This window comes from Streptomyces sp. NPDC050564, from assembly GCF_044457265.1.
Lineage (GTDB): Bacteria > Actinomycetota > Actinomycetes > Streptomycetales > Streptomycetaceae > Streptomyces.
On record NZ_JBITGS010000046.1, the window covers coordinates 1 to 57,671 of the forward strand.

General features: G+C 68.5%; 45 protein-coding genes and 3 pseudogenes (1 of these 48 running past the window's edge). 26 read left to right on the forward strand and 22 right to left on the reverse strand.

What is annotated here, in order from left to right:
• Positions 1 to 299: 299 nt before the first annotated feature.
• Positions 300 to 437: pseudogene (locus tag ACIBK0_RS44130) on the reverse strand (transposase); the annotation flags it as partial.
• An 18-nt stretch (positions 438 to 455) separates the two neighbouring features.
• Between ACIBK0_RS44130 and ACIBK0_RS44135 the strand changes: the two are divergent.
• Positions 456 to 1,685 carry an RNA-guided endonuclease InsQ/TnpB family protein gene (locus ACIBK0_RS44135; protein WP_399093600.1) on the forward strand — a complete coding sequence of 410 codons (1,230 nt, stop codon included), beginning with the start codon at positions 456 to 458 and terminating at the stop codon, positions 1,683 to 1,685.
• Between the two features lie 57 nt (positions 1,686 to 1,742).
• Here the strand turns inward: ACIBK0_RS44135 and ACIBK0_RS44140 are convergent, their stop codons facing one another.
• From ACIBK0_RS44140 to ACIBK0_RS44165, 6 genes and pseudogenes are all read right to left on the reverse strand, one after another.
• Positions 1,743 to 2,699, reverse strand: a complete 957-nt coding sequence (locus ACIBK0_RS44140; RefSeq protein WP_399093603.1) for a GlxA family transcriptional regulator — start codon at positions 2,697 to 2,699, stop codon at positions 1,743 to 1,745.
• Between the two features lie 290 nt (positions 2,700 to 2,989).
• A pseudogene (locus ACIBK0_RS44145) lies at positions 2,990 to 3,893 on the reverse strand (aldo/keto reductase); the annotation flags it as partial.
• Between the two features lie 101 nt (positions 3,894 to 3,994).
• The gene (locus ACIBK0_RS44150) at positions 3,995 to 5,683 is read right to left on the reverse strand and encodes a phosphoenolpyruvate--protein phosphotransferase (RefSeq protein WP_399093606.1); all 1,689 of its coding nucleotides are present in this window, start codon (positions 5,681 to 5,683) and stop codon (positions 3,995 to 3,997) included.
• On the reverse strand, positions 5,680 to 6,318 hold the full coding sequence (gene dhaL, locus ACIBK0_RS44155; protein WP_399093609.1) for a dihydroxyacetone kinase subunit DhaL: 639 nt from the start codon (positions 6,316 to 6,318) through the stop codon (positions 5,680 to 5,682). Before dhaL ends, ACIBK0_RS44150 begins: the two co-directional genes overlap by 4 nt.
• Before the next feature lie 141 nt (positions 6,319 to 6,459).
• On the reverse strand, positions 6,460 to 7,458 hold the full coding sequence (gene dhaK, locus ACIBK0_RS44160) for a dihydroxyacetone kinase subunit DhaK (RefSeq protein WP_399093612.1): 999 nt from the start codon (positions 7,456 to 7,458) through the stop codon (positions 6,460 to 6,462).
• Entirely contained in the window at positions 7,455 to 8,231 is a 777-nt protein-coding gene (locus tag ACIBK0_RS44165) for an MIP/aquaporin family protein (protein WP_399093615.1), read from the reverse strand. Before ACIBK0_RS44165 ends, dhaK begins: the two co-directional genes overlap by 4 nt.
• Positions 8,232 to 8,871: 640 nt before the next feature.
• Between ACIBK0_RS44165 and dhaM the strand changes: the two genes are divergently transcribed.
• A complete protein-coding gene (gene dhaM / locus ACIBK0_RS44170; RefSeq protein ID WP_399093618.1) occupies positions 8,872 to 9,264 on the forward strand; it encodes a dihydroxyacetone kinase phosphoryl donor subunit DhaM in 393 nt (130 codons plus the stop codon).
• Between the two features lie 376 nt (positions 9,265 to 9,640).
• Here dhaM and ACIBK0_RS44175 read toward each other — a convergent pair whose 3' ends face one another.
• Both ACIBK0_RS44175 and ACIBK0_RS44180 read right to left on the reverse strand, forming a co-directional pair.
• Complete coding sequence (locus tag ACIBK0_RS44175) at positions 9,641 to 10,426, reverse strand: RNA polymerase sigma factor (protein WP_399093621.1); 786 nt, start codon at positions 10,424 to 10,426, stop codon at positions 9,641 to 9,643.
• Between the two features lie 427 nt (positions 10,427 to 10,853).
• A complete protein-coding gene (locus ACIBK0_RS44180) occupies positions 10,854 to 12,455 on the reverse strand; it encodes an MFS transporter (RefSeq protein ID WP_399093761.1) in 1,602 nt (533 codons plus the stop codon).
• Positions 12,456 to 12,514: 59 nt separating this feature from the next.
• On the opposite strand from ACIBK0_RS44180, the gene ACIBK0_RS44185 reads away from it, so the two are divergent.
• From ACIBK0_RS44185 to ACIBK0_RS44195, 3 genes are all read left to right on the forward strand, one after another.
• A complete protein-coding gene (locus tag ACIBK0_RS44185; RefSeq protein WP_399093624.1) occupies positions 12,515 to 13,417 on the forward strand; it encodes a LysR family transcriptional regulator in 903 nt (300 codons plus the stop codon).
• Between the two features lie 275 nt (positions 13,418 to 13,692).
• Positions 13,693 to 14,589, forward strand: a complete 897-nt coding sequence (locus tag ACIBK0_RS44190; RefSeq protein ID WP_399093627.1) for an alpha/beta fold hydrolase — start codon at positions 13,693 to 13,695, stop codon at positions 14,587 to 14,589.
• A 316-nt stretch (positions 14,590 to 14,905) separates the two neighbouring features.
• On the forward strand, positions 14,906 to 15,670 hold the full coding sequence (locus tag ACIBK0_RS44195) for a transposase family protein (protein WP_399093630.1): 765 nt from the start codon (positions 14,906 to 14,908) through the stop codon (positions 15,668 to 15,670).
• A gap of 209 nt (positions 15,671 to 15,879) precedes the next feature.
• Here the strand turns inward: ACIBK0_RS44195 and ACIBK0_RS44200 are convergent, their stop codons facing one another.
• The 4 genes from ACIBK0_RS44200 to ACIBK0_RS44215 are packed head-to-tail and all read right to left on the reverse strand — an operon-like array spanning position 15,880 to position 20,067.
• A complete protein-coding gene (locus ACIBK0_RS44200; RefSeq protein ID WP_399093633.1) occupies positions 15,880 to 18,345 on the reverse strand; it encodes a tyrosine-type recombinase/integrase in 2,466 nt (821 codons plus the stop codon).
• Complete coding sequence (locus tag ACIBK0_RS44205) at positions 18,342 to 19,634, reverse strand: tyrosine-type recombinase/integrase (protein ID WP_399093636.1); 1,293 nt, start codon at positions 19,632 to 19,634, stop codon at positions 18,342 to 18,344. The genes ACIBK0_RS44200 and ACIBK0_RS44205 overlap by 4 nt, the downstream gene beginning before the upstream one ends.
• A 40-nt stretch (positions 19,635 to 19,674) precedes the next feature.
• Entirely contained in the window at positions 19,675 to 19,896 is a 222-nt protein-coding gene (locus ACIBK0_RS44210; protein ID WP_399093638.1) for a hypothetical protein, read from the reverse strand.
• 30 nt (positions 19,897 to 19,926) lie between these two features.
• A complete protein-coding gene (locus tag ACIBK0_RS44215; RefSeq protein WP_399093641.1) occupies positions 19,927 to 20,067 on the reverse strand; it encodes a hypothetical protein in 141 nt (46 codons plus the stop codon).
• A gap of 375 nt (positions 20,068 to 20,442) precedes the next feature.
• Here ACIBK0_RS44215 and ACIBK0_RS44220 point away from each other — a divergent pair, with 375 nt between their 5' ends.
• A complete protein-coding gene (locus tag ACIBK0_RS44220; protein ID WP_399093644.1) occupies positions 20,443 to 20,913 on the forward strand; it encodes a hypothetical protein in 471 nt (156 codons plus the stop codon).
• A gap of 210 nt (positions 20,914 to 21,123) precedes the next feature.
• Positions 21,124 to 21,597 (forward strand): hypothetical protein, encoded by a 474-nt coding sequence (locus tag ACIBK0_RS44225; RefSeq protein ID WP_399093647.1) that lies wholly within the window; start codon positions 21,124 to 21,126, stop codon positions 21,595 to 21,597.
• Between the two features lie 117 nt (positions 21,598 to 21,714).
• On the opposite strand, the pseudogene ACIBK0_RS44230 reads toward ACIBK0_RS44225, so the two are convergent.
• Positions 21,715 to 22,382: pseudogene (locus ACIBK0_RS44230) on the reverse strand (transposase); the annotation flags it as partial.
• A 237-nt stretch (positions 22,383 to 22,619) separates the two neighbouring features.
• Between ACIBK0_RS44230 and ACIBK0_RS44235 the strand changes: the two are divergent.
• The gene (locus ACIBK0_RS44235; protein WP_399093650.1) at positions 22,620 to 22,820 is read left to right on the forward strand and encodes a type II toxin-antitoxin system VapB family antitoxin; all 201 of its coding nucleotides are present in this window, start codon (positions 22,620 to 22,622) and stop codon (positions 22,818 to 22,820) included.
• 252 nt (positions 22,821 to 23,072) lie between these two features.
• Here the strand turns inward: ACIBK0_RS44235 and ACIBK0_RS44240 are convergent, their stop codons facing one another.
• A complete protein-coding gene (locus ACIBK0_RS44240) occupies positions 23,073 to 24,485 on the reverse strand; it encodes an FAD-binding oxidoreductase (RefSeq protein WP_399093653.1) in 1,413 nt (470 codons plus the stop codon).
• Positions 24,486 to 24,553: 68 nt separating this feature from the next.
• On the reverse strand, positions 24,554 to 27,778 hold the full coding sequence (locus tag ACIBK0_RS44245; RefSeq protein ID WP_399093656.1) for a BTAD domain-containing putative transcriptional regulator: 3,225 nt from the start codon (positions 27,776 to 27,778) through the stop codon (positions 24,554 to 24,556).
• Between the two features lie 287 nt (positions 27,779 to 28,065).
• On the opposite strand from ACIBK0_RS44245, the gene ACIBK0_RS44250 reads away from it, so the two are divergent.
• The 8 genes from ACIBK0_RS44250 to ACIBK0_RS44285 all read left to right on the forward strand — a co-directional run bounded on the left by ACIBK0_RS44250 (position 28,066) and on the right by ACIBK0_RS44285 (position 38,012).
• Positions 28,066 to 28,914, forward strand: a complete 849-nt coding sequence (locus tag ACIBK0_RS44250) for a hypothetical protein (RefSeq protein ID WP_399093659.1) — start codon at positions 28,066 to 28,068, stop codon at positions 28,912 to 28,914.
• Between the two features lie 577 nt (positions 28,915 to 29,491).
• Entirely contained in the window at positions 29,492 to 30,808 is a 1,317-nt protein-coding gene (locus tag ACIBK0_RS44255; protein ID WP_399093662.1) for an ABC transporter substrate-binding protein, read from the forward strand.
• 7 nt (positions 30,809 to 30,815) lie between these two features.
• Positions 30,816 to 31,883, forward strand: a complete 1,068-nt coding sequence (locus tag ACIBK0_RS44260) for a carbohydrate ABC transporter permease (protein ID WP_399093665.1) — start codon at positions 30,816 to 30,818, stop codon at positions 31,881 to 31,883.
• A 71-nt stretch (positions 31,884 to 31,954) separates the two neighbouring features.
• Positions 31,955 to 32,713: a carbohydrate ABC transporter permease gene (locus ACIBK0_RS44265; RefSeq protein ID WP_399093668.1), complete on the forward strand. Its 759-nt coding sequence runs from the start codon at positions 31,955 to 31,957 to the stop codon at positions 32,711 to 32,713.
• Complete coding sequence (locus ACIBK0_RS44270; protein ID WP_399093671.1) at positions 32,710 to 33,528, forward strand: carbon-nitrogen hydrolase family protein; 819 nt, start codon at positions 32,710 to 32,712, stop codon at positions 33,526 to 33,528. Before ACIBK0_RS44265 ends, ACIBK0_RS44270 begins: the two co-directional genes overlap by 4 nt.
• A complete protein-coding gene (locus tag ACIBK0_RS44275) occupies positions 33,525 to 35,405 on the forward strand; it encodes a glycoside hydrolase family 125 protein (protein ID WP_399093674.1) in 1,881 nt (626 codons plus the stop codon). Before ACIBK0_RS44270 ends, ACIBK0_RS44275 begins: the two co-directional genes overlap by 4 nt.
• A gap of 25 nt (positions 35,406 to 35,430) precedes the next feature.
• Positions 35,431 to 36,864, forward strand: coding sequence for an extracellular solute-binding protein (locus ACIBK0_RS44280; protein ID WP_399093677.1), 1,434 nt, complete (start codon positions 35,431 to 35,433; stop codon positions 36,862 to 36,864).
• Between the two features lie 434 nt (positions 36,865 to 37,298).
• Positions 37,299 to 38,012 (forward strand): class I SAM-dependent methyltransferase, encoded by a 714-nt coding sequence (locus ACIBK0_RS44285; RefSeq protein ID WP_399093680.1) that lies wholly within the window; start codon positions 37,299 to 37,301, stop codon positions 38,010 to 38,012.
• Positions 38,013 to 38,212: 200 nt separating this feature from the next.
• On the opposite strand, the gene ACIBK0_RS44290 is transcribed toward ACIBK0_RS44285, so the two are convergent.
• On the reverse strand, positions 38,213 to 39,328 hold the full coding sequence (locus tag ACIBK0_RS44290; RefSeq protein WP_399093683.1) for an agmatinase family protein: 1,116 nt from the start codon (positions 39,326 to 39,328) through the stop codon (positions 38,213 to 38,215).
• A gap of 454 nt (positions 39,329 to 39,782) precedes the next feature.
• On the opposite strand from ACIBK0_RS44290, the gene ACIBK0_RS44295 reads away from it, so the two are divergent.
• The 4 genes from ACIBK0_RS44295 (at position 39,783) to ACIBK0_RS44310 (ending at position 44,358) form a co-directional block, all read left to right on the forward strand.
• Positions 39,783 to 41,159, forward strand: a complete 1,377-nt coding sequence (locus ACIBK0_RS44295; RefSeq protein WP_399093686.1) for an IS1380 family transposase — start codon at positions 39,783 to 39,785, stop codon at positions 41,157 to 41,159.
• Between the two features lie 296 nt (positions 41,160 to 41,455).
• A complete protein-coding gene (locus ACIBK0_RS44300) occupies positions 41,456 to 42,163 on the forward strand; it encodes a hypothetical protein (protein ID WP_399093689.1) in 708 nt (235 codons plus the stop codon).
• A gap of 405 nt (positions 42,164 to 42,568) precedes the next feature.
• Positions 42,569 to 43,072: a hypothetical protein gene (locus ACIBK0_RS44305; protein WP_399093691.1), complete on the forward strand. Its 504-nt coding sequence runs from the start codon at positions 42,569 to 42,571 to the stop codon at positions 43,070 to 43,072.
• 350 nt (positions 43,073 to 43,422) lie between these two features.
• Complete coding sequence (locus ACIBK0_RS44310; RefSeq protein WP_399093694.1) at positions 43,423 to 44,358, forward strand: Ig-like domain-containing protein; 936 nt, start codon at positions 43,423 to 43,425, stop codon at positions 44,356 to 44,358.
• A gap of 58 nt (positions 44,359 to 44,416) precedes the next feature.
• Here the strand turns inward: ACIBK0_RS44310 and ACIBK0_RS44315 are convergent, their stop codons facing one another.
• Positions 44,417 to 44,875: a hypothetical protein gene (locus ACIBK0_RS44315; protein ID WP_399093697.1), complete on the reverse strand. Its 459-nt coding sequence runs from the start codon at positions 44,873 to 44,875 to the stop codon at positions 44,417 to 44,419.
• Positions 44,876 to 45,622: 747 nt separating this feature from the next.
• Between ACIBK0_RS44315 and ACIBK0_RS44320 the strand changes: the two genes are divergently transcribed.
• Positions 45,623 to 46,852 (forward strand): RNA-guided endonuclease InsQ/TnpB family protein, encoded by a 1,230-nt coding sequence (locus tag ACIBK0_RS44320; RefSeq protein ID WP_399093700.1) that lies wholly within the window; start codon positions 45,623 to 45,625, stop codon positions 46,850 to 46,852.
• A 390-nt stretch (positions 46,853 to 47,242) separates the two neighbouring features.
• Here ACIBK0_RS44320 and ACIBK0_RS44325 read toward each other — a convergent pair whose 3' ends face one another.
• Positions 47,243 to 48,010, reverse strand: coding sequence for an RNA polymerase subunit sigma-24 (locus tag ACIBK0_RS44325; RefSeq protein WP_399093764.1), 768 nt, complete (start codon positions 48,008 to 48,010; stop codon positions 47,243 to 47,245).
• A 311-nt stretch (positions 48,011 to 48,321) separates the two neighbouring features.
• Between ACIBK0_RS44325 and ACIBK0_RS44330 the strand changes: the two genes are divergently transcribed.
• Both ACIBK0_RS44330 and ACIBK0_RS44335 read left to right on the forward strand, forming a co-directional pair.
• Positions 48,322 to 48,705, forward strand: coding sequence for an ATP-binding protein (locus ACIBK0_RS44330; RefSeq protein WP_399093703.1), 384 nt, complete (start codon positions 48,322 to 48,324; stop codon positions 48,703 to 48,705).
• Positions 48,702 to 49,160, forward strand: coding sequence for a Fur family transcriptional regulator (locus tag ACIBK0_RS44335; protein ID WP_399093706.1), 459 nt, complete (start codon positions 48,702 to 48,704; stop codon positions 49,158 to 49,160). Before ACIBK0_RS44330 ends, ACIBK0_RS44335 begins: the two co-directional genes overlap by 4 nt.
• A 372-nt stretch (positions 49,161 to 49,532) precedes the next feature.
• Here ACIBK0_RS44335 and ACIBK0_RS44340 read toward each other — a convergent pair whose 3' ends face one another.
• Positions 49,533 to 52,025, reverse strand: coding sequence for a SpoIIE family protein phosphatase (locus ACIBK0_RS44340; protein WP_399093709.1), 2,493 nt, complete (start codon positions 52,023 to 52,025; stop codon positions 49,533 to 49,535).
• Between the two features lie 407 nt (positions 52,026 to 52,432).
• Between ACIBK0_RS44340 and ACIBK0_RS44345 the strand changes: the two genes are divergently transcribed.
• From ACIBK0_RS44345 to ACIBK0_RS44355, 3 genes are all read left to right on the forward strand, one after another.
• The gene (locus ACIBK0_RS44345; protein ID WP_399093712.1) at positions 52,433 to 53,176 is read left to right on the forward strand and encodes a beta-phosphoglucomutase family hydrolase; all 744 of its coding nucleotides are present in this window, start codon (positions 52,433 to 52,435) and stop codon (positions 53,174 to 53,176) included.
• A complete protein-coding gene (locus ACIBK0_RS44350; protein ID WP_399093715.1) occupies positions 53,173 to 55,569 on the forward strand; it encodes a glycoside hydrolase family 65 protein in 2,397 nt (798 codons plus the stop codon). The genes ACIBK0_RS44345 and ACIBK0_RS44350 overlap by 4 nt, the downstream gene beginning before the upstream one ends.
• A gap of 227 nt (positions 55,570 to 55,796) precedes the next feature.
• Positions 55,797 to 56,213: a hypothetical protein gene (locus ACIBK0_RS44355; protein ID WP_399093718.1), complete on the forward strand. Its 417-nt coding sequence runs from the start codon at positions 55,797 to 55,799 to the stop codon at positions 56,211 to 56,213.
• A gap of 84 nt (positions 56,214 to 56,297) precedes the next feature.
• Here ACIBK0_RS44355 and ACIBK0_RS44360 read toward each other — a convergent pair whose 3' ends face one another.
• Entirely contained in the window at positions 56,298 to 57,410 is a 1,113-nt protein-coding gene (locus ACIBK0_RS44360; RefSeq protein ID WP_399093721.1) for an FAD-dependent oxidoreductase, read from the reverse strand.
• On the reverse strand, positions 57,407 to 57,671 hold the end of the coding sequence (locus tag ACIBK0_RS44365; RefSeq protein WP_399093724.1) for a hypothetical protein. Its footprint extends 308 nt past the window's final position; 265 of the gene's 573 nt are visible here — the last part of the coding sequence; the start codon falls outside the window, past its right edge; it ends in the stop codon at positions 57,407 to 57,409. The genes ACIBK0_RS44360 and ACIBK0_RS44365 overlap by 4 nt, the downstream gene beginning before the upstream one ends.

Here is a 57,671-nt window from a genome sequence, read left to right on the forward strand (position 1 = left end):
CTGCCCACAACCCGGCTCGGCCACGTCTTCGCCGCCACCGCGATCAACCTCATCCGCATCGACCGATGGCTGACCGGCACTCCCCTCGGTGGCACCCGAACCTCCCGCCTCGAAGCTCTCATGCTCGCGGCCTGACCACCCGAATCACGCCTTCCTCAGCAGAGTCCTTCAGGCCGGTGGTGAAGCGAATCTCGCGATAGCGACGCGGGGTGTCGTGGTGACGTGCCTGCGGAAGCAGGCCGGTGAGGGGGTGCGGAGCGATGGAGCATTCAACCCGGCGGAGCCGGGCAGTGCTTGGTTCAGGCCGGGCGGTTCTGCTGCTCGATGTACTGTCTGACGATGCTCAAGGGTGTGCCGCCGACGGTGCCGGCGAAGTAGGAGCCGGACCAGAGCTTGTTGGCGCGCCAGTAGTGCCGCACCAGGTCGGGAAACTCCTGCTATGTAGGATGCCGGTCATGCAGCTTCGGTACGCCTTCAGGGTGTATCCGGAGCCCGGTCAACGCAGGGCGCTGGCACGGGCGTTCGGGTGCGCGAGGGTCGTGTTCAACGACGCGGTGCGCGCCCGGGAGGACGCCCGCGCGGCGAAGCTGCCCTACCCCAAGGCCGCAGGCCTGTCTCAGCAGTTGATCACCCGCGCCAAGAACACGGCGGAACGCTCCTGGCTGGCCGAGGTCTCCTCGGTCGTCCTGCAGCAGGCCCTGCGGGACGCGGAGAGTGCGTACAAGAACTTCTTCGCCTCTCTGAAGGGGGAGCGCAAGGGCCTGAAGGTGGGTGCGCCGCGCTTGAAGTCCCGCAAAGATGCCCGGCAGGCCATCCGGTTCACCGCGAACGCCCGCTGGAAGATCACCAGTGGTGGGCGGCTGTCGCTGCCGAAGATCGGCGAGGTGCGGGTGAAGTGGTCCCGGGTCCTGCCGGTCACGCCGTCCAGCGTCACGGTGATCCTGGACTCGGCGGGAAGGTACTTCGCCTCCTTCGTCATCGACACCGACGCCGAGAGTGACCGAGCCCGGTGGGAGGAGCCGGACCCCGACAGCGCGGTCGGCATCGACCTGGGACTCACCCACTTCGCGGTCCTCTCCGACGGCACGAAGATTGATTCCCCGCGGTTTTTGCGCCGCGCGGAGAAGAAGCTGAAGAAGGCGCAGCGGGAACTGTCCCGCAAACAGAGGGGATCGAAGAACCGGGCCAAGGCCCGCCTGAAGGTCGCCCGCGCCCACGCTCAAGTTGCGGATGCGCGCAAGGAGTTCCACCACCAGCTCTCCACCCAGTTGATCCGCGAGAACCAAGCGATCGCGGTGGAGGACCTGGCGGTATCGGGACTCGCGCGCACCCGGCTGGCCAAGAGTGTGCACGACGCGGGCTGGTCACAGTTCGTGGACATGCTTCAGTACAAGACGAAGCGGTACGGGCGGACCTTCGTGAAGATCGGCCGGTTCGAGCCCACCAGCCAGGTGTGCTCCACCTGCGGCCACCGAGACGGGCCCAAACCCCTGGAGGTACGGGAGTGGACCTGTCCCGCCTGCCGCACGGTCCATGACCGCGACCACAACGCCGCACAGAACGTGAAAACGGCCGCCGGACTGGCGGCATCGGCCTGCGGAGCGCCGGTAAGACCAGAACCCGTTCTGGCACAGCGTAAAGAAACAGGAAGCCACGGAATCCCCGCCGAAAACCGTGCCGCGTAGCGGCACAGCAACCGGTAGGAACGGCCAGAATCCTCAGGCTTCAGCCCGAGGAGCATGTCAATCGCCCTGGGTGAAGGTGCGCCGGTACTCGCTCGGTGTGGTGCCGAGGATGCGCTGGAAGTGCAGGCGCAGGTTCGCGCCGGTGCCGAGCCCGACGTCGGCGGCGATCTGTTCGATGCTGCGCTGCGAACGCTCCAGTAGTTCGCGTGCCAGGTCGATGCGGGCGCGCATCACCCACTGCATCGGCGTGTAGCCGGTCTCCTCGACGAAGCGCCGGGAGAAGGTGCGCGGCGAGACCCCGGCCTGGCGCGCCAGTATGTCGAGGGTGAGGGGCTCGTCGAGCCGGTGCAGCGCCCACTCGCGGGTGGCGCCGAAGCGCTCGCCGAGCGGCTCGGGGACGCTGCGCGGTACGTACTGGGCCTGGCCGCCGCTGCGGTAGGGAGCAGCGACCAGGCGGCGGGCCGCGTGGTTGGACGCGGCCACTCCGAGGTCGCCGCGCAGGATGTGCAGGCACAGGTCGATGCCGGAGGCGGCGCCGGCCGAGGTGAGCACGCTGCCCTCGTCGACGAACAGGACATTCTCGTCGACCTGGACGAGCGGGTGCTTCGCCGTGAGTGCTCGCGTGTAGTGCCAGTGCGTCGTGGCGCGCCTGCCGTCGAGCAGGCCCGTGGCGGCGAGCGCGAAGGCGCCCGTGGAGATGGCGGCGAGCCGTGCGCCGCGCGCGTGGGCGGCGATCAGTGCGTCGACGACGGGCTGCGGCGGGTCTTCGCGGTCCGGGTGCCGGTAGCCGGGGACGAAGACGATGTCGGCCCACGCAAGCGCGTCGAGGCCGTGGGCGACGGAGTACGACAGGCCGTCGCCTCCGGTCACGAGACCGGGTGTCGCCCCGCACACCCGCACCTCGTACGGCATGCTCGCGCGGGTCGTGAACACCTGCGCGGGAATTCCGACATCGAGGGGCTTCGCACCCTCGAGCACCAGGACGGCGACGCGATGCAGGCGGGAAGCTGACATGGGAAGGAGGTTACGTGGGGCGTGACGTCGATATGCCCACGGTGTGGACCGGGCAGACGATGCCGGCCGGGCTGTCCTCCCCGTTGCAGTCCACCGCCCGTCCCGCCCTTCGCCCGGCAGGCCGGGCAGGAGGACCGGCGCCGTCACCTGCTCCCGCTGATCACCTGGCTGATGCCTGCAGAACGACAGGCGATCGCCGCCGCTTTTCCCGCCCTGTCCCGCCTCGTGGAACGTGGGCCCGAGCTTAGAAATCCCGGCAAGAGCCCAAATGGGTAGCAGCCCCAGATTGGCTCGGTCAGCTCGGCCGGCCGGTTGAGTTGGCAGAGATCGAGGTGTAGGTCTGCCGCCGTGGGATTGCCGGTGAGTTGCTCGAATGCGGCGGCTCCTGAGAGCACCACGTCCGCCAGGGCTGCGCGAGGACTGCCCCGAGTGCCACGGCATCGCGGGAGACGTGTGCCTCCCGCGATGTCACGCGCAGCGCGGCCGCGGCCGGCCCCCTGGCAGGCGATCGGTCAGGAGACCGTTGGCCAAGGCCTCCTTGACGATGACTGTGCACCCAGCAGTGTGCGCTTCTGCGAGGGCTTGCCCCGCCGACCGTTCCCACAGTTTGTAGGTGGCCTGGACACTGGCGAACAGCGGTCTTTTGGTCACCGTGATCGTCAGCGCGGCGCGGATGACGTCAGCCAGGTCCGGGGCCGCTGGTCGACAGGCCGATGGTCACGCCCTCGGCGGCGAGTGCTGCCGGCCGTTGGTGCAGGGCGGTGTCGGTCAGCGACGGGCTGTCCGGGGTGACCGAGTGGATCTGGTAGAGGCCGAGACGGTTGCCGAGCAGCGCGCGTGTCTCGGCGAGTTGGAGGTGCAGGTGTATTTGCTGCTCATCACCACATCGTGAGCGTGGGGACGCGAACGCATCCAGGCTGCGAGGAACTTTTCGGCCAAGCCGTAGGAGCGGGCGGTGTCGATGTAGCGCACGCCCCGGTCGTAGGCGTTCAGCAGTTGGTGGGGGCGAGCCCGCAGTGCGCCGGCCGAGCGGGCCGCGGGCAGATCGGTGTCCCGGCCCAGATTGCGGCAGCCGGGGCGCCCGACGGCGGTTAGTCCCGGGCCCAAGCGCGCGAGGGGCACGGCTGCGAGGCATTCAAGGCACCCACAGGTGTTGTTCGCCCCGGTTCGTTCCTCGCGGCTGACGGATCGCATAGCCCTTGGGGAAAGGGGGGGCCTCGGCTCGCTGTCGGGGTGTCCGGTGCGAACAGGGGTCTGAGCCGGGGCGGAGCGCTGGGCCGCCGATGCGGCAGGCGTCACGGCAGCGACGGCATGCAGGACTGCTGCACGAGATCCCAGACTTCTTCGGGACTCTCGCGGGTGAGGGCGACGGCAGCCAGGGAAGCGCAGGTGTCGAGGCTGAGGCGGCGGATGCGGGCGCGGACTTCGTCGAGCGCGGCGGGGGCGACGGACAGGATGTCGCAGCCGAGGCCGATGAGCAGGGGGGTGACGAGGGGGTGTGCGGCGGCGTCACCGCAGACGGAGACGCGGCGGTGGTGGCGGTGTGCGGCGGTGACGACCTGGGCGATGGCCTGCAGGACGGCGGGGTGTGCGGCCATGGCCGGGCCGGCGGCGGGGTCGCGTCGGTCGATGCGCAGGATCTGGCTGGTGAGGTCGTTGCTGCCGATGGAGATGAAGGCCGCTTCGCGGGCGAGTTCATCAGCTGCGGCGACGGCTTCGGTTAGTTCGACCATGATGCCCAGCGGGGGTGCGCTGACGCCGAGTTCGGCGGCTGCGGCATCGAGAAGGGCGCGGCAGGCGCGCAGTTCATCGACGCTCGCGACCATGGGGATCATGACGCGCAGGTCGGTGTCGGCTCCGGCGCTGAGCAGACTGCGGAACTGGTCGGCGAAGGCGTCGGGTTGAGCGAGCATCAGAGGCAGGCCGCGGCCGAGCCGCTCGCCCTCACGGCCTTGGGCGAGGAACGGCGGCAGTTTGTCGTCGGCGAAGTCCAGGGTCCGGGCGGTGACGGTCTGTCCTGTGAGCGTGCGCAGGACGGGGACGAGGGCGGCCGCATGCTGATTGCGGGTGGGCCAGGCGGCGTGGTTGAGGAAGGGCAGCTCGGTGCGGAGCAGGCCGACCCCGTCGGCGCCGGCGGTCAGGACTGCCCGGGCCTCGGCCGGCGTGGCCACGTTGGCCCGCAGAACGACGTCGTGCTCGTCCAGTGTCCGTGCCGGCAGGTGACGCTCTTCCGCGAGCGCGAGCCTGCGGATCCGGGCAGCGTCTATGGCATCAAGAGCGGTAGCGCGTTCGTTGTCGTCGGGATGGACGACTGCGGTGGCCCGGTCGGTGTCGAGGAGGATTTCCTGCGCGTCGGGCAACTCGAGCAACTGCGGGTCGACAGCGAGCAGGAGAGGGATGCCCTGGGAGCGGGCGACGATCGCAGCGTGGGAGTTCGGGCCGCCGGTGACGGAGATCGCGCCGGTCACTGTCTGACCGGGTTCCAGCAGATCCGCGGCACCGATCTCGTGGGCAACCAGAACGAGCGGCTGGTCGGGTGCCGAGCCGGAGTCGCCGTACAGGTAGGCCAGGACACGGCGGCCGACCTGGCGGACGTCGGCCGCGCGGTCGGCGAGGGTCGGGTCATCCAGGGCGGCGATGGTTCCGGCGTAGGCGTCGATGGCCTGCCTCACGGCGACGGCTACGGGCCGGCCTTCACTTGCTCGCTTGACGGCCTGGTCGCGTAGATCCGGATCCTGTGCGATGTAGCAGTTGACTTCCATGATGTCGGCCTGTTCGTCCTTGCCCTGTTCGCGCAGAGAGGTGGACAGGTCGAGCAGGCGGGCGGCGACGGCGTCGAAGGCGTCGGTGATCTGCTGGGCGGGGTGGCCGCTGGTGCGCTGGGGCAGCGAGCTGCGGTTGGTGGGGCGGTCGGTGCGGCGGAGGAAGCCCAGGGCAATACCGGCTGCGGCTGTGTGCCCTTCGTAGGTGCGGCGGTTGGTCATCGGGTTGCCGCCGTCTCGGCGAGGGCGCGGAAGATCAGGGCGGTGGAGGCGGCACCGGGGTCCTGGTGGCCGATGCTGCGGGCGCCGAGGTAGGAGGCGCGGCCCTTGCGGGCCTGCATCGGGGTGGTGGCGCGCATGCCGTCCTCGGCGGCGTCCGCGGCGGCGAGGGCGGCCGCGGCGAGGTCGGCTCCGGCGTCGGCCCGCTGCTGGAAGGCGGCCAGCGCGGGTGCGTAGGCGTCGATCATGGTCTTGTCGCCCGGTGCGGCCGCTCCGAGCTTTTCGATGCTTTCCAGGCCGGCCGCGAGTGCGGCGGTGAATTCCTGGGTCGTGGCTGTGGGGGTATCCAGCATCCTGCCGATGGCGCGGAAGACACTCCCGTACAGCGGGCCGGAGGCTCCGCCGACGCTGGAGATGAGGGTGGTGCCCACCTTCACCAGCACGGCCCCGACGGGGTCCGGCTCCATGCCGACCAGGGCTGCGGCGGCGGAGAAGCCGCGGTGCATGTTGACGCCGTGGTCGGCGTCGCCGATGGCCGAGTCGAGCTGGGTGAGGTGGTCCTTGTGCTGGTCCACGGTGGCGGCGATGGCCTGCACCCACGCGCGGGCGAGGTCGATGTCCACGGAGTCTCCGTTCATGGCTTGCGTAGCAGGTTCACGAGGGGATGAGCCGGGGGCAGGGGGGCCGGATCCGGAGGAGGGCGGTCCGGGGAGAGCCGACTGCGGGGAGGCTCTGGCCCGGTCCTCGCGTATCGGGGTGTGACCCGCCCCCGGCTCGGTTCAGGCGCCCCAGCGCAGGGCGGGGGTGTTCACGGGCGCGTCCCACAGCGTCAGCATGTCGGCATCGGCCTTGCACACCGTGATGGAGACGCCCGCCATGTCCAGGCTTGTCACATAGTTGCCCACGAGGTTGCGGGCGATGACCACACCCTTGGCAGCGAGAGCGGCGGCCACCTCGTTGAAGACCACGTACAACTCGATGAGCGGTGTGCCGCCCAGGCCGTTGACCATGACGATGGTTTCGTCCCCGGCGGCCAGTGGCTGGTCTTCGAGGATCGCGTCCAGGGCCGTGGCCACGATCTCCTTGGCGGTGCGGAGCTTCTCCCTGCGGCGGCCGGGCTCGCCGTGGATGCCGACGCCGACCTCTATCTCATCCTCGGGCAGGTCGAAGCCGGGCTTGCCGGAGGCGGGGGTGGTGCAGGCGGTCAGTGCCACGGCGAAGGACCGTGAGGAGGCGTTGACCCGCTTGCCCATCTCGGCGACGGCGGAAAGGTCGGCGCCCTGCTCGGCGAGGGCCCCGGCGATCTTCTCGACGAAGACGGTGGCCCCGGTGCCCCGGCGGCCGGCGGTGTAGGTGGAGTCCTGGACGGCGACGTCATCGTCGACCAGGACGGTCTCCACGGTGATGCCTTCCTCGGCTGCGAGTTCGGCGCCCATCTGGAAGTTGAGGACGTCACCGGTGTAGTTCTTCACGATGAACACCACGCCCGCGCCGCCGTCGACGGCCTGGGCTGCGGTGAGCATCTGGCCGGGGACGGGGGAGGTGAACACCTCTCCGGGGCAGGCCGCGTCCAGCATGCCCAGGCCCACGAAACCGCCGTGCAGGGGCTCGTGCCCGGAACCACCACCGGACAGGAGGGCCACCTTGCCCGCTCGGGTGCCGCCCGCGCGGGTGATCACCTTGTTGTCCGTGTCGACCTTCAGCCCGGGGTGGGCGGCGGCGATACCGGCCAGGGCGTCGCCGAGGACCGCCTCGGGAGCGTTGATGAGCTTCTTCACGACAGGGCTCCTTCGGCCGTGGCGGGCTGGGCCGCCTGGCTCGCGGCGGGGGTTGAGGCGGCTGCATTGCGGTGGGCGTTGAGGGCGACGTAGAGAAGGCCGGCGGCGACCGCGCCGATGACCTCGGCGGTCAGGTAGATCGGCAGCTGGTCCCAGTGGACCGTGCCCCCGAACAGCTCGCCGGTGATCATGGGGCCGAGTGTCCTGGCGGGGTTGATGGACGCCGCGGTGGTCGGCGCCACCGGGATGATGATCGCGAAGACGCTGAGGCCGATGGCCAGGCCAGCGAATCCGCCGGCCGCGCGCCGGTCGATGGCGCCGAACACGACGAACGCGAGGATGAACGTGCCGACCGCTTCGGCGAAAAAGGCCTGCCCGGCGCCGACTCCGGTGCCGTAGGCGGCGATGCCGAGGCCGACGTCGACCGCCTTCTTCCCCAGTACCCCGACGATCGCCAGAGCGCCCAGCACTGCTCCGGCCACCTGGGCCGCGATGTAGCCGGGGACGTCCCGCCAGGGCATCTTCTTCGTGGCGGCCAGGGCGAGGGTGATGGCCGGGTTGATCTGACAGCCGGAGATATGGCCGATCGCGTAGACCATCGCGATGACCGCGGTGGCGAACGCCAGCGAGATCATTCCCAGTTGCGCCATGGTGAACGGGGCATCGCCGCCGACGATGAGCGTCGCGGGGACCGAACCGACGCCGATGAACACCAGCACTGCGGTGCCCAGCGTCTCGGCGAGAAGCTTCTGTGAGTAGGTGTTCTCTTCCATAGTTGGGCGCCCGTGCCACATTGCATGGGCGCCTCACCTCCTCCGCATGAGCGGGCTGTGAAGGGAGGAGGCCGCCAGGTGGTCAGGGTTGGGCAACCTGGCGGCCGGCTCAGGGGAAACCGGAAGGCCATAGGCATCCGGGCAAACGGTTCACCATTGATGAACGGTGTTCCGAGAAATTAAGTCCGCGTTTCGCGCCTGTCAAGAGGTTCGGCGACCACCCCGAGCAGCAGACCGCGGAAACGCCCCCGAAGACGCGCCGAGGGTCGAGGTGGACGAGTGTGGCGACGGTCGCCGCCCGGGCGCGGATGAAGCCGAGCCGGCGGATCAGGTGCTTGCGACGCGGGCAGCGGCCTGGAAGCTCCCAGATTGCGGGACAGGGGTGCGGGCGGGCGGGGGGTCTCCCGCACGGCCGCTGCGAGCTCCTGACGTCCCGGTTCGGCCAGCAGGCGCTCAGCGGGGCCGACAAGTTTGATGGCGCCCATCACCTCACCGGAGCGGTCGAAGGCAAGAGAGGCCCCCCGCTTCCCCGATGGCAGACTCCTGTTCCTTGACCGCGCAGGCTGTCCTGAGGGCTTCCTAAAATTCCCCACTGGTTCCGTATTGATGAACAACGTTCCGAGATTTAACGTAGCTGTTCATGAACGCACCTGTTGGCATCGTACTTGTGTCCCACAGCGCCGAGCTTGCTTCAGGCCTTCGCCTGCTGGTGGAGCAGATCGGCTCGGAGGACGTCCCCCTCGCCACCGCCGGAGGAACCGACGACGGCCGGATCGGCACCAGCTACAACCTCGTCCTCAAGGCGATCAAGGACGCTGACCGTGGGAGCGGCGTCATCGTCCTTCCCGACCTCGGCAGCTCCGTCCTGACCGCCCGCACCGTCCTGGAAGACCACCCCCGCCCGGACGTCACCCTCGTCGACGCGCCCTTTGTCGAAGGAGCGGTCGCAGCCGTCGTCACCGCCGCATCCGGTGCCGACCTCAAGACCGTCGCCGACGCCGCCAAAGAGGCCCGCAATGTCCTCAAGCTCTGACTCCACCACCATGACCACGGCCGGCCACGGAACCGCCGTCGCACTTGCCTCACGTGCCTTCTCCGAACCAACTCGATCTCGACTTGTCCTGGGGAGAACGCCGTCGCGCGGGGAACTGCGGAGGGAGCCATCTGAGAGACGTGGCGGCGGGTGTTTGAAGAGTTCTTCAGGGGCCCCAGTTATCTAGGGATGTCGCCCGTTCGTGCAGGTCAGACTCATTTGGGGCCCGGAGGGATATGAGTCAAGTGCCGGTAACGGTTCGACTGAACCGTTACCCGCACTTCCCTTCGCAACGGCCGGTCCCACAGCCAGCGATCGAGCGGCCGACGCACATCCGACTACGGTGCGCGCCGACCACCCGGTCGCCGGAAAGAGTTCAGAGCTGACGCAACCATGGAGGGCATTCGCGCTGCTCATCTGCCCGGTGAAGGGCCAACCACCCGCCCGGGGGAATAATCGTGTCGGCTTCCGCGACGGTCCATGTCGGCCCAAGCCTGGCTTCTTCCGACTCCAGCTCTGCCTCCAGCTCCAGCCTCAGGGCTATGAGCTGAACCCGGAGTTCTCCCTGGCTGTCGTATCCCGCGAGGTCTACTGCTCGGTACCACGCACGCAGCGGATGCTCGCGCAGCCGGCCGCGCAGTCGCAGCATCTCACTCATATGAAGCATGCCCTCGCTTCTCACCGTACTGAGCGCTTGCGCAACTGCCCTTGCGATCGTGCCTGGGTGTCGCCGCACAATCTGCGCCAGCTCGCTCTGGGTGTAACCGTACATTTTGGTCCATGCGACCGCGATGCGCTGTTGCTCCGGCAGTCGGCGCAGCGCGTTCCATACCAACATCCGTTCGGCGACCAGGCAGGCGAAGTCCTCCCCGTTCTTGGTGGCCATTTCGACTTCCCCCAGGTGCTCAACTTCCAGCGCCCGAACCTGGTGCAGTCGCTTCGCCTGGTGGACGACCTCGCGGCGCAGAGTCGTGTAGACGTACGCGCGTGGCTGGTACAACTCCTCCCGAGCACACAGCGCCCTCTCGAACGCCGCATGCACTATGTCCTCCGAGCCCAACATGGACTCAGGGATGTCCCGGCTACGCAGCAGACGGGTCGCCACCGCAGTCATCTCATCCCGATAGGCGCCGTAGACAGCTTCTAGCACTGTTGCGTTCACATGTTGACTCGTTCGAGTCTCAGCCACGGTGTTGCCCCCGCTTCCCCCGAGATTCGCTGCACGTGGCTGCCCGGGCTTCACCCTTGGCGCGGATGATCTCGGACTTTCCACGAGCCCGGTTACGGAAGGCCGCACTTTCCAACAGAGATCGGATTCCGGGTGCGAGCACGACGGCGACGAACAGTGCAATAGCGACGAACTCCACTGCGCAACCTCCTTCAGGATGCGGCTCCTTGACGCCCCGGGCCGGGGGCTCAGCCGTACACCACTGAAGAGGGTGAAGACGCCGGCATTCTTGACTCCCTCCACAAGATTCTTTCCATGGGTGGCTATGGCAGCGCGGCGAGCGCCTCGGCCGCGTGTGGAGCGACGAGGAACTGAGCCTTTTCCATCATCGGCCTGAGCTGGTCAGATGCAGGGCGTCCTGTCACCTCTCGTCGAGCTGCGCCGCGGTCCGCGCATTGGGCGTTCCGTCAGGGCCGGGCTGCCGGTACTGGGGTTCGACCCGGCGGGGTGTCGAGCCGAGCTGGTGCGCGACGATGATCGCGGCAAGGACTGCGAGCCCGGTTCCGATGAGGAACGACAGGCGGTAGCCGTCCACCAGGGAGCCGCCGTGGCCGTCGGTGGCCGCGGCGGCGGCGGTGGCGAGGATCGCCAGCCCGACCGCAGCGCCGGTCTGCTGGCTCGTGGTGAACAGCGCGCCGGCCAGTCCCTGGTCGCCGGCCCGGACCCCGCTGGTGATCGCGATCGACGCGGTCGGCAGTGCGAGCCCGACCCCGGCCGCGGTCAGTACCAGGCCGGGCAGCACCGCCGCCGGATAGCTGGCCCCGGCGGTGATCTGCGTGAGCCACAGCTGCCCAGCGCCTATGCAGGCCAGCCCAGCCAGGAGTACGGCCTTGATGCTGAACCGGGCCAGCAGCCGGCGGGTACCGAAGGTGGAGACAAGCACCACGGTCACGGTCGACGGGGCCAGCGCCAGGCCGGTCGCCACCGGGCTGAACCCCAGCACCTTCTGCATGTACAGCGACGCGAAGTACACGTAGCCGGCCAGGATCGCGCCGATCAGCAGCATCGCCGCGATCGCGGCACGCCGGACCGGCTCCGCCAGGATCGACAGAGGCAGCATCGGAGCCGTCGACCGCTTTTCGGCGAACACGAAGCCCGTGGTCAGCAGTACCGCCAGGGCGAGAGCGACGATGGTGTCGGGCGCGGTGAAGCCGTGCTGCTGCCCGGTGCTGAGGCCGAAGATCAGCGCCGCGATGCCGGTGGTCACCAGCAGTGCCCCGCGCACGTCGAGGCTGCCGCCGCCGGACCGCGTCCCGGCCGGCAGCCGGGGGACAAGCGCGAGCAGGATGGCGATGACCGGCGGGTTGATCAGGAAAACCGCCCGCCAGCCGAAGTACTGGGTGAGCAGCCCGCCGGCCACGATCCCGGCGGTCGCGCCCGCCGCGGTGGTGGCCTGCCAGATCGCCAGGGCCCGGTTGCGCGTCGCCCCTTCTGCGTTGGTCGTCGTCAGCAGCGACAGCGCGGCCGGGGAGGCCATCGCCCCGGCCGCGCCCTGCACGATCCGGGCGGCGATCAGCATGATCGGCCACTGCGCAAGCCCGCAGGCCAGCGACGCGATCCCGAACAGGGCCAGGCCCAGGGCCAGGACCTGCCGTCGGCCGAGCAGGTCCGCCAGGCGGCCGCCCGCCAGCAGCAGCGACCCGAAGGACAGAGCGTAACCGGTGACGATCCACTGCAACTGCGCCGCGGGCATGCCCAGCTCCCTTTGAATCGACGGCAGCGCCACGTTCACGATGCTGAAGTCCAGTTGCAGCACGAACTGGGCGGCGCAGATCAGTGCGACGACAAACGCGGCCCGCTGCGATCCGCCTCCGGCGGGCTGAGGCGCGGCGTGCTTCGCCGAGCGGTCCGGCATGGTGAATCCCCTGTCCTTGATGGTGCTCCTTACTGGTTCGTCGGGGTCAACCACGAACGTCGGAAGGTCGATGGCGATCCGGCGGCAGCGTGCGGAGATAGGCTGCATCTGTCCCACAGATGGAACTGTCCGGATGCACTGCAACGCAGTCCTGGAGGCGGCGGCCGATGGAACTCCGACAGCTACGGCACTTTCTGGCGCTGGTCGATGAGCGCAGCGTCACCCGCGCCGCAAAGCGGGAGCTCATCGTGCAGTCGGGCCTGTCGAACTCGCTCCAGGCCCTCGAACGCGAACTCGGCACGCCCCTCTATGTCCGCGGAACCAGGCCCGTCCGGCTCACGGCGGCCGGCGAAGCCCTGGTCGGCCCGGCACGCCGGACCGTGATCAGCGCCGCGCAGGCGGAAGAGGCCGTGCACCACACCCGTGACGTGCTCATCGGCACCCTGCGTCTGGGCGTCGGGCTCTCCGCCCAGCATCTGGTGCCGTTCGCCTCCTACCTCGGCGAGTTCACCCGCGATCACCCCGGTATCGACCTGCGCCTCCAGTACGGGCCCGCGCTGACGATGATCTCGATGGTCGGGACCGGAGAGCTGGACTGTGTGATCGGACCCGCGGTCGACCGGGTCCCCGGCATCCGGATGACCGGCCTCGCGCGGGAGCCCCTGCGCCTCGTCTGCCGTGCCGATCACCGCCTGGCGGAGCGGTCCGACGTCACCATCGCGGAACTGGCCGACGAGCGGTTCGTCGAGGTGCCCCCGCGATGGACGGCCCGCCTGCTCAGTGACGCCGCGTTCGCCACGGAGGGGATCCAGCGCCGGATCGCCTGTGAGGTCGGCGACTGGGAACTGTTCCTCGAACTGGTCGGCGCGGGCGTCGGCATCGGCTTCGCTCCGACCGGCCTGCAGTACCCGGTGCTGACCGCCCCGGACAGCGTCCTGCGGTTCGTGGAGGTCGAGGGCGTGCGTCTGGAGCGGCACATCCACCTGATGCTGCCCCCGGCGGGCGAGACCAGCCCGGCAGCGGCGCGGTTCGCCGATCAACTGCTGCGCGTCCGCTCGGCGGGCGGCTGACCCGCCGCCCGTCGGCGACCGCGGCCCTGCCGACCCCGGAGCGGCGCGGCTGCGCAGGCGCCCGCGCTGCCACCATCTGATCGTCAGATGGACTCCATCTGAGGCAAGCGCGACGCACACGACATCAGCGGCGATGGAGGCGCGGTTGTAAGGGGGTGAAGCTTGACGCCGACCGCGGACACCGGCTGGACGGCGGCGAAGAAACGCCGCTCCGGACGATCCGCCACACGGTCTGCGCCTGCACAGCCCATGAGAAGAAGAAGGAGGTCACTGAGGTGAACCTCACTGACCACGCCGGAGTCCGGCTCACACACGGCAAGCCCAAGGTCAACGGTGTGGAGATCCACTACGCGATCGGCGGCACCGGCGAGCCGGTGTTCCTGGTGCACGGCGTGCCGAAGACCATGGCCTACTGGCGTCACGTTGTACCGCTGCTGACCCCGCACTACACCGTCATCGTGCTCGACAACCGGGGTGCCGGCGGCTCCCAGCGCCCCCTGCGCGGCTACGACACCTCCACGATGGCCGCCGACGTCGCCGCACTCGCCACCCACCTCGGCTTCGACCGGTTCCGCGTCGCCGGCGAAGACTGGGGCGCGGCCATCGCCTATGCCGTCGCCGCCTTCCACCGGCCCCGGGTGCGGCAACTGGTCTTCCAGGAAACGCTCCTGCCGGGACTTCCGGTCGGCCCGGGAATGCCGGGCGGCGGCCCCGACCCCTCGCTCGCCCCCGACGACGGCCGCACCGGCTGGCACTTCAGCTTTTTCAGCCTGCCGCACATCCCCGAACTGCTGCTAGCAGGACGGGAACGGCCCTTCTGGACGTACTACGCCCGCCGACAGATGTGGGACCCCAGCGCGCTGGCCGAGGAAGACGTCAACGAGATCGTGCACTCGGCCGAGCAGCCGGGCGGCACCAGGGCCATCCTGGAGATGTACCGCGCCCGGCAGACCGACGCCGAACAGAACCGCCCGCATTACGCCGACCCGCTCAGCTGCCCGGTCCTGGCTGTCGGAGCCGAGGAATACCTCGGGGACGCGGTAGCACAGCAGATGGCGCAAGTGGCCGACGACGTCCACGGCGTCATCATCCCCGCGGCTGGTCACAACATCGCGCTGGAGAACCCGACCGCTCTGGCCCAGGCCTACCTCGACTTCTTCGCAGCCGGCTGAGGTCCGGCACCGTCCCGTGCCGCGACGTCCGGACATGAGCAGGCCGAAGGTGGCGTAACGAGAGGGCCGGGCGCGGCGCCGCACGGACGTTCCCCGGCGTCAACGCGACCTGCAGTGTCGCCGCACCCGGTGAGGCGGCCCGGCGTCACGGGGATTCGTGACTGGAGACCGTGCTCCGCGCCACGTTGGAAATGAGGCGTCCACTCAGTCAGCCTTTCCAACCTGCCTCCCTCGTCTCGGAGTTGGCCTGACACAAGGGTGAAGCCCCTGATAGATGGGTTTCGACCAAGAGCAACCTGTCCGCCCGGAGCTTCACGTGCTTGTCTACCCATCGGGGATCGATCTGTCCACCTCGACCCTGCGGTACCTCTCCCGCCTGCTGGCCACCCGACGCCGGGAGCGGGGCACGCGGTGGCGCAGGCTCCCCGCGGACCGGCAGGCCCTGCTGGTCCTGGCCCATCTGCGGTGCGGGCACACCTACGCCCAGCTCGCGGCCGGGTTCGGTGTCGGGATCGCCACCGTCTACCGCTACGTCACCGAGGCGGTGGAGGTCCTGGCCGCCGTCGCCCCCGACCTTGCCACGGCCGCCCGGACCGCCGCACGCAAGGTGTTCGTCATCCTCGACGGCACCCTGCTGCCCATCGACCGCATCGCCGCCGACCGCCCGTACTACTCCGGGAAGCACAAAAAGCACGGCATGAACGTGCAGGTCATCACCGACCCGTTCGGGCACCTGCTGTGGGCCTCACCCGCCTTGCCCGGCGCGGTCCACGACATCAAAGCCGCCCGCACCCACGGCGTCATCGACGCCCTGGCCGAGGCCGACGTCCGGTGCTGGGCGGACAAGGGGTACCAGGGCGCCGGCGGCACCATGCGTGTCCCCTACCGCGGCCGTTGGGAGAAGCTCTCCCCAGGCCAAAAAACCGTCAACGTCACCCACGCCAAGATCCGCGCGGTTGGCGAGCAGGCGTTGGCCACCCTGAAGTCCTGGCGGCTGCTGCGCAAGCTCCGCTGCAGCACCACCCGCGTCACTGACCTGATCAAGGCCGTACTCGCCCTTCACTTGGCAACGTCAAGCTGAGGTTGGAAAAGCCTCACTGCCTGGCCCGCCATGACGAATGCGCTATTGCACTCCACCTTCTTGACCGTCCGCTACACCGTGATCGGTCCCCACATGCCTGACACCCCCCTCTGATACCCGTTAGGCATGGGAGTGCGCTGACGACCTGTCTCACGCACCTTCTGCGAACTACCGCCACATAGGTTGGCTGATGTCCAGCCGTGTCGCAGTCAGTCCGTCATATCCCGGTTCTCGGCTTCCCGAACTACGAGTTCACTGATCGCTGGCGTGCCGACAAACACCGGCGCGCTCTTCCGTCTCTCGTTGACGTCAATCTGGCTGATCTTGTCATCGGTGGCGGCGAGGCTGACGGTCAGTTGCTCGACGTCGCCCAGCCATCCTTCGCGTTCAGCTTCGGTGATCCTGGCGTGGAGGTTCACGCGGATCTCCTCCAGGCGGGGCCGCTCACCAGACCCCACGATCAGTACTGGGCATCGAACACAGGCGTGCTCGTGGACGCAGCTGCTTCCGTATGCTCGGCCGCACTGCCCCAGAGCCAACTTGCGCCGCTCAAAGTGCCCGAGGAACTCCTGCCACTCCTCGTCGGTCACTGCCCGATATTCCCCGGCGGGTCGAAGACCGCGTCGGCGGGCGATGAAGGCTCGATGGGCTTCGATGGCGTCTGCGGGATAGATCGCCGCGTAGCCCATCGTGGTGTTGATGCTGTCGTGACCTGCGATAACTTGCGCGATGTGGGGCGGGAGGCCATTGAGGATGGCGTCGGTAATGAAAATCCTGCGGAAATCGTGCGGCTGGAAGGTCAGCGGCTGACCGCTGGCGTCGGTGATGCCGGTATCCGCCAGCAGCGTGTGGAGCGACGAGCGGATCGTGTGAATGGAGATCGCCCTGTTCTCGCCGCCCACAGACCACTGGTAAAGCAGCGGCATAGGAGGATTCCAGACCTTCTCGTGTAGGTCGTAGGACGGGATGCTCGGCACCCGGCCGTCCTGCCCGCGAACACGGCTGATCACAGCACTGAGAACGTCGGCAAGCTCTGGGCTGACGAGCAGGAGGCGCTCTTGATCTGTCTTGGACGGCGCGATCTGCAGGAGCGGTATCACCTCTCCTGTGGTCGGCAGCTTGTAGCTGATGATGCTGTGGTGGCCGAGTTCCTTGAGCTCTTCGATGCGCATCCCGGTGTGCCGGAGGATCTCCACGGTCGCCCAGCCGTAAAAGGCCAGCTTCTCCTCCGCTCGGAAGTCGCGCGGTGTTCCTGTGGCATCAAAAACCTTTGAAGGTTTGCCGTCGGCTCGCTCGGTGGATCGGGGCAGGGTGAAGCTCTCGCCGTGCACCGTGATGGTGGCCTCCAGGTCACCCGCTTCCAATGCCTCCAGGCGCTCCCGGGCTTCTTTCAGCCGGCGGGCAGATGCCTGTACCAGCGCGGGCAGGACGGGCAGCCTCTCCCGGGTGCGGGCGTCGGATCTGGCGCGGACCTCCTGCGCGGCCTGCTTGGCGGAGCAGTCGTCTTCGGTTACTGGGGTCGGCGCCGCCCACGGCCCCCAGCGTTCGGGCTCGTCCAAAGCCCATTCGGCGATGTCCAGGTAGAAACCCCGCACCGCCATCCTGATCATCAAGGCTCCAATGCGTGGCTCCGTTGTCGTGGCGACGGTGCCGTTCGGCATGCGGTGCTTGACGGTCTTGACCGCGATCCGGGCCTTCCACGCGTCGCGCACCTCCGGGGCCAGGTGAAGGCTGTCGATCCCTGGGTGGTGCCGCTCCAGGTCGGCCCAGAAGTAGCCGACCAGATTCCTGGACAGATGCACCAATGTGACGTAATCGACTGAAGGCTGGCGTTCGGTCAAGTAGCTGACGAGCAGGTCGCGGATCGGCCTGCACTTCACATCGAATCGGTCGACGAGCTGGGCCGGGCTCACCTGTCCGGCACGCTTCTCGATGCTCCGCAGCGTTTTGGGCGCGTCAGGGGGGAACTTGCCGCGGCTCTGAAGCAGGGCATAGGCGAGTCGAGTGTGACTAGTGGAGTTCGGCGTGGCCACCAACAGCAGTTCGAGGACATCGCCGACCACGATGTCGTCGATGCCGCCACGCTTCGCCGCGAGGATGCGGGCCAGGGCCTTGAGCGCCTTCGAAGTACGTCGCTGGTCCGGTTGTCCGGGCATGCGGGCGTTACGCAGTGCGGCGAAGCCTCTGGGATCGCGGGCGGCTTCGATGGCTTCGCGCAGGTGGGGCGACAGGCTGCTGGCGAGCCACACCATGCTGGGGCGGATGACATCAGCGCAGACCAGTGCCAGCAGCCCGGAACCGAGCCCTGCCTTCTGCGGCTTCCTGCCGTAGGCGATCCCCCAGGCCAGGGGGGCATCGGTCCAGCCGGCCGAGGTGGCGGAGCCCGGGCTGGCGTTCCAGCGTTGCTGCCAGGTCTCGCCCTCGAAGGTCTCCAGCCATCGCAGCAGCAGGCGCGCACCGACCATTCGCATCGAGTGGGTGGAGTCCTTGCCGTTCTTGAACGGCGGCTGCTCCAGCCTGCGGAGAACCTCCTCACGGGAGATCCGGGTAGTGACCCAGTCGGTTCCCGGGCTACGTGGCGGAAACATCTGCAGATAGGCATCGATCTCTCCGCCAGTCAGGCTCCTCGCGGCCCGGGCCGGCGGGGAGACGAGAGAGACGGTGGCAGTCGTCACCTGGACCTCCCGCCGAAGAGAACGTTGAGGGAATCGCGGTTATAGGCCGGCGCGGGCGGGGCAGGAGGCGGGTCGTTGCGCTTGCGCTCCTGGCGGGCATGGTGTGCAAGACCTGCCGAGATCACGTCGTCCCTGGTGGGCCGGTTGTAGAGGTCCAAGGTGGACAGATGCTTATGGCCGAGGATGTGCTGGACGTAGACCGGCGGCATGTTCGGGTCGTCGAGCATCAAGAATGTCGCCGTGTGCCGCAGGTCGTGAAGAGTCCAGTTGGCGCCCAAGAGCTCGTTGGCGCGGTTGAACATCATGCGCGCCGCGTCGTACTCCAACGGCCGCCAGGGACGGCGCAGAGTCCACCACAGCGGCTGCCCGCGGCGGCGGGGGACGCCCTTCTTCCAGGCTTCTTCCTGGTAGAGCCGCAGCCAGACGAACGCGTCGGGAGTGGCGGGCAGCTCCTGGTAATCGCGCGTGCCTTTGCGGATCACGCCGATGGTCTGCTGGCCGACGACCGCATCGCTCTGCCTGGCGGTGAGCAGTTCCTCGGCGCGGGCGCCGGTGGCGACCCAGAAGGCCAGTAGGGCTCGGTCGCGGTGCGAGCGGAGACCTTCGAAGACCTCAATGTATTTCTCGTCGGGGATACGGCGCGGGATCCGCTTGGGAACCTTGGGCCGATAGAGGCCGGTGCGCTGCTGCTTATGCTCCTTCTCGGGATTGTGATGGGCGTTGGCTCGCGCCGAGCGCCGATTGCGGACCAGAGGGAAGGGATTGACCAGCAGCGAACCGGTGTTGCGCTCCAAGTGGAAGTCGTAGAAGGTCCGCAGCACCGTCTCGCAGTGCGCCCGGGTATTGGGCGCATACTTCTTGCCGACAGTGGGCTTGCCCGTCACCGGGTTCGGGGATCCCAGAGCCGGATTGCCGGTCCGGGCAAATTGGGGTATCTCGGCGGGGTCCTTGCCGCGGTGACGCCAGTGGACACGTACCGGCTTGTCCGCCAGCTTCATCCACAGCATGAAGTCCCGGGCATCCTCACGAACCGCGCGGTCCCACTCGATTCCGCATGCCCACATGTAGCGCCACCAGCGCAGCAGATCCATCCCGTACGAGCGCGGCGTCAACGGAGAACTGTCTGCTGCCATCAGGTCTCTGAGGTACGTCGCGACAGGCTCGATCGGTCGTCCGAGCGGGTCCAGCACCTGGTACGGCTCCCAAGGGTCTCCCGTCCCCAGCAACTTGCCTAACTCAGGCAGCACAAAGCTTTTCAGATCCCTGTCGGGACGCTGTTCACCGGGCATGCCGGGAAGCTAGCAGAATCCCCAACTGACCTGCGAGGATTCACAAGTTAGTTCGGTCAACATGCCAGGTGCTTGACGAGGACCCGGGATAACTGAGGCAGGCGGTGGCACAGCGGGGGCGAATGGTGTCGGCATCGGCGGTGTAGACGAGGACGATGGCACCCTCGAGGGCGCGGTAGCGCTGGACGACGATCGCGCCCTCCGGCGTCCCCTTCGCTGGGTCGGCTCCGGCGAGGCGGTGGGTGGGCAGGCTGTGAACCATGCGTGGTTTCTCCTTCGGGATCGTCGTTGATCAGGCGGTGAGGTGGTGTTCGGCAGGGGCAGCTGTGTAGCTGTTCGGATCGGCCGGAGTGCCCTCGTGGCACTCCAGGCAGCTGCCGAGAGTGCGCAGCAGCAGACAATGGTGATACCTGCGCCGGCACAGGGACAGCACTGCCGTGCCTCCATCGCCCGGTCCAGCACCCGCTCCTGAGCCAGGGTCATGGCCCGTACGGGTTGGGCACGGTCGATCCGGTACAGGTAGGCGGGCCACGTGCAGAGGAGGCCGGGCCAGTAGGCGCAGGCGCGGCAGCGCAGCACGATCGGTTCCTGACCAGCGGGGCGCAGACCGAGGGCGCGTAACTGGCGGCGTCGCTATACCGTCAGGAGCGGTGCCCCAGTCGTACGCCGAAACCAGCGGGTTCGAGGTATCTGGACGGTGCTCCGGTGAGAACCCGCTGGGGGTGTGGTGGTCCTGGCCGGGGATACCGCGCGGGTTCCGCTTCGCAGTGTGGGACAAGATGCGCCCCCGATCTGGAGGGGGCTTGGGATGAGTTACGACCTGCAAGCAGTGATCGCTGACGGGGAGGCGCTGCGCGACGCGGCGCGGGACCTGCCTGCTGCTCGGCTGGCATCGATCGGACAGGGCCTCTCGCTGATGCCGATGACAGACGCCCTGTTCGATTCCGTCACAAACAACAGCGGTGTAGGGGCGCTGGGGTTCTGGCGGTTGCCGGGACGGTTCGAGAAGGTCCTCGCTGACTGGTCAGCCGGTGGGCCGGTGGCCTACGTGGAAGCTGAGTACTTCGGCGGTGTGGGCGAGCAGCGGGCTGTTGTGTGGGACGGTGGCACTATCGTGCTGGGGCCTCTCCACGTGGAGGAGGGCCAGCCGTTTCCGCCTGCCGGTAGTCCGATCTCTCGAGCGCTGCGGCGGTTGGGCGTAGTGGCAGGCGCCGGCGAGGACGAGTTCTCAGCCGTGGGGCTGGACCGGCATCGACACCGCGAGGGCTGGATTGCCTGACGCGCGACTTCTGAATTCCCGCACCCGCAGGCAGTGGCTTCGTATCCGAGAGGGGGCTCTGGCCCACATTGTGTGGAGCGGCTGCTCTCCGTCGCAGTATTGCCTCGGACAGGCGCTCAGTCGGTGACGTCACCGGTGTCGCGCCGTGGTCGACGAGGCGCAGGAGCAGCGGGCCTGGCATGTCGGAAGCGGCCAGTAGCCTCAGGCACCATGGGAATTGAGATCGATGTAGTGGCGGGTTACCCGATCAACGATGAAATGGAGAGGGTGCTCGGGCTGGCCGAGGCGGTCGGCGAGCCCGTCACTGTCACGTTCATGTGGGAGGGGCGTGAAGAGACGGAACGCGCCGTGCTAGTGCCCGCGGCCACGCTGGCGCTCTGGGAGCATTGGGCCCCCACCGCCTACCCGACGAGTGACGCTGGGGACGAGAACCGGGCTGAAACGGAAAAGCCGGAACTGGCCCATCCAGCGGAGTTCGGCGCGTTCACGCTCTTTCGTCGTCGCGTGGGAGGGCGCACGGCGGTCGCTCGCGGAGGAGTGGTGGTTGCCGAGCTCCTGGACCCCGACGAGGCGCACTGGCTCCAAGAGCAGGCCCGCAATGTCCGCCAAGGCTTCATGGACCCGAAGCAGAAGGCGGCGTTCGAGGAGTTCCTCGCCCGACAGCCATCCCTCGATGAGCAGTGACGCGCCGACTCATGCTTCGGCCACGGCTTCTGACAATGGATCACAGGAGTCATCCGGCGGCGCGGGCCTCCGAGCGAGGCCCGCGGATCGGGCTCCAGCGGCTCGACTCCCGCAGGCCAGTGCGCCCCGTAAGTGCGCGTTGGTGCCGTAGGCGGCGACAGACACGACGACGCGCGGCGTCATGCCCCAGCCGGCCAGCGTGCTCGAGCATGTCCAACGCCAGGCGCCACCTCTCGCGGTGCGTGACCTCGGGCGGGATGCGGGTGAGGGTCGCGCGGTCGGTGCCCGGTGCCCACTCCTAGGGTAGGAACAGCCGCCATTACAGGGGCAGGAACAGCCGCCATTGCAGCAGGCAGGAGGCCGAGTCGGCCGCGACGTGGACGCTGACCGCGACCTGGCCGTCGGCCCGTGTGCTCAGGGCCCTGGAATTCGCCGCACTGCGGGGCCACGGCGACCGACATCCGTCCGTCCTAGGGGACTGACGCACCGTCGATTACGAAGGCCGTGGGGTTGATCAGCGGCCGCATCCGTTCGGCGATTCGCCGCTGCACCGGCAGCGGATCCCACCTGGACTGGTTCACGAACTGCTGCGGGTTCTGCTCGTTGCCATCCGGCAGCCGCGAAGCCATGGCCTGGATCGACTTGCGGCGTTCGTCCAGCATCAGTCCCCGCAGATAGCAGTCGTCCTTGGCCCGCTGCTCCTTCCGCGACACCGAGGCGAACACATCTGCCACGTATAACGCCAACGTCGCCCGAACACGCTTCACTTCATGCGGTCCATGCATTCAACATGCTCCCGAACACGCCCGACAGGAAGACCCAACGGAGTCCTACTAGCGTTTATCACCGGGGAGGGCCGCCACAGGCCATGCCGTCCCGAAACGAGCGTCGCTCCGCGGTCGGCCCGCCCCCTTGCGGATACCTCATGTGACCGGCCTACCGCGACGACCACAGCATGTCAGCCCCCCGCGGCATCACACCAACAAGGCCAGTAGAGTTCCGGTCCGACGGAGGGGGCGCTCGTGGCCAAGGTCAACATCAGTCTTGATGCCGAACTGGTGGTGGAAGCGATGGTTCTGGCGGGGATCGGGTCGCCCCAGGATGCCGTCGAAGCAGTCGTGCGTGACTACGTCGCCCGGGGGCACCGTACTGAGGCACGCACCGAACTCACGGGCCAGAGTCTGCGCGAGGTCGAGGCCAAACCGCAGGAGCCTCAAGGCTGAGTGTGATCACGTGACGTCACTCCGGCTCCGCTCCCGTCGGCGGCCTCGTCCAGATCCCCAACCTGTCCGTGCTGGAATTGGCGCACAGTCGCAGTCGCCCGGCCTCGTCGACGAGTTCCTCATCAACGCGACCGCCCCGGCCGACGCCGACCACCGCGTCCATCACGGCATCCAGGTCCGCGCACCGGGACGGTCGAGTGGCTCACCAGGCTGTAGCAGTTCGCCGCCCCGCCGGTGAACACCAGCTCCTGGTCACGCCGCGGCTGAGGGGCGGATGTTCTGGTTGAGGCGGAACAGATTGGTGGGATCGTAGGTGTCCTTGACTCTCACGAGCCGTTCGTGGACCGCGTTCGGGTACGAGGCGTGGACCTTGTCCTCGGCGGCGTCGCCGGTGAAGTTGACGTACATGGCCCCGTGGCCGTGGCGTGCGATCTCCTGGCGGGCGTTGCGGGCCCAGGTGACATGGGCGTCAAACCCCGTCGCGTCGGGGGAGCGTGCGATCACGTTGCACAGGGTGCTCGCCCCACGCTGACTGAAGGCCGTGGCCTCGGCTGGGACGCGGGCGTAGGCACCGCCCAGTTGGTGCAGATGCAGTTCGCTGAAGGGTGTGGGCGTCGTCAGGTGGTGCCGCAGCAGGGCGTCGATCGCGGCGTCGGACGGCTCGATGAACGCCGATGTGAAGTAGTTGTGGGCGCCGGCCGTCCACAGCGGGTCGAGCAGTGACTGCATGCCCAAGTACGGCATGGGACCCATGAGGTCGGCGATGGGTGTCCCCAGCGTACGCAGCGGAGCTACGGCCGCCTCGCCGGCCGCGGGGTCGCCCGCGTACATGCCGGCCAGCACCACGACGCGGGTGCCGTGGACCTCCTCGGGCAGGAACGGCAGCGGAGGCGCCGTCGTCAGGTCGACGAGTGTGGTGAGTTCGTCGGGCATGTCTCCGGTCAGCTCGCGCCAGCCCGTGATCACCTGTCGGGCCTCGGCGAGGGGGTAGAAGATCAGGCCGGCCAGGACCTGTGGCCCGACCGGGTGCAGCTGGTACTCGAGCGAGGTGACCACACCGAAGTTGCCGCCGCCACCGCGCAGGGCCCAGAACAGCTCCGCGTGCTCTCGCGGGTCCGCACGCACCACACGGCCGTCCGCGGTGACGACCTCGGCCGCCGTCACATTGTCGGAGGCCAGACCGTGGCGGCGCAGGAGCCAGCCGACGCCGCCGCCGAGAGTGAAGCCGGCGATGCCGGTCGAGGAGACCAGTCCGCCGGTCAAGGCGAGCCCGAAGGCCTGGGTTTCATGGTCGAGGTCGCCCCACGTCATACCTGCCTGGGCGACGACCCGGCGCCGCACCGGATCGACTGTGGCGCCCTTCATGAGCGACAGGTCGATGACGATGCCGCCGTCGCAGGTCGAGAATCCGGCGATACTGTGAGCGCCACCGCGCACAGCGACGAGCAGGTCCTGGCTGCGGGCGAACTCGACGGCGCGGATCACGTCCGCGGTCCCGGCGCAGCGCACGATCAGGGCAGGGTGCTTGTCGTGGGCCGCGTTCCAGACCGCCCGGGCCTCGTCGTAGGCGGCGTCGTCTGGACGGACGACGGTGCCGCGCAGTGCTGACTCCAGTTCGGCGATGGTGGCATCCCCCAGAACGCCCCTTGCCGTGTCGATCGACATGGTCGGCTCCTCGGTACGAGTGCTTGCGCTGATGGTCAGGACCGTAGGCCGTGCCGCTTAGCACTCACTCAGCAGCCGCTTTGCCCGGTAGGCGCCCGTGGCACCGTGCGCCGCAGGACGGCCGGGCCGCGCGCGTCGCCGAGCTGGGCGAAGAGGTCATCGGCCTGGGCGGCTGACGTCTCGGCGGCGCCGCGGTCACCCGCCTGCCGCTGCAGCTGCGCCAGCATGAGGGCGACCCATCCGGCGGCGGAGGGCGACCCGGCGACGTGTTCCAGCCGCTGGGCGCGGGTCAGCAGGGTGCGGGCTCGCGCCGAGTCACCCGCGGTCCGGGCCACGAGGCCGAGGTGGAGCAGGCTGTTGGTGGCGCCTGGGATGTCGTCGGTCTCCTCGAAGCCTGCAAGGGCGTGGGCGATGGTGGTCTGAGCGCTGTCGGTGTCCCCGCCGGCCAGGTGGAGCAGGCCGAGACAACCGAGGGTGATGCCTTCCTCCCGGCGGTCGCCGAGCCGACGCCTGATAGCCAGTGCCGCGTCGAGGTACTTCCTTGCCGCCTCGTGGTCGCCTCGGCTCCGGTGGATGTTGCCGAGCGTGTTGAAGGCCAGGGATTCCCCGTGCGGGTCGGCGAGCGCGCGGAAGCAGTCGGCACTTTCTTCGGCGGCCGCCGTGGCGGCGGCGGTGTCGCCCCGCAGGCGGTCCGCCCAGGCGAGATTCGCCAGGACATAGCCGCGTGCCCGGGACGGGCCGACCGTGCGGCCGGCGAGCACCGTCTCCTCGAAGAACAGCGACACCTGCCCCGCCTCGTCGTCCTCGATCGCGTACCCCGGTGTCATGACCGGGAAGGACGGCTCACTGCCTGCTCCCACGTCATCGAGCAGCCGCAGACTTTCCGTGCAGGCCTCGCGGGCCACCGGGCCCTCGCCACGGCACACGGCCCAGACGCCGTCGAGGTGCGCGGCAGCGGCGAGGACCGAGGGCTCGCTCGCGTCATGGGCGAGAACGCGGGCCCGGTCGAGAGCGGTGCGGGCCCCGTCCCACGTACCGCCCATCCAGAGCAGAACCGCCTGTTGAAAGTAGGCGAACGCCAGCGCGGCCGGCTCCGGCCGCCGCTGGTGGATCTCGACGATCTGCCCGGCGATGTCCTCCAACGGGTATCCGTCACCGAGGCGGATCGCCAGCACGGCGCGCCCCATCAGCGCTCTGGCGCGCTGCGGCGTCGGCTCCGGTGCGGCGGCCAGGGCGTCGTCCAGCCAGCGCCGACCCTCGGCGAGGCGGCCGCGTTCGGGCCAGAACGATCGCAGCGCGACCGCCAGGCGCAGCGCGCTGTCCGGTTCATGGCGCAGAGACGAGCGCAGGGCGGCCCGGAGGTTCCCGTAGTCGGCCTCCAGCTCCAGCGAGGTCGCCCCGGACACTCCGGTGGGCGCCTCGCTGTCCCGCGCCTCGGCGAGTTCCAGGTAGAAGCGCCGGTGCCTGGCCTCGGTGGCCGCCAGCTCCCCGGCGGACCGCAGGCGCTCCGCGGCGTACTGCCGGATGGTCTCCAGCAGCCGGTAACGGGCCTCGTCCTGCCGGGCCTCCACCCACACCAGGGAGTTGTCGGCCAGCCGCCCGAGGAGGTCCAGCACCGAGGTGTGCTGGGTGCCGTCGGCGCACACCTCCTCGGCCGCGGCGAGCGAGAACCCGCCCACGAAGACCGCGAGCCGGCGCAGCAGGCGCCGTTCCTCGTCGTCGAGCAGCCGGTGACTCCACTCCAGCGTGGCCAGCAGCGTCTCCTGGCGGGTCACGCCATGCCGGCTGCCGCGGCCGAGGAGGGCCAGGGCGTCGTCGAGCCGTTCGGCGATCTGGCGGGCGGCCAGTACGTGAACCCGGGCCGCAGCCAGCTCCAAGGCCAGCGGCATTCCGTCGAGCCGGAAGCAGATCTGTGCCACAGCCGCCGCGTTCCCCGCGGTCAGCTGGAAGCCGGGGGCGGCGTCGGCGGCCCGCTCCACGAACAGCCGCACGGAGGCGAACCGGCCCAGTTCCTCCACGGACGGCAGCCGATGCGGATCCGGAAGACCCAGGGACGGCACCCTGAAAGTACGTTCCCCATAGCTGCGCAACGGCTCCCGGCTGGTCGCGAGCACGAAGACGCCCGGGCAGCGTGCCATGACCTCCGAGACCAAGGCGGCGCACGCGTCGACCAGGTGTTCACAGTTGTCCAGCACCAGCAGCATGTCCCGGCCGCCGAGCTGTGCGATCAGCGCTTCCCGGGCCCGGCCGGACAACGGGAGCTGCAGTCCCAGGACCGCGGCCACCGCCTCAGGGACGAGATGCGGTTCCGTCAGCGCGGCGAGGTCCACGAACCACACCCCGTCCCGGAAGTCGTCGCCCCGACGGGATGCCACAGCGAGCGCGAGCCGGGTCTTGCCGCAGCCGCCGGCCCCGGTGAGGGTCAGCAGCCGGCTCCGCCCGAGCAGCTTCTCCACCTCGGCCATCTCGCGTTCCCGGCCGATCAGGGCGGTCGCCGGCGTCGGCAGATTGTGCCGCGGGACATCCAGCCGCTCTTCTCGCGCCTCGACCGAGTCGGCCAGCAGGAGCCGGAAGAGGCGGCGCGTCTGCGGGTCGGGATCGGCGCCGCTGTCACGGCGGAGTGCGTCCCGCAGACGCTCGTACGTGGCGAGCGCTTCCCGGCGCCGCCCGGCGTCGGCCAGAGCCCGCATCAGCGCCCGGTGGCCGGGCTCGTGCAGAGGGTCCCGGGAGACCAGGGCTTGCAGCACGTCAACGGCCTCGGTCGTGCGGTGATCGTGCTCGAGCGCCTCGGCCAGCCCCAGCATGAGCGTCGTACGTCGCACCTCCAGCGCCGCGGCCGCCTCGCCGGCCCATGGCTCGTAACGGTCCTCGGGCAGCAGCCCGGGATCGGCCAGCGTGAGCGCCGCACGAAAATCCGCCGTCCCGCCGCCGTGCGAGGCCCGCCGGACCGCCTCGTCGAGTTCGTCGAGGTCGATCCGCACGCCGCCATCGGCGCCGAGAAGCACCATGTCGTCGCGGAGCACGACGACATCCCCCCGCGCCCCCGTGGAGGCCAGCGCACGCCGCACGGCGTGCATCACCTGGTGCAGGTTGTTCGACGCGGCCGTCCGGTCGAGGTCCGGCCACAGCAGGTCGTAGAGCCGCTCCCGGTGCATCCGGTGGCCCGGTGACAGGCACAGCAGTTTCAGCAGACTCCGGGCCTTGCGCAGCCGCCAGGCCCCGGCGGCGACCGGGCGATCCTCGACCGTCACAGCGAAACCGCCGAGGAGCCGGATGCGTACCTCATCGGCCATGGCTACTCCACGGTCAACCTACCGCCTGACCGGTTTCAGGACCCGCGGAGCCCCAGAGGCATGGGAGCCGACCGCGCACGGGGTGCGGTCGGCTGCAGGTCGGGGCGCCGGCGCTGATCCCGCGTAGCTGTGCCATCCCCGGGCGAGCAGGGCCCGCTACGCCTGCTGGTCGGGCGGCTCGCGATGGCGCCACCGTCGGCCGGATGGCCCATCGCGCGCTGATGGCACGGTTGAGGAGGTTAAGGAACGGAGGGACGTGGCCGCTCCGGCCACGGTGTTCCCGCCCCGTGGAGGCATCGCCCATCGTGTCGCACCTGTCCGGCAAGTCACGCTTCGACGACATCTACGAGCAGCCCGATCCCCGGCCTTACTTCAGGCGGCTCGCACCTCTGCAGTACGAGATCCCTCATCACGCTCAGCCGGTCTTCCGGAGAAGTGTCGAGGAGTGCAGGGCCCGGAGCACAGGCCGCCGGGATGTCACGGTGCTCGACATCTGCTGCTCGTACGGAATCAACGCGGCCCTTCTCAACCACGACCTGACCCTTGCCGACCTGTACACGCACTACACCAGCCCCGCGGCCACCCGCCTGACTGCGGCCGAACTCATCCATTCCGACAAGGAGTTCTACGCAGCCCACCGAAGAGACGACGCCGTCGCGGTCGTCGGTCTGGACGTGTCCGCGCCTGCGATCAAGTACGCCGTGGCCGTGGGACTGCTCGACGACGCCTACGCCGAGAACCTCGAACGCCGCCCGCCCAGCACGGCACTACGCCGGGCCGCCTCCCGTGTCGGCCTCCTCACACTGACGGGCGGCGGCAGCTACATCACCGAGCGGACCTTCGGCGCTGTCCTGGCCTGCACCCAATCGCCCGCACAGGTCGCGGCGTTCGTCCTGCGCGGCATCCCGTACGACCGAATCGCAGCCGTCCTCGCATCCCATGGGCTGCACACCGCCGTCGACCACTCACGCACCTACCCGCAGCGCCTGTTCACCGGTCCGGAGGAGCAGCGCATGGCCCTCGCGGACGTCGTCCGGGCCGGACTCGATCCGTCGGGCCGGGAGGCGTCCGGTCGTTATCACGCGGTCCTGTACGAGTCCCGCCCGGCGTCCGAGGAGACTGCTGAGGCAGGGTGAGGGTAACCCGCCCGAGAGGCCGGGGGTGAGGACGGTGATGGTTGCGGTGGCCGCGGTCACGATCGTCGCAGTGCGTGTCGGTCCTGGCCGGGTGAGGTACTGGGGCGAGACGGCAATTGAGGTGTGATCGTCGACAGCGAGCGTGGCCGGTGGAAAGTCCTGCCAGATGGCATGGGCGTCGTCGCGGCTGCGTGAGCGTCTGGAGCGGCTGCGCTCGTAGCGGGGACAGAGTCCGCGGTAGCCGGACGGCCACGACATCGTCCGCTTGATCACCCATCTGCGGCAGCCCGAGCGTTTGCTGGAGTCGACGCCCGTGCGGGGCCGCTGTCGCCGCTGCTCGGGGGCGCGGAGTGCTTCCGCGGCGGAGAAGCGCAAATTTCCATAAAAAGGATGTCTCTAACTATTTGCGGCACGTGATGTGAGCATTTGCTGCTCTTGTCTCCTGGCGGCTCGGCGACAAAGTGTCTTGACAGGTTCGAACGCCTGCCCGCAGAATCTCCGCCACCCATTCGTCATTGAGCAATGACAAATGAAATGCGGCGGCAACGCTGCTCACAAGAAGACCCGGAGGAACCACATGAGCTTCATGACGGGCATAGGCGCGCGAGCCGCGACGGGGGCCGCTGTGGCGCTGCTCCTCGGCGGGGTTGCCGGATGCGCCGGCTCGGGCGGCAGCGCTTCGAGCGGCGACGGAGGCGGCAAGGTCGGAGGCGACCTGCGCGTGCTGAGCAACTGGACCGGCAGCGAGGGGGACGCCTTCGCGAAGGTGATCAAGGGCTTCGAGGCCAAGTATCCGTCGGTGAAGGTCAAGATCGAGACTGTTCCGTTCGAGCAGGGGCAGGCGCTGCTGACCCAGCAGTACGCCCAGGGTTCACCTCCGGATGTGGCCGTGGCGCTGCCCGGACTGATCAGGACGTTCTCCGAGCAGGGGCTGCTGGTGAACCTCGACTCGACCTGGGACAAGTGGATCGCCGACGGCGAGTACACCCCGGCGGTGAGGAAGATTGCGGACGGGGCCGACAGTCACACCGACTCCGTTCTGTTCAAGGGCAACGTCAACGCGCTGATCTGGTACGACCCCAAGCAGTTGGCGAAGCTCAACCTGTCGGTGCCGAAGACGTGGGCGCAGTTCACGTCGGTGCTGAACAAGTCGAAGGCCGAGGGTGTGGCCCCCTTCGCGGTGGGCGGCAAGGACCAGTGGCCGCTGACCCAGTGGACCGACTCCCTCCTGCTGCGTGTGGCGGGTGCCTCTGCGTTCAACGATCTCGCCCAAGGCGAGATCGGCTGGGACGACCCGCGGATCGTCAAGTCCTTCAAGGTCTATGCCGACATGGTCCGTGCGTACTTCCCCTCGACAACGTTGTCGAGTACGTTCGCCGACGCCACCTGCGCGAGGGTTGCAGGCAAGTACCTCTTCGAGAACCAGGGCGCCTTCATCAACCTGGTCGACCGTCAGGAGTGCGGCAAGGACCTGGTGCCGGGCAAGGATCTCTCCTTCTTCGAGATGCCGTCCTACGGCAACACCCCGGCGCCGAAGTTCGTGAGCGGTGACCTGTTCATGGGCGCCAAGGACTCGAAGAACCCGGTGGCCACCAAGGCGCTGCTGGAATACCTCGGTTCGGCGCAGGCACAGGAGATCTGGGCCAAGATCGGCGGGTACGTCGCGCCGAACGCCAAGGTCCCGGCCAGTGCGTACCCCAACGTCAATGACCGCAATGCCGCCGCCCTGTGGCCCAAGAACCCCTCGCAGGAGGCCGGATACGACCTCGACGACTGGATCGGCGGGGAAGTCCAGGTCAAGTACGAGCAGGCGCTGGCGCAGTTCGTCCGTGACACCGACGTGAGCGCCTTCATTTCGAAGATGAAGCAGATCGACACCCGATCCGGCCACTGAGATGCCAATGATCACCTCCGCCAAGACACGATCGAGCACGAGCGGTCCACGGCCCACCGGTAACCCCCGGGGCGACGGCCGCAAGCCGGCATCTCCTCGGACGACCCGTAAGAGAGGCGGCCTCACCGGCTACGCCTTCGTGACCCCGCTGCTGGTCGTCTTCACCCTGTTCTATCTGTGGCCGGCCGTGCAGAGCCTGATCAGCAGCTTCTTCACCTGGGGACTGCTGCGCCCGTGGAACGTGTTCGACCGATCCACCTGGCACTTCGCGGGGATCTCCAACTACCAACGGACGCTGAGCGACCCGGACTTCTGGCACGCCGGCGCCAACTCGCTGCTCTGGCTGATCCTCTTCCCGGCCCTGGTCACCGGTATCTCCCTGGTCGGAGCCGTGGCCATCTGGCACACGCGGCGCTGGTCCGTGCTGTACCGCACCGTGTTCGTGCTGCCCATGACGATCTCGCTGGCGGCGGCCGGCGTCATCTGGTCCTTCGTCTACAACCCGGACGCGCACATCGGGGTGCTCAACGCAGTTCTCAATGCACTGCACCTGCAGGGGGAACTCAACTGGGGACCCCTGCACCTGAAGACAGGGCAGTGGCTCGCCGACGCGGGCGCACTGGACCTGGGCTTCGGGCAGATCCACCTGGTGAACGTCTTCGTCATCGTCGCCGCAGCCTGGGCGTTCGCGGGATATGGCGTGATCACGTTCAGCGCGGGGCTGTCGTCGCTGCCCCAGGAGCTCGTCGACTCCGCCCGGGTCGACGGATGCGGAACGCTGCAGATGGTGCGCCACGTCATCGTGCCCCACCTTCGGCAGCCCATGCGGATCGTCTTCGTGGTCAGCGTGATCTTCGCGCTGCGCACCTTCGACATCGTCTATGTGATGACCTCGGGAGGCCCGGGAACGGACTCCACCGTGCTCGGACTGCTGCCGTGGCAGCAGGCATTCGCCTACCTCACCTCGCCGCAGGCGGGACAGGCGGCGGCCGTCGCCGTGCTGATGTCCGCCGCGCTGATCGCTCTCGGCTTCCCGTACCTGAAGTCAATGCTTCCCCGGAAGGAGTCACGGTGAGGAGGAACCGGCTCACCCTCACGGTGCTCTACGGCGTTCTGACCGTCGCCAGCCTGGTCTGGATGGTGCCCGTGGTCACCGCGCTCGCGATCTCGGTCCTTCCGATCGGCCAGACCCGTGACGGCTGGTGGAAGGGCAGCCTGTCGGAGCTGACCTTCGCCAACTACAAGGATGCGTGGAGCCAGGGACTGTCCCAGTACGTCGTGGCCAGCTTCGTCATCACGATCGGATCGGTCGCCGTCTCGCTCGCGGTCGGCTCGCTGGCGTCGTACGCCTTCGCCCGGCTGGACTTCCGTTTCAAGCGGCTGACGTTCTTCCTGCTGCTGACGACCATGATCGTGCCGGTGCAGATCATCCTCATCCCGCTGCTGCCCTGGCTGCGCACGCTGGGACTGGCCGAGGGAGATCTGCAGTATGTCGGCATCATCTTGGTGCACACCGCATTCGGGGCGGGCTGGGCTGTCTTCATGATGTCGGCGTTCTTCGCCGACGTGCCCGAGGAACTGCTTGAAGCCGCCCGGCTCGACGGAGCTTCGCACCTGGAACAGCTCAGACACATGGTGTTGCCGCTGACCCTGCCCGGCTTGGTGTCGTTCGCGATCATCGATTTCGTCTTCGTATGGAACGACCTCCTCTTGGGCCTCACCCTGCTCGACCGTGATCACCAGCCCCTCACGGTCGGTCTGGCGAATTTGCAGTCGCCCCACCTGGCGCAGGAGAACCTGGTCTCGGCCGGTTCGATCATGGTGATCCTGCCGCCGCTGCTGCTCTTCATCGCTCTCAACAGGTTCTACGTACGTGGGCTTTTCGCTGGAGGAGTCAAAGGATGAGTGTGCTGGATGTTGTCGCCCTGCAACTGGCAGCCGAGCCGGGTGATGTCGCGGGCAATGTGAAGCGCCTGCTGGCCTCTCTGCGCACGCACTGCGCCGGTGCCGACCTGGTGGTGACGCCCGAACTGGTCACGACAGGCTACGACCTGGCGATGTTCGACGAGCGAGGCAGGGAACTCGCCGAGCCGCTCGACGGACCCACCGTGACCGCTGTGGCGGAGGTGGCCGCACAACTGGAGACGACCGTCGTCCTCGGAATCCTGGAGCGTGACGGCGACGCTCTCTACGACACTGCCGCCGTCATACTTCCGGACGGTGCGGTGCACCCGTTCCGCAAGACCCACCTCTACCCCGCCGAACTGACCCGGTTCAGCGCGGGGGAGGAGCTGCTCACCGTGGACACGCCGGCCGGCCGGCTCGGCCCGCTCATCTGCTTCGAGCACGCCTTCCCCGAACTGGCCACCACCCTGGCCCTGGCCGGAACGCAGGTGCTGGTCATCCCGTCGGCCGTGCCCATCGGCTACGAGTACCTGCTGACCCTGCGGACGCGAGCCCGGGCCCAGGACAACCAGATGTTCGCCATCGCCTGCAACCTCACCGGCAGCGGCTTCAGCGGGAACTCCCTGATCGTCGACCCGGCCGGAGAAGTGCTGGCCGCGGCGGCCGTGGACGAGACCGCGCTGCGGGTCACCATCGACCTCGGCGTGATCACCCGGGAGCGCGATCAGGAGCCGGCACTGAGCATGCGTCAGGAAGCCCTGTACCGCGCGGACGCGGTGGAGCGCCTCGGTGCCGCAGCGGTCGGCGACCGGTGAGCCCGTACCGCACCGTCGACGGCGCCCTGACCGCCGGAGGCCTGCCCAAGCCGCTCGACCTGGGCAACGGGCTGGTCGCCGCGTCCTTCGGCGCCGACGGGTCGTGGCTGTCCATCGGCGCTCCGCACCCTCTCCACGGGTTCGTGGAGATGTCAGGAGCGCCGCCGTTCGAGGAGTCCTGGCGCGGTGACCCCGCGGCTGTGCGCCGGTATCGTGGCTGGCTCACCGAGGACCGGTACGCCTTCTTGCGCCTGGACCTGCCCGATGAGGAGGTCTCCGGGCGCCGGGTCGGCGTGGACGAGGAAGGCCGACCGGTCTGGCGCCGTACCGGACAGGGATGGTCCTGCTCCGCCACGGCGTGGGCGCTGCTCAACCGGCAGGTGCTCGTCCAGCGGTACGTGATCGAGGCGGCGCCGGGGGTACGCGCGGTCCTGCGGTTCAGCGGTCGGCTGGACCGCTGCGCGCTGGCGGAGATCACCGAGGTCAACCCGCCCACGTCCCTCGAGGTGCATCCAGAGGTGGACGTCAGGGGCATTGACGTGGCCGTCAGCGCTCCGGAGTTGGCCACTTCCGCGCTCGTGACGGTCGACGCCCCTGCCGGTCGCTGGGCGCACGCTCCCGATGGGGAAGCTGTGTGGGAGATCGAGGCCGGCGCACGCGGGTCGGGAGCGGTGGAGATCACGGTCACCGTGTCACTGCAACCGCCCGCTTGGCCGGGCAGCCCGCACCGCGCCGCCACGGTCACCCCGCCGCGGATCGGCGACCGGGCCGGCGGTCTGGAGGGGATCGTGAGCGGCGCGCTGCGGTACATCCTCGGCTGCACCGCTTTGGACGTCGGGGGAGGAGACCGCACGATTCTCACTGATCACCGGCTGCTGCCGCTGAGCTGGACCCGCGACGCCTACTACCAGGCGCTGCTCCTGCTGTGCGCCGCTCCCGACGACGTCGCGGTCACCGATGTGGTGCAGGCCCACCTGCGCTGGCTCTGGGGCCGCGGACGTGCTTCGGGTACGCCCTGGATGCGCAGCCACCTGCCCGACGGTCGCCCCAAGGACCTCGCGGTCCAGGCCGACCAGCAGCTCTACCCGATGCTGGAACTCGCCGATTACCGGCGTGTCACCGGACGGTGGCCGCTGCCCCCGCAAGACGACGGCACCGAACCGGGCAAGCTATGGGGCGAGTTGATCGCGGAAGTCTGGCGCGACCTTCCACGGCAAGGGAAGGACGGCTTGCTGGCAGGCGCCGAGAACCCGGCGGATGACCCCAGCGAGCTGCCTTTCGCCCTGTCGACCCAAGTCCTCTACTGGCACACGGCCACCCAACTCGCCCCCTGGTCCGCCGAGCTGGGACTCGACGCCCTGCGCCTTGCACAGACCGCGCAAGACCTGCGCACCGCAGTCCCCCAGGCTTTCACCTGCGAGGGGCCGTTCGGACCGCAGTGGGCGTACGAGACCGATGGGGCCGGACACCACCGGCTCTACCACGACGCCAACGACCTACCGACCGCGTTCGCACCCCGATGGGGCTTTTGTTCCGCCCTCGACGACCGGTGGGCAGCCACCATGCGATTCGCGTTCTCTCGGCACAATCCCGGCTACGTCAGCGGGCCCCACGGCGGACTGGGATCGGCGCACACGCCCGGAACGTGGACCCTCGGCGACGCCCAGGAACTCGCCGTCGCGGAAACCACCGGCGACAAAACCCGCGCAGCGTCCGTGCTGCACCGGATCGACCAGGTGGCAGGCGTGGACGGCCTGCTGCCGGAGACCTATGACGCGGACACCGGAGACTGGCTCGCCCGTCACTGGTTCGCCTGGCCGGCCGCTGTGTTGGGGGTCCTGCACTTTGGTATAACCGGTGGGAATCCGAACAGATGACGCATGGGAAGACGAGGAACCGCTGATGGGCACGGCGATTGACCCCAAGCAGCCGCTGCCGGTCTACGTTCAGCTCAAGACGCTGCTGATCCAGGAGATCATCGACGGGCGGTACGGCCCCGGAGACCGGCTGCCCACCGAGCAGGAACTGTGCGCCCTGTACAACATCAGCCGCACCCCGGTCAACCGTGCCCTGACCGAGATGGCCGAGGAGGGGATCGTGCTGCGCCAGCGCCGGCATGGTTCCTTCGTCAACCCCGAGTGGATACCTCCGCTCACGTCCCCGCACGACGTCCAGGTCATTGTCCCCGAGGGCAGCTGGGAGGCGATGGTGCGGGCGGCGGCGCCGCCAGACCTCACCCTGAACATCCACCAGGTCGGGCTCTCCGAGCTGCGCCAGGTCCTGGTGCGTGCGGTCGCGGAGGGCCGGGCCCCCGACCTGGCGATCATGGACTCCGTCTGGGTGCACGAATTCGCGGCCTCCGGGTTTCTCACCCCGTTGCACGAGCTCGACCCGGACTGGGTGCGCGATGAGTACGAGCAGGACTTCGTCGAGCCGTTCCGGACGGCGAACAAGTTCGACGGCGGCCCCGTCGCCGTGCAGGCGGAGGCCGACGTCGCCGGTATCTGGTACCGGCGCGCCGATCTGACCGCCGCCGGGCACCAGCCGCCGCGGACCTGGCAGGAGCTGGCCGCAGTCGGCCAGGCGCTGGCCGAGCGTGGCGCCTCCATCCCGCTTTCCCTGCCCGGCGGGCCGCTGGCCGGCGAGACGGCGACCTATTGTCTTTTGTCGCTGCTCGCGTCGAACGGCGCTGCAGTCCTCGGCGACGGTGTCGTCACCCTTGACACTCCGGCCGCCACCGAATGCCTGACCTTCCTGCGGCAACTCCTCCACGCCGGTGTCGTTCCCGCCGAAGCGGTGAGCTACGAGCGCCACCGACCGATGCGGCAACTCGCCGAAGGGAAAGCCAGCCTGGCCATCGGAGGCAGCTACGACGCCCCGGCCTTGGCCGCCGCGGCGTCGCTGGCCACGGAAGACGTGCTCGATCAGTTCGGGTTCATCGCCATGCCCGCGGGGCCGCGCGGTGGCGCCGCCACGCTCGCCGGCGGCATGGTGTACTGCGTGTTCCGGCAGGCCTCGGCACCCCGGTCGGCCATGCGTCTGCTGCGGGCCGTCACCTCGGTCGATGCGCTGTCCCGGATGTCCCAGACCACCTGGCAGCTGGCCCCCCGGCGCTCCGCCCTCGACGCGGCCGCCGCACGATCCCCGTTTCTGCAGGCAACGGGCACCATGCTGGAGCAGGCCGTGGTGCGCCCGCCCACACCTCCCTACGCCCGCGTCTCGGCACAGCTCCGCACGCTCCTGGAATCCGTGCTCACCGAGCGCATGGAGCCGCGGGACGCCGCTGCCCGCACCGCCGACCTGATCAGCGCCATCACCGGACTGCCGATTGCCTGACAACAGTTGACCGGCCGTTGCTGGTCCCGTAATCCCGGAAGTAATGCTGTGGCTGAAGGGGAAGCCGGCGATGTTGGTGCTGGAGCCCACCTGGCCGCGCACCGGCGACGCGGTCCCACAGCTGATCCGGCACGATCCACGGTGATGCCCCACACCGGACCGCACCCTCAACTCCGGCCCCGCACATGGCAACCAGGACCGATCCGTCTCATTGGGTCAACTTCGCGCTTTCATGAAGCGGGCTGTCCGGCAGGTGGTCAGCTCAGCGAAAAGTACCTCTGACCAGCGAGAATGATGATTGTCGAGGCCCTCGTTCCCGCGCCAGCCGGAGGCACTTTTGAGGTGAGCGCGAGGCCAGTAGCGCTATCCGGTTGCCGTCGCCGAAGTGGTGAGGCGGGGTGGCCGACCGCCAGCACCCCCGATAGCGTAACCGCGTGGATCAGGACGAACGGCTACTTCACGCCTCGTCATTCGGCGCAGCGGCGGTCGCATACGCTGAGCACCGTCCGGACTACGCGCAGGCCGCGGTGCGCTGGGCGCTCGAGCCCGCGCCCGGCCCGCGCGTACTCGACCTCGGCGCCGGAACCGGCAAGCTGACCACCACGCTGATCGCGCTGGGTGCCGAGGTCATCGCGGTCGAGCCCGACCCGGCGATGCTGGCCGAGCTGCGCCGCTCGCTGCCGGCTGTCCGTGCCCTGCCGGGTAGCGCCGAGGCGATACCGCTGCCGGACGCTTCCGTCGATGCCGTGCTGGCCGGCAACGCCATGCATTGGTTCGACATGGCTGTCGCGGGACCCGAGATCGCCAGGATCCTCGCACCCAGCGGCATCCTGGCCGGCCTGTGGAACGTCATGGACGACCGGGCCGAGTGGGTTGCCGGGCTCGCGCGGGTCAGCGGGAGGGCGGCTATCGGCCCGCGTGACACGCCCGCCAGTTGGCGCGCCGAGACGGCCGACATGAACCTTCCGAAGACGGGCGTGGCCGCCCGGTTCGGCTCGCCGGAGCAGGCCGAGTTCCCGCACGGGCAGCGCCGCACCGCTGACTCTCTCGTCGCGACCATCGCGACGCGTGCGGGGGTGCTGGTCATGCCGGAACGGGAACAAGAAGCCACGCTGGGCCGGATCCGCGCCGGGTGGGCGCCGGATTGAGGCGGAGCCGGAGACGGCGGGGCTCCCACGAGGTTAACCTCGGGCTTTCACGAGGCTAGTTGTTCGGGGGAAGGGCCGGAGAGGCGAGGCGGTCTCTGACCTGGGACGATGAACTTGTCTTGGGCCCTGGACGTGGGTTGGGGAGACGCACCCCTCAGGCTGAGGAAGCGTATCGGGTTGCTCGCCGTTCAGGGCGACGGCTATGTCTGCTGCCCGGGCGGCGGTCCGGCGACCTCCGGGTGCAGATAGTCGGGACCGGGCAGACCCTTGCGGCGCATTGCGATCCCGGTCAGCGCCTCGAAGATGGCTCGGCGAGCGTTCATGGTGGTGGTGTAGCCGGGATCGAGGTGGGGTGCGACCTCGACGATGTCCATGCCCACAATGGGTGTCTCGTGACAGATTCGTCGGACGGCCGGCAGCAGTTCGCGGTTGGTCAGGCCGGGAGGCTCCGGGGTGCCGGTGCCCGGCGCGAAGGCCGGGTCCAGCACGTCGATGTCCAGCGACACGAAAAGATGCTCCGGCCCGTCCAGCGCCTCGTCGATAGCCTGTTGGAGGACCACGTCGAATCCGCGTCGGTCGATCTCGGCCATGAAGTGCGCGCGCAGTCCGTGCTTGCGCATCCAGTCGAACAGTTCGTCGTCAGGCGCGATCGCGCTGCGCAGGCCGATCTGGATGAAGTTGCGTCCGGGGACATGCTCGTCCTCGATCAGCCGGCGGATCGGTGTGGCGTGCGAGGTGAGATGGCCGAACAGGTCGTGGGAGCAGTCCGGATGGGCATCGAAGTGGATCACGCCGACCTTGCCCGCCCCGTACACGTCGGCCATAGCCGCGGCGTCCGGCCACAGGATCGAGTGGTCCCCGCCGAGCACGATCGGGATCGCGCCCGTTCCGGCGATCTCGCGGACCAGAGCGCGGATCGGTTCCATGGAGTTGTCGATGCTGAACGGGTCCACGGCGGCATCGCCGTAGTCGACTACCGTCAACTCCTCGAACGGTTTGATGCGGGTGCTGGGATTGACCAGCATCTGCGGAGTGTTGGGCAGAATCCGCTCATCGGCCCTGATCGCACGTGGCCCGTAGGCCGCCCCCCGGTGCCCGGTGGACATGTCCACCGGCGCCCCGACGACTGCCACATCGACGTGGCCGGCACGCAGGTCGTCCGGATTGAGGCACAGCGGCAGCCCGAAGAACGTGGCGATCCCGGCGTAAGCCGGTACGAACGCATACCGCTGCAGGTTGATCGGCCCGGGCTCGCGCCTCGGGTCGGACGTACGGTCGAGTTCCCATTTCCAGGCATCCGGCGGTACACCTTCCATGAGCGGCTCCTTTCGATCCCGTCCGGACAGCCCTTTGGTACGGATGGCGCCGGGCCGACCGCGCACAGCCGTCACTCAACCCGACCTGCGGTGATTCGCCGCGAACCTTGGCGAGACAGACCGCAACAGTCAGTCGTTCGGACTGGTAATGGGGGTGGCGCGTGGGCTCCCGACGGACACTCTCCGCGCGTTCACCCCGTCGTGCGGGAATCAGGCGGACAGTGGCCGATGGCTGGCGACACGCGAGGAGGTGGGAAAGGGGTGCGCCGTGTGGGCTGGTTCTCCCTGCTCACCGCCCTACGCGCCCAGGAAAGCATCTGCCGTCGGACAGCTCCCGCGCGTTCACGTGGCTGGGCGTCCGATGGGTGACCAGAAACGCGAAGAGCGCCCCTGACCTGCAACGGTGGTACTTGTCTTGGGTTCAGGTCGTCACATGGAAAGAAGCACTCCTCAGGTGAAGAAGCGTGTCGGGTACTACCCGCGTGTCCGTACCGAGGGCGGCGGTCGCGGTGTGGTCTCGCAGGCCGGCGGGGTGCTGCTGGTCGAGACGGTCCGCAAGACCGGCCTGGACGGAGCAATATCGGCGGCGCTCGCGCCGTGGCGGCGTCCTCGGGCGGTGCACGATCCGGGCAAGATCCTGCTGGATGTGGCACTCGCGGTCGCGCTGGGCGGAGATTGCCTGGCCGACGTCGGCATGCTGCGGGCTGAGTCGGCCGTGTTCGGGCCGGTGGCCTCCGACCCGACCGTCTCCCGGCTCGTCGATACTCTTGCCGCAGCTGGTCCGAGGGCTCTGACCGCGATCCGGTCGGTCCGGGCCGAAATCCGCGAGCAGGTTTGGAAGCTGGCCGGGACTTCGTCGCCGAACGCAGCAGGCCAGGTGATCGTGGATCTGGACGGGGTTCTGGTAGTCGCGCACTCCGACAAGCAGGACGCGGCGGCGACCTGGAAAAGAACGTACGGACATCATCCGCTGATGGGGTTCGTCGATCACGGCAGTGGTGGAACCGGGGAGCCAGTGGCCGCGCTGTTGCGGCCCGGGAACGCGGGCAGCAACACCGCAGCTGACCACATCACCGCCACCCAGCTCGCCCTGGCCCAGCTCCCCAAGAGGCACCTGCGCGGGCGGAACACGCTGATCCGTACCGACTCCGGCGGAGGGACACACGAGTTCGTGGCCTGGCTCGCGAAGCGGGGCCGGTGGCTGTCGTACTCGGTGGGGATGACCATCACCGAGGAGCTTCACCAGGCTGTGCTGATGGTCCCACCCTCCGCATGGACGCCCGCTGTCGAACCAGGCGGCGAGATCCGCGACGGCGCGTGGGTCGCCGAGCTCGATGGAGACTGCCTGACAGGTTGGCCGAAGGGGCTGCGGCTGATCGTCCGCAAGGAACGGCCGCACCCTGGCGCCCAGTTGCGGTTCACCGACGCCGACGGCCTGCGGCTCACCTGTTTCGCCACCAACACCACCAGCGTCCCGATCGCCGCACTCGAACTGCGGCACCGACAGCGGGCACGGGCCGAGGACCGCATCCGGGCCGCCCGCGCCACCGGCCTGCGCAACCTTCCCCTGCACGACACGGCCCAGAACCGGATCTGGCTGGAGATCGTACAGCTCGCACTCGACCTTCTGGCCTGGATGCCTCTGCTCGCCCTGACCGGAAAGCCCCGGCTCTGGGAACCCCGCCGCCTACGACTCCGCCTCTTTTCCGCCGCCTCCCAGCTGATCACCACCGCTCGCCGCCAGCACCTGCGATTCGCCCACCACTGGCCCTGGACCAGCGTCATCACCAGCGCGATGCAGCGACTCGTGGCTCTCCCGAACCCCGGCTGACCAACGGAAACGACCCGTCCCTACGGCCAGCAACACCAACCGGAGACGTGGAACCCGGCGCCCATCCGACGCGACAGCCGGGCCACCACCCTGCCCGCAATCTGCCCGACAAGCCGAAACGCCCACCGGAAGAACCGACGGACCATCACGAAATTTCGAGGCTAACGGCTGTAAGGCATCAGGAATGATGCGTCCCTTGGGTCTCCCGGAAGTGCAGATCCTAATGGTGCGAACTGTTGCACGGCTGTTGAGATTCCGCGACATTCGGCCATGTGCCAGTTGCGCACCCTTTCCGTATGAGCACTCCGGGGGCGGGCCGGCCGCGGCGCGTGAATTGGGTTCAGCTTATATCGACTGCGGTAGTCGCGATCATCACTGTCATCGCGGCTGATCTTGCCGACGGCGCAGTGTCCGGAGTGGTAGGGATCTTCCGCGACAACCCGCCTCCGAGGATCGATCATTCTTCCGAGCATCTCGTGACCCTTTTCGACCCCGAAGGCAGCCTGAGCCCCGAGTATGCCGTCACTGAACATATAGGGCCTGCGCGCTGCTGGGAGGAGAGCCTGGTCAGCAAATCGCCTGGGGCACTGCGATGTACGGCGAAGAACTATATCTTCGACCCGTGCTGGCCGAAGGGAAGTTGGGACCCCGGTCACGTCGGCTGCTTGGCGAATCCCTGGAGCCGGAAGGTCACGATACTCAACCTCCCATCCGGAGTGGGAGAATACGAGAAGATGCCGCATGTAGAGATCCCGTGGGGACTGGAAATCCAGAACCCGAACAATCCCCGCGAAATGATCGAATGCTCCTCGGTGGCCGGCGGAACCGTAGAATTCTTGAATGGGAAGCCCATCTACTGGAAGTGTCTTGACAGACTCGGAAGACACGTCGGGTGGGCTGTTGGAGAAGTCGAGAAGAGTAAAGATGGGCCATGGAAGGTCCTCTTCTCCGGAAAGAGGTCTGATCAGCTGGTCCAGAGCCCGATAAAGAACCTCTGGTGGTGAGAGGTCTCCAATACTTCGGGGGCGGTGTTCATCGAGCATGACGGCGGCGGTTCTATCGCTCGCAACTCGCAACCCACACCGCCGGCATCCGTCCGGGATCGTCCGCTGCCCGTCGGAGGCGGCGTGCCCGTCGAGCAGGTACAGCGCCTACGCTCCGAGCGGGGCCTGCCGCTCGGCCAATAGGTCGGTGCGGACGAGCGAGGGGGCGGGCGGGTAGCCGGATCACCTCCCGCGGGGCCCACGCCCTGGGCGAGTGGAACACCGGTGCGCTTCCCTGGGTCGCGCGGGTAGCTGCAACGGCATCCGAGCGCCGCCAACTGCGCCTTCGTGTCCCAGTTCTGCGGCCACGAAGACCTGACCGCGTTCGTATACGTCCCGCAGACCGGCCGGTTCACGTCCGTGCGGATGCCGCTGACCGAGAAAACACTGCGACAGGCAGCCGAACAACTGCGCCGCACCTTCGACGGCGACCCTGAGGCATTCCCGCCCCAGGCACCGCCATCTGCGAGAGGGCCCTGGCGGCGCAGTCTCGCCTTCATCGAGGAGCTGGCGGACGGTCTGCTCGCCAGACTTCCCCGTGTGGCCGGCTGGGAGCGGGTGGAGTCCCTGCGGCTTGGGCCGCTGGGGAGCGCGGGTGTCTACGGCTCGAACGTGCACGGGCGCTATGCGGCCGCTGCCACGGTGGCGACGCCTGTCGGCGCGCCCGAACGGATGGTGACGCAGCGTCATGGCTCGATGCTGAACGGCAGGATGCCGGCGTCGGCGCGCGAGCAAGTACTGAGTGGAGGCGGTCGAGTGCTGTGCGCCATCGGCTTGCGTCACTTGGATCAACCCAGTTTGAGACAAGCCCGGAACCGCAAGGTCGTTCGACCCCGATTGATGCTCGGCAGCCAAGCTGGGGCGGCATGACAATGAGGCCGCCTCCATCGAACGATTGTCCTGACGCCAGGTCAGTTCTAGACCATGCACGCCGCCGAGATCGGCGATGTACGACCCCTGCGGGAGGCCGCCGAGTTGCTGAAGCCAAAGGGCCAGGTGGAGCAGGGAACGAGACTTGGACGGTATGGGTGGCGGCCCGACCGGGCAGTAGCTCAGCCGTGGGAGGCAGTAATTCCGACCGCCGAGCAGGAAGGATGCGCGCTTTTGCCAGTTCGTAGCAACCGCGGCCAGATCTCGGCCGTCTGAGAGGACGTTGAGGCCAGACGATGACGAGCGGGGTAGATGTGAGGCAACGCACCATCAACATAGGGATTGCACTCATGATGGGCGCGGTGCTGGCGGGCACCAGTGCCTGCGGCAGCGGGAGCCCGGCGAAGAGGCCCGCTGAGGGGAAGGACGGAGCGTCCGGGAAGGCGAGCACCACCCCGCCGAAACCCAAGGGACCGCCGATGCTGCTGGAGACGATCACGCCCCAGACCGGCACCACCGTCGGGGTCGCCATGCCGATCTCGGTGGTCTTCACCAATCCGGTGGCCACCAAAGCGCGGGCCGCGATCGAGAAGCACATGAAGGTGACCGCCTCTCAACCCGCCATCGGGGCCTGGCATTGGTTCGGCGACCGGCGCGTCGACTGGCGGCCCAAGACGTACTGGCCCTCCGGCACGAAGGTGAAGATCGACGCCAATCTGGAGGGAGTTGCCAACGGCAACGGCCGTTACGGCACGCACGGCTATGTCCACACCTTCACCGTCGGTGACGACGTCCGAGCGGATGTCTCCGCCACCGGCCACACCATGAAGGTCACGAAAAACGGCAACCTGCTGCGCACCTTGTCCATCAACGCGGGCAGTGCTCAGTACCCCACCTGGGACGGCACGATGGCGGTGATCGACAAGCAGAAGAAGGTCCACATGACCTCGTGCAGCGTTGGCATCAGCTGCAGCAAGGGCAGCGCCGACTACTACGACCTGACCCTCCCGTGGGACGTGCACCTCACCCAGTCCGGCACCTATGTCCACTACTCCACCGGCGACCCCAACCCGGGCAGCGGCAGCGCCCGAGGCTCGCACGGTTGCGTCCACCTGTCGCTGTCCGACGCCAAATGGTTCTACGGCCAGGTCAAACAGGGCGATCCGGTCACCGTCACGGGATCCCCGCGTGGGAAAGCCCCAGCCGACAATGGCTACGCCGCGTTCAACCTGAGCTGGGAGCAGTGGCTCAGCGGAAGCGGGGCGGGCCCTGTCAGCACGGGCTGACCTGCACGGTGGGTCTGGCTCGCGAGCCCGCGTGCATCGTTTGCCATCAGGCTCAGCATCACCGGCCCTTTGATACGCCGCGGCCCGCCGCGACCGGCTCGTCAACTGCCCTGTACGGATGGGGCGCGGCGCCGTGTGCTGTCCTTTCGCCGAGCCAGGCAATGAACGTAAGGACGAAGAGCCCCTCAACGAGCAAGGACAGGAGGCCGTACGGCGGCTCCCAACCGGCTTCGTAGTAGCCGCCGGGCAGACCGACGGTCCGCGACAGCAGAAAACCGACAATCATGCCGAGGCTGACCAGTGCCCCGGTCAGCCACGCGGCCGTGTGTCGTTTCAGGATGACGAGCGCCACTGCCACCACGAGCATGACGGCGCTTCCCACGGCGAACAGGACGCCGACGTAGAACATCTCCTCAAGATGATCGGGGACGAGGAGCGTATGCAGCACCGCGTTGCCGATGGCGCAGCACACCGCCAGTCCTTTCAATGTGACTTCGGCTGTTTGGGTGGAGTTCATCGTGACTCCGGGGGTTTGAGCTGCATCGAACAGAAGGGCACTGGGAGACGGCCTCGGGCGTGTCCTTGCTCCGCGGTTCGACGGGCACGAGCCGCATCGTAGGGCGAGCATCGCTTCCCAGGCCGCGCAGGTAGCCGGTCAGAAATGCCTGTTGGACGCCGCAGCAGAGTTACGGGACCTTGGCCGCCCTGAGGAAAGGGGAAGGGCAGTGACACAGCCGCACATGAGCAGGCGCGTCGGCCTCCGGCTCGAAACCGGACTCATCGAGCGTTTCTGCGGGCCCAATTGATTCCGCGTGCTCCGCTCCGCTGTTCGACCAGGATGTACCCGTGTGCGTGCGGCGCCGCCCGGAGGCGCCCCACGCCGGACCGTCACGCGGAGCTCTGCATCGCGGAGTTGTTGATCAGGAAGGGTTGCCTCCTGTGAATCAATACGGAGGACAGCCCTTGATGGATTGCATTTGCCGATCCTTGATACAGGTGGGTGTTCACCCTGATTCTGGCGAGGATGCCCCGGTGTTCACGCGGGGGAGGAATCGACTGTCGTTGCTGCGGCGCGGAGCGCCGCAGCGGCTCCTGTTCCAGTGGGCGCGGAGCGCCCGTATCGCGTCCCGGCGGAGCCGGGCAGCGCACCCCTCACACCCCGCATGAGGCGGGGCGGGTGGTCTGTGCGGCGCTGCGGATTGCGGGGCCGTTGGGTATCCGCAATGGGCATCGACGGGCTCAACTCTCTTGTTAGTCTGGCCATATGACGACACGGGGGTCATCTGGTGAGGATTCCGGGAATGCTCGGTTCTCCTACCGGTTGCGTGTGTCATCCACCGCGCAGGGACTGTCGGAGCAGGAGTGGACGCGGTGTCGCTGGGTGTGGAACGAGTGTGTGGGGAAGTCGAAGGCTGTGCACGAGTACAACCGCGCCCATCCGCAGGAGAAGCAGACCTGTGGTCCGGCCCAGCTGGATCGGATGCTGACCCAGGCGCGGGGGCGGATGCCGTGGCTGGCCGAGGGGTCCTCGGTGCCGCAGCAGCAGACCATCCGTGACTTCGGCCGCGCCCGCGCGAAGGCGATCAAGGATGTCAGGGCCCGGCTGCCGCTGCTGCGGCGGGCGGGGATGCCGGGGTTCAAGAAGAAGCACGAGAAGCATCCGAGTCTCAACTACACCCGCAACGGGTTCCGTTTGAAGGACTATGGGCGTCTGCACCTGGCTGGCGGCATCACGCTGGGTGTGGTCTGGTCGCGTCCCCTGCCCGCAGCCCCGACCTCGGTCCGGATCCACCGTGACGTGCTGGGTCACTGGTATGCGTGCTTCGTCGTCCCTGCCTCGCTCGAACCTCTGCCGGACACGGGCCGGGCCCTGGGGATCGACTGGGGCGTGTGCGAGCTGGCCACCACCACCTCCGACGCCCACGATCTGGCCCACCCCCACCACGGCCGTGCGGCACGGGAGAAGATCTCCCGCTACGACCGGATGATGGCCCGCCGCAATCCGAAGAAGGGCCAGGCCGCCTCCCGCGGCTACCGGCAAGCGAAGAAGCAGCGGGCCAAGGCGTATGAGAAGGCCGCCCGCCAACGCCAGGACACGGGAAGGAAGTGGGCGAAGAAGGCTGTGCGGGATCATGATGTCCTCGCGGTGGAGGACTTCAAGCCGAAGTTCCTCGCCAAGAGCAGCATGGCCCGTAAGGCCGCGGACGCCGCCATCGGCGCCACCAAGCAAGCCTTGCTCGAGATGGCCCGCAAGCACGGCCGGATCGTGCACCTGGTACATCCGGCGAACACCACGATGGACTGCGCGCAGTGCGGAGCGAGAGCCAAGCACGCCCTGCCGCTGGGTGAACGCACCTACACCTGCACCGCCTGCGGAGCCTCGTCCCCCCGGGACAAGAACTCCGCGCGCGTGATGCTCGTCCGGGCAGGCCTGGACCCGGCTGACGCTGAGGGCACAAGACCAGGCGGAACGCAGTTCCGCCGGGCAGCCTGAGTCAGGAATCCCCTTCGTTTACGAAGGGGAGCCAACAGGACTCGGACGGCACCCAGCGTGAGCTCGGGAAAAGGGCCTAAATTCCCGGTCGAGGGTTTCAGGGTCTTCCCCTCGCTCTTCCGGATCTCCTGGTCGAGGTCAGGCGGGGCGGCTTCCCGGGAGCGGAAGACTTTTGGGTGGACGGCTGGCCACGCACCAGCGGCGCTTGAGGCCAACACCCGGTCGCGTCGTTACCGGCACCGAGGCCGAACTCCGGCGTCGCTCTGGCTGTCGCCCTTCATGGCCATGAGCAGCCGCTGGGCGTCCTTCTGGTGCCTTGCTGGCGCGTACCGCGTGATCAGATTCATGGCGCGGGGTCAGCTCTGTTCGTTCTTCGTCCACGTTCGGAGTTCAGATGCGCGTGATGCGGCCGCCGGTGAGGCTGAACGCCGCCACGGTCACGGTGACGCCGGCGTGCTGGGCGACGAGGCCGGGCTGGCCGTTGATCGTCCGCTCCAGGAGTGTCAGCCCAGGGGCTTTGTCGGCGATGTGGATCAGGTACTGGGCGATGTGCTCGCTGCCCCCGACCGGGCGGAGGACGGTGCCGACCAGTCCGCCGCCGTCGGCGATCACCGTGGCGTCGGGGTCGAGGAGATCGACGAGGGCCTCGATGTCCCTGGCTTCCCACGCCTCTTTGAAATGCCGCACCAGACCGGCCTGGCCGACGATTCTGGCGACCTCGGCGAAGGGGTACCGGAAGACGCCATGGAGGATGAACGCCACGCGTTCGGCTGGCGTCATCGACTCCAGTACGACGAGGAAGGTCATGTTCACCGACTCGTCCAGGGTGACCCGGTCGGCGGGGTCGACTGGCTCGAACCCGCCGCCGCCCGCCGGCCCGCTGATCCACTCCGTACGGTCGGGCAGCGGCTCGGGTATCCATTCGCTGACGCAGCGCTCGCGCCGGACCCGCGCCGAGCCGGGATAGCCGAGCCGCTCAGGCGTCAGCGAGATGGCGCGCTGCGCCACGCGCCTGGTCGACCAAGGGTCGGAGCGCTGGATTCCGGTGGTGGCGGCCCACGCGTCCCGTTGATGAGTTGCTGACGCCGGTGGTCGCCGTGGGCGCTCGACGCATGCCTGGAGAACTTCGGGGCGCCTCAGGGCGATATCTCCGGTAATGTCGAGTTAGTCGTTCAATTTGATACTTTATCTAGACTTGACTGATTCCAGTTTGGCCGTAGTTTGGGATGAGAGTTTGCATCCGTCTCCCGAAGGCCGTCATGGAACGCACAGTCGCTGAAGAGTCCCACCGCTGGGGAGCAGTCGCCGATGTGGCCGCTCTTGGCCCTGGCCTGCCCGTGTCCGCCGCTGGGATGTGTGTGGAGTCGTTCGTGGGCGGGCCGTGGGCTCTGCCGTGGTCGCTGGCCGCGTGCGGCGTGGCGCGCAGAGCGATACGTGACGTACTGCCTCGGTGGGGTCTTGGAGAGCTCGTGGCGACCGCCGAGTTGCTGGTCAGTGAGCTGGTGGGTAACGCGCTGCTGCATGGTGCCGGCCCGCTGTGCCTGACCCTGGAGTGGGTGTCGGACATGCGCTGTCTGGTCGGTGACGGTTCTTCGCAGCCTCCTCGGCTGACGGAAGCCGGCCTGGAGGATGAGGGAGGCCGAGGACTGGCGCTCGTGGACATGCTGGCCACACGGTGGGGCCATGAGCGGGCACCGGTGGGGAAGAACGTGTGGTTCGAGCTGTCCACTGGCGCGGACCCCTCTGGCCTGGAGCAAATGAACCCCTCGGGGATGGGGCATGACGGCCTGGAGGGGCTGGAGATCCATGGCGTTGAGGCCCTGGAGGGCGACAGAAGGAGTGAGGCGGCATGACGCCCGCGACGACTGGCGCGGAGCCCATGGCGCAGGCGGTGGGACAGTTGCGTGGGGCCGGTCTACGGGTGACGGCCCAGCGCATGGCCGTGCTGATGGTGGTGTCCGAGTCGCAGGGCCATCTCGACGCCGACACTGTGCGTGAGCGGGCTCAACAGGTGACGGGGCGCCTTTCCTTGCAGGCGACCTACAACGTCTTGAGCGCGCTCACCGATGCCGGTCTGGTGCGGTGTACGCAGATTGCCGGTCATCCGGCCCGCTATGAGACCGAGCGTCGCGACAATCATCACCATTTCGTCTGCTGCCGTTGTGGCGAGATCCGTGATGTCGAGTGCGCGGTGGGTGCGGCTCCGTGCATGGAGCCGCAACTGCCCGAGGGGTATTTCACCCAGGAGGCCGCCGTGACCTTCTGGGGCTTGTGCCCCGGCTGTCAGGCGGTGTCCCAGGCGTCCTGACCGCGCTCGGCTTTTGCCCGCAGCCCGGTTTTCGCATCGGACGGGTCCAGCACCCCGGCCGCGGCGGGGCGCCGCGAGGGCATCGCACAGCAGGGTGCTGCGCGAAGGTGCCGTAACGGCTGTTGCCCGATCTCCGCCGGCAGGGTCGTGCTCCGTGCCGCCCGGGCGACCGCCCGTCCCGGTTTCCGAGTTTTTCCGAGGCCCGTTCCGGCACCGGCCGGGTAGGTCACCTCGCCTGGCAGATCGCCCTCGCCCAGCAGCGGGCGCCCCTGAGGCCTTAGCACGGTCCGTCTACCGCTCGACGGCGTTATCGGTCGGTTTCTTTCGGATACGCGCGTGGGGTGGGCATGTTTCTTGGGCGGTGCCGTTCTGTCATGTGGGGGTGGGGGTGGGGGTGGGGGTGGGGGTGGGGGTGTGCGGTGGGGAGGTGTGGGCTTGTCCTGGGGGCAGTGGTTGTTCTGCCCAGATGGTTTTGCCTTGGGGGGTGTAGCGGGTTCCCCATCGTTGGGCGACGTGGGCGACGAGGAAGAGCCCGCGTCCGCCTTCGTCGGTGCTGAGGGGGCGGCGTAGGTGTGGTGAGGTGTTGCTGCTGTCGGACACCTCGCAGATGAGGGTGCGTTCTCGGATCAGGCGGAGGCTGATGGGCTGGGAGGCGTGCCTGATCGCGTTGGTGACGAGTTCGCTGACGATGAGTTCGGTGGTGAATGCGACGTCTTCGAGGTTCCAGGCGGCCAGTTGCCGGTTGGCCATCTGTCGGATGGTGTGGACGGCTGAGGGGACGGCGGGTACGTCCCAGGAGGCGACGTCGTCGGTGCTGAGAGCGCGGGTTCGGGCGACGAGGAAGGCGACGTCGTCGCGTGGGTGCTCGGGCAGCAGCATCCGCACCATGGTGTTGCAGATTTCGTCGAGTGGGCGGTCGGGGTGGGCCAGCGCGAAGCAGAGCCGTTCGAAGCCGACGTCCACATCGCGGTCGGAGGCTTCGATGAGGCCGTCGGTGTAGAAGGCGATCACGCTTCCTTCCTCGACGTCGATCTCGGCGCATTCGAAGGGCAGGCCGCCCAGTCCGAGCGGTGGCCCGGCGGGTATGTCGGGGAATTCCACCGGTTCACTCAGGTGAGCTATGGCGGGGCTGGGATGTCCGGCCCGTGCCACGGTGAGCTTGCGCGAGATGGGGTCGTAGACGGCATACACGCAGGTCCCGCCGATGACCTGGGTGTCGTTGGCGGCATCGGCTTCGTCTGCGAGTCGGATCACCAGGTCGTCGAGGCGCGCCAGGAGTTCGTCGGGGGACAGGTCGAGGTCGGCGAGTGTCTGCACGGCGGTGCGCAGCCGGCCCATGGTGGCCGCGGCGTGGATACCGTGTCCGACGACGTCCCCGACGACCAGGGCGACCCGTGCACCCGACAGCGGGATGACGTCGAACCAGTCCCCGCCGACCCCGGCTTCGGTGTCGGCGGGAATGTAGCGGTAGGCCGCCTCCACCGCGCTCTGCTCGGGCAGGCCGTGGGGGAGCAGGCTGTGCTGGAGGGCCAGTGCGGTGTTGTGCTCGCGAGTGAAACGTCTGGCGTTCTCGATGCAGACGGCCGCGCGGGCTGCCAGTTCTTCGACGAGAAGCTGGTCGTCGTCGTCGAAGGGCTCCGGAGACTTCCAGCGCAGCAACGTGGCCACGCCCATGGTCACACCTCGGGCCTGGAGGGGGACGACCAGGTGGGAATGCACACCCAGAACGCGCAGCTTTGCCGTGCGCAGCGGGTCCTGTGCCAGCCACGTCGTCGACTCGTCGATGACCGGGTCGCGGATCGAGCGACCGGTGTCCAGGCACAGGCTCTGCGGGGAGGCGGGCGGGTAGCGGGTGGGGTCACCGGCCGTGACCACGACCTCGGGCTGATCTTCCTGGATCGAGAGGTGCGCTGCGCGTCGCAACACGGTCGCGCCGTCCACCGCGACGGGCGCGAGTTCACGGGCCGCCAAAACCGTTTCCAACAGGTCGACCGCGACGAAGTCGGCGACTTGGGGCACCACGATCTCGGCCAGCTCGCGCACGGTCCGGTCCAGGTCCAGGGTGGTGCCGATACGGCTGCTCGCCTCGTTCACCAGGGCGAGTCGCCGCCGGGCGCGGTCTTGGTCGGTGACGTCCACCGCGGTGTGGCACACGCCCAGGACGCGGCTGGTGCGGTCCTGCAACCGGAAGGACGCGCAGAGCCTGACGCGCTCACGGTCCCCTCGCAGGAGCTCGCCCGGTTCAGGCACGGCATGCTGGAACGTCAGCAGCGTCTGCCCGCCGTCCAGTGCCTGCCTGGCCTGCCACTCGAGGGTGGATTCGGCCGCTCCGGGCACGGCCTGCCCCACTTTGCGGCCGACGCGCTGCTGGGCGGCCACGCCGTCCATGCGTTCCAGCACGCGGTTGACCAACTGGTACCGCAGCTCGGTGTCCACCACCGCTATCCCTATGGGCGACTGGCCGAGCAGGCCGTGCAGCACTGCCTGGTGCAGTTCCCACCTGCGCAGCGAGCTCACCTCGCTGACCACCGCAAGCCAGCTTCGACCCTCACCAGCGTCCTGCAGCGGGCACGTGCGCAATGCCAGCTCAACTCGGTGGCCGGCGCGATGCCTGGCGGCGACCAGGCCTTCCCAGCTGCTGCCCGCACGCCACGGCTCGGACACAGCGGACGCGAGGTCTGCTCCGCCGGCCAGCAGCGAGGCGGCAGACCGCCCCAGAACCTCGCATGCCCGGTAGCCGAGCAGCGCCTGCGCGCCCTTGCTCCATCGCTCGATCAGACCGTGCGCGTCAATGCCGACCACAGCCGCACGGGTGATGTCGAACGGCTCAGCGAGGTATTCGTACGCCGTACCCTCTGTCGCCATGGTGCGGATCCCCTCGAGGGGCCTAGTCCATAGCACCACAGTCTCACGCCGGTCCATGGCCTTGCGCGGGCACCGTGCCTCCTACGCGGCGCTGCCGCGTCGGCTGCCCTGGGCGCCCGCCTCGCCGGCGAGAGGGCCGAGGACGTCGTCCGCGACGTGCGGAGGCTGCTCGGCGCTGGGCCTTCGCCATGGATCGTGTCGAACGGGCTGTGGGACCACTCCTCACGGGGCCCTGGCCGGCTCACCGTCGGCCAGGGGCCCCTTCTGGACCCGGATGTGCCGTGGCAGCGTCTTTTGGCCCGTGCCCGTCCCTGCTGTCATTCGGCCCTCGACCGAGCGGGTGCCTTCCGGCGTGCCGCTCGGTGGCTTGATGCGAACGGTCGCGGACGCCTCCTAGCCTCGGCGACATGCTGGGGCTTCCTGCTCATGTCCGTGCCTGTCTGTTCGACCTCGACGGTGTACTCACCCAGACTGCGAAGGTGCACGCGGTCGCCTGGAAGGAGATGTTCGACGGCTATCTCCGTGAGCGGGCGACACGTGAGGGGACCGAGTTCGTGCCCTTCGACGCGGTGGACGACTACGACGAGTATGTGGACGGGCGGCCCCGTGAGGACGGCGTGCGCACGTTCCTGGCCGCACGTGGCGTGCACCTGCCCGAGGGAGCGCCGGACGACCCGGCGGAGGCGGAGACGGTGAACGGACTGGGCAACCGCAAGAACGACCTGGTGATGCGGCGGATCCGCGAGGACGGGGTGGAACCCTACGAGGGCTCGGTCCGCTTCGTTCACGCGGCGCGGGAGGCCGGCCTGCGCCGCGCGGTGGTGTCGTCCAGCGCCAACTGCCGGGACGTCCTGGTAGCGGCCGGCATCGAGGACCTGTTCGAGGAACGGATCGACGGAGTGGTGGCGCGCGAGCGCCATCTGCGCGGCAAGCCCGCCCCGGACACCTACCTGGAGGCGGCCCGCAGGCTCGGAACGGATCCGGACGAGGCCGCGGTGTTCGAAGACGCCCTGGCCGGCGTCGAGGCCGGGCGAGCGGGACGGTTCGGCGTGGTCGTGGGCGTCGACAGGGTGGGTCAGGCGGATCAGCTGCGGGCGCACGGGGCGGACCTTGTGGTCCGTGACCTGGCTGACCTTCTGGAGTCGCGATGATCAGCCATCCCAGCTTCACGGTCGAGCCGTGGTGCCTGCGTGAGACCGAGCTGAACCTGGACGTGCTCGCCCAGAGCGAATCGGTGTTCGCGCTGTCCAACGGGCACATCGGGTGGCGCGGCAATCTCGACGAGGGAGAGCCCCACGGGCTGCCCGGCGCCTACCTCAACGGCGTCTACGAGCAGCATCCGCTGCCCTATGCGGAAGCGGGCTACGGATATCCCGAGTCCGGCCAGACGATGATCAATATCACCAACGGCAAGGTCATCCGGCTGCTGGTCGACGACCACCCGTGCGATCTGCGCTACGGTCATCTGCTGGCGCACGAGCGGGTCCTCGACTTCCAGTCCGGTGTTCTCAGCCGCTCGGTGCGGTGGACATCGCCCGGCGGCCGCACGGTCCGGATCACCTCACAGCGGCTCGTGTCCTTCACCCAACGCGCGGTGGCCGCGGTCGTGTACGAGGTCGAGCCGATTGACGGACCGACCACGGTGGCCGTGCAGTCCGAGCTGGTGGCCAACGAACAACTGCCGCGCCTCGAGGGCGACCCGCGCGTGGCTGCGGCGATCGAGTCCCCCCTGAATGCCGAGGAGCACTTCGCCCAGGACACCCGCCTGCGGCTCGTGCATTGCACCGCCCGCAGCGGACTGCGGGTGGCAGCGGCGGCCGACCATCTCGTCGAGGGTCCCGAGAGCACGCGCTGGACGGCGCAGAGCGAGCCCGATGTCAGCCGTCTGACGGTGACCGCGGACCTGGTGCCCGGGCAGCCGCTGCGGCTGGTCAAGTTCGTGGCATACGGCTGGTCGGGTGAGCGCTCGCTGCCGGCTGTGCACGATCAGGTGGACGGAGCCGTGGCGGGTGCGGTCAGCACGGGCTGGGACGGGCTGGTCGCCGCCCAACGGGCGTACCTGGACCGCTTCTGGGCCGGCGCGGACGTCGAGGTCGAGGGCGACGCGCAGATCCAGCAGGCCGTGCGGTTTGCTCTCTTCCACGTGCTCCAGGCCGCGGCCCGCGGCGAGAACCGGGCCATTCCCGCGAAAGGCCTGACCGGAACCGGTTACGACGGGCACTCCTTCTGGGACACCGAGTCCTACGTGCTGCCGGTCCTGACGTTCACCGCGCCGCAGGCCGTCGCTTCGGCACTGAGATGGCGGCACGGGATGCTACCGGCGGCCAGGGAACGGGCGGGCCAGCTGGGCCTGGCGGGAGCGGCGTTCCCCTGGCGGACCATCGACGGTGCCGAGAGTTCCGCCTACTGGCCGGCCGGCACGGCCGCCTTCCACATCAACGCCGACATCGCCACGGCCGTCGTCCGGTACGTCATGGTGACCGGGGACGAGGACTTCGAGCGCCGCGAGGGGCTCGACCTCCTCGTGGACACCGCTCGGCTGTGGCGCTCCCTCGGCCACCACGACGCGGAAGGCGTCTTCCACATCGACGGGGTCACCGGACCCGACGAGTACAGCGCCGTCGCCCGCGACAACCTGTACACCAACCTGCTGGCCCGGCAGAACCTGCTCGCCGCGGCGGAAGTGGCCACGCGTCATCCGGACCGGTCCGCAGAACTCGGTGTCGACGACGAGGAGACCGCCGTATGGCGGGACGCCGCGGCTCGCATGGCGGTGCCGTACAACGAGTCTCTCGGCGTGCACGAACAGTCGGCCGGGTTCACGAGTTTCCAGCACTGGGACTTCGAGGCGACCCCGCCCGAGAACTACCCACTGCTGCTGCACTATCCCTACTTCGACCTGTATCGCAAGCAGGTGGTGAAGCAGGCCGATCTGGTGCTGGCGATGTTGGAGTGCCCGCACATCTTCTCCGACGAGGAGAAGGCGCGCAATTTCGCCTACTACGACGCGCTCACCGTCCGCGACTCCTCCCTGTCGGCGTGCTGCCAGGCGGTGCTCGCCGCCGAGACCGGGCACCTGCGGCTGGCTTACGCCTACCTCGGAGAGGCGGCGCTGATGGACCTGGACGATCTGGAGCACAACACCCGTGACGGGCTGCACATCGCCTCCCTCGCCGGGACCTGGATCGCCCTGGTCGAGGGTTTCGGCGGCATGCGCCGGTACATCGGCGAGGGGGGAAAGCCGGACCTGCTGGCGTTCGCACCGCGCCTGCCGGAAGCGCTGTCAAAGGTGGCGTTCACGGTGCTGGGACGCGGACGCCGGCTGAAGGTGGACATCGGCCCGTCCCATACGCGTTACCAGCTGGTGGAAGGTGAACCGTTGGTCGTGCTGCATCACGGGGAACAGGTGACCGTGACGACCGACGCTCCGGTGGACCAGCCGATGCCCCCCGTGCCCGTGCGTCCCGAGCCCCAGCAGCCGCCGGGCCGCCGTCCGGCGGGCCTGCCGGCTGGGGAGGAGCAGCAAGCGGAGACACCGGACTAGGTGTGCGGATCGGGCCGGTTGGTGACGCTGCCGGTTCCGATGTCCCATGCTCGGTGCCCGACACCCCGGGCAGCGGACGCACCCGTCCCGGACGGTACGGCCCCCCGGACTCCCTTGGCCCCGACGACGGGCCGACCGGCACCCATCCCAGCGACCCGTCATCGGCAGACCTCCTGGCAACGACCTGGGCCTCACGACTCAAGGCCGCCAGCCTGCGGCGTCTCCCATTGCCGGGATCTGACCTGGACAGCATCACCGTTGCCCGGCTCCACCAGGCCGTACCCGTCGGCAACTTCTCCATCGCGCACGTCGCGCAGGCTCTGAATACCACCACGGCGCACGTCATCTACCTGCTGTCCCGGCCCCCGGTCGCCTGGAGCCCGCCCTGGCTCCGTCGCACCCAGCACACGGCCACCCGCATCGGAAAATGGCGCATCTGGTACGAGCACGACCACATGTCGCTCCAGGACATCGCGGACCGGGAAGGAGCGAGCCTCGCCACCGTGCGCCCGGCACTGCTCAAGAACGACGTCCCGCTCCGCCCGCGGGCTCCTGTCCCACCGCCTGCGAAGGAGATGAGGCATCCCGGCTCCCCCGCGGGCCGGCCCGGCTTCTGTCCGGGCACTGAGACTCATGTCGCGTGACGTCCCGTGCGACAACCGAGGGACCCGAACGGCGGGTGATCGCACTGGCTGGGCAGCCAGTTGCTTGGTCGTATTCGGTTATCTTCAGCCCGGTTGGAAGAACGCGAGCATTTTCCGGCTGGCGTCCGGCGACATCAGGATTTTCTGGATGCGCGCGGACTGCCGACCGGCGGCGCTGGTGCGTTCGAACATCTCGCGTTCGTATTCCTTGGCGGCGGCGGGAAAGCTGTCCGGATGCGCGGCCAGCGCGAGGCCGAGCAAGGCGCCGTCGAGCAGCGCCATGTTGGCGCCCTGACCCACCGGCGGCATCAGGTGCGCGGCGTCGCCGAGCAGCGTGACGCCTGGCTTCGACGGCCAGGTCAGGCCGACCGGGAGCGTGGTGATCGACCGTGGCAGGACCGTGTGGTCGCATGCGGCGATCAGTGCGGTGAACCGTGAGTCCCAGCCGTTGAACAGGTCGATCAGCCGCGCCCGGGCGGCGGCGGGGTCGTCGAAGGGGATTCCGCTGGTCTCGAACCAGTCCTCGGCGGTGCAGAAGCTGAGGTAGATGCGTACGCGGCCGTCGCCGTTGCGCTGCGCCGACAGGGATTGTCCGTTGCCGAGCACCCAGTAGTTGCCGCGCCCAACCATCGCCGCGAGATCGGGATGGGTGCGGTCGATGTCGGGGATGCCAAGCTCAACGACGTTTTGGCCGGTGTGCGTTGGTCGGGCGTCGGTGAGCAGTGCGCGAACCAGGGAGTCCGCGCCGTCGGCGCCGACCAACAGGTCATACGTCGCGCTACTGCCGTCGGCGAAGTGCAGCAGCCCCTTGTCGGCGTGCTCGAACGCGTGCCCCCAACGCACCGCGTGCTCGGGCAGCGAATTCAGCAGCAGGTTACGCAGATCGGCACGGTCGACCTCGGGTCGATCGAGCGGGGCGTCCTCGGGCGTATCCTCCTGCAGCAGCAGGGTGCCATCCGGCTCAAGTAGGCGCAGGTCCTGGCCTTCACGACGGGCAATCGCGCGGAACTCGTCGGTCAGGCCGGCCTCGCGCATCGCCCGTTGGCCGGTCCCGGCGTGCAGGTCGAGCATGCCGCCCTGACCGCGCGCGTCGCGCGACGGTTCGCGTTCGTACACGACGGCGTCGATGCCGTTCACGTGCAGCACACGAGCAAGGGCCAGGCCGCCCAAGCCGGCTCCAACGATCGTGATGGTCACGGTTGCCTCCGATTCACCGTATTGCCTGCTCGCGAGAGATCGACCCGTGGTGCGCGCGGGCCACCACCGGTGGGGCGCCGAACGAGATCCCGGACTCGCCGATCGCCTCGGCCGGGCCGGGAACCTGGCCGGCTGGCCGGCCTCGGCCCGGCGCGGCGACCAGTTCGTTTCAGCCGGGCGGTGAGCCGCTCGGCAAGCCGGCGGGAGTTCGCGAACACGATCGTCGACCGATGTTCGCCGGCCAGCGCGAGAATCCGCTGC

Excerpts from the sequence above, each read along its gene's own strand:
- ACIBK0_RS44135 (WP_399093600.1), top strand. The coding sequence starts at position 456 with ATGCAGCTTCGGTACGCCTTCAGGGTGTATCCGGAGCCCGGTCAACGC.
- ACIBK0_RS44140 (WP_399093603.1), bottom strand. The coding sequence starts at position 2,699 with ATGTCAGCTTCCCGCCTGCATCGCGTCGCCGTCCTGGTGCTCGAGGGT.
- ACIBK0_RS44150 (WP_399093606.1), bottom strand. The coding sequence starts at position 5,683 with ATGACCAACCGCCGCACCTACGAAGGGCACACAGCCGCAGCCGGTATT.
- dhaL (WP_399093609.1), bottom strand. The coding sequence starts at position 6,318 with ATGAACGGAGACTCCGTGGACATCGACCTCGCCCGCGCGTGGGTGCAG.
- ACIBK0_RS44165 (WP_399093615.1), bottom strand. The coding sequence starts at position 8,231 with ATGGAAGAGAACACCTACTCACAGAAGCTTCTCGCCGAGACGCTGGGC.
- dhaM (WP_399093618.1), top strand. The coding sequence starts at position 8,872 with ATGAACGCACCTGTTGGCATCGTACTTGTGTCCCACAGCGCCGAGCTT.
- ACIBK0_RS44180 (WP_399093761.1), bottom strand. The coding sequence starts at position 12,455 with ATGCAGCCTATCTCCGCACGCTGCCGCCGGATCGCCATCGACCTTCCG.
- ACIBK0_RS44185 (WP_399093624.1), top strand. The coding sequence starts at position 12,515 with ATGGAACTCCGACAGCTACGGCACTTTCTGGCGCTGGTCGATGAGCGC.
- ACIBK0_RS44205 (WP_399093636.1), bottom strand. The coding sequence starts at position 19,634 with ATGCCCGGTGAACAGCGTCCCGACAGGGATCTGAAAAGCTTTGTGCTG.
- ACIBK0_RS44210 (WP_399093638.1), bottom strand. The coding sequence starts at position 19,896 with ATGGTTCACAGCCTGCCCACCCACCGCCTCGCCGGAGCCGACCCAGCG.
- ACIBK0_RS44220 (WP_399093644.1), top strand. The coding sequence starts at position 20,443 with ATGAGTTACGACCTGCAAGCAGTGATCGCTGACGGGGAGGCGCTGCGC.
- ACIBK0_RS44225 (WP_399093647.1), top strand. The coding sequence starts at position 21,124 with ATGGGAATTGAGATCGATGTAGTGGCGGGTTACCCGATCAACGATGAA.
- ACIBK0_RS44240 (WP_399093653.1), bottom strand. The coding sequence starts at position 24,485 with ATGTCGATCGACACGGCAAGGGGCGTTCTGGGGGATGCCACCATCGCC.
- ACIBK0_RS44245 (WP_399093656.1), bottom strand. The coding sequence starts at position 27,778 with ATGGCCGATGAGGTACGCATCCGGCTCCTCGGCGGTTTCGCTGTGACG.
- ACIBK0_RS44255 (WP_399093662.1), top strand. The coding sequence starts at position 29,492 with ATGAGCTTCATGACGGGCATAGGCGCGCGAGCCGCGACGGGGGCCGCT.
- ACIBK0_RS44260 (WP_399093665.1), top strand. The coding sequence starts at position 30,816 with ATGATCACCTCCGCCAAGACACGATCGAGCACGAGCGGTCCACGGCCC.
- ACIBK0_RS44270 (WP_399093671.1), top strand. The coding sequence starts at position 32,710 with ATGAGTGTGCTGGATGTTGTCGCCCTGCAACTGGCAGCCGAGCCGGGT.
- ACIBK0_RS44280 (WP_399093677.1), top strand. The coding sequence starts at position 35,431 with ATGGGCACGGCGATTGACCCCAAGCAGCCGCTGCCGGTCTACGTTCAG.
- ACIBK0_RS44290 (WP_399093683.1), bottom strand. The coding sequence starts at position 39,328 with ATGGAAGGTGTACCGCCGGATGCCTGGAAATGGGAACTCGACCGTACG.
- ACIBK0_RS44300 (WP_399093689.1), top strand. The coding sequence starts at position 41,456 with ATGAGCACTCCGGGGGCGGGCCGGCCGCGGCGCGTGAATTGGGTTCAG.
- ACIBK0_RS44305 (WP_399093691.1), top strand. The coding sequence starts at position 42,569 with ATGCCGCTGACCGAGAAAACACTGCGACAGGCAGCCGAACAACTGCGC.
- ACIBK0_RS44310 (WP_399093694.1), top strand. The coding sequence starts at position 43,423 with ATGATGGGCGCGGTGCTGGCGGGCACCAGTGCCTGCGGCAGCGGGAGC.
- ACIBK0_RS44315 (WP_399093697.1), bottom strand. The coding sequence starts at position 44,875 with ATGAACTCCACCCAAACAGCCGAAGTCACATTGAAAGGACTGGCGGTG.
- ACIBK0_RS44320 (WP_399093700.1), top strand. The coding sequence starts at position 45,623 with ATGACGACACGGGGGTCATCTGGTGAGGATTCCGGGAATGCTCGGTTC.
- ACIBK0_RS44335 (WP_399093706.1), top strand. The coding sequence starts at position 48,702 with ATGACGCCCGCGACGACTGGCGCGGAGCCCATGGCGCAGGCGGTGGGA.
- ACIBK0_RS44340 (WP_399093709.1), bottom strand. The coding sequence starts at position 52,025 with ATGGCGACAGAGGGTACGGCGTACGAATACCTCGCTGAGCCGTTCGAC.
- ACIBK0_RS44345 (WP_399093712.1), top strand. The coding sequence starts at position 52,433 with ATGCTGGGGCTTCCTGCTCATGTCCGTGCCTGTCTGTTCGACCTCGAC.
- ACIBK0_RS44350 (WP_399093715.1), top strand. The coding sequence starts at position 53,173 with ATGATCAGCCATCCCAGCTTCACGGTCGAGCCGTGGTGCCTGCGTGAG.